The sequence below is a fragment of the Pseudomonas extremorientalis genome, from assembly GCF_024584605.1.
GTDB classification, from domain to species: Bacteria; Pseudomonadota; Gammaproteobacteria; order Pseudomonadales; family Pseudomonadaceae; genus Aquipseudomonas; species Aquipseudomonas extremorientalis.
In genome coordinates this window covers 2,813,440-2,871,110 of the sequence record NZ_CP089519.1, presented here as the reverse complement: position 1 = coordinate 2,871,110, position 57,671 = coordinate 2,813,440, and the positions used below count along the sequence as shown (strand labels likewise).

Sequence of the window (57,671 nt, the reverse complement as noted above, 5' to 3'; positions counted from 1 at the left end):
TACCCGGTGCATGGCGCAACCTGACGGTAGGCGGTGCCGTGAACTGGCAGAGCGATATCCATGAATTCGGCAACCGGCCAACGGGGGCCCGTGACAGCGAGGGAAATCGAATCACCACACGGGCAAAGATCACTCAGCAGGCCTACAGCGTGGTCAACCTGATGTCCCGCTACCAGTTCGACGAACATGTTACGGCATCGCTTAACGTCAACAATCTATTTGATAAAAAGTATTACGAGCGCGTTGGTTTTTATAACGGCGTGTATTGGGGTGACCCACGCTCGATCACCTTGGCATTGGACTGGAAGCTGTAGGATTTTTTAACCAAAAGTTAACGAAATTGTTAGCTTTTGGTTTTTCTGGCGTTAATTCCTACTTAATAAACTCCCTCCACACTCGCCCCATGAATCTGATCAAGGACAGAGCGGATACCGATCACACTTACCGGAAACACTGCCATGAAACTCTCTACCCTGATACTTGCCAGCCTGATGACCCTGACCTCCGCCGCCGCCTTTGCCGAAGGTGGCTCGGAGCGTTCCAAGGCGTTCTACAAGGACTTTACCTTCGTGCAGCAACAAACCCACGGCACCGCTGAACAAACCGCGCTGGCCGATGGAAAGAGCGTAAAGAAAGAAACCGCTGACAAGTCCGCTGCCGAGCAACAACCAAACACTTGATGTAACCGTAATACCCTTTGCCATCCCGCTCCTTTGGCCAAGGTCAACTTTGGCGCCATTCAATGGCGCCTTTTTTTGCCTGTTATTTATTAAAGCGATTTTTTCCAGAACAACATGCGCCCGTGGGCCGGGTCAAACTTCGAGTCATCAAAACCAAACTTGCGATACGCCGCTTGAGCCACCGCATTACCCTCCAGTACCTCCAGGGTGATCTTGCAGCAGCCACGCTGACGGGCGATTTCCTCGACCTTTTGCAGCATTTTCTGGCTCAGCCCCAAACCACGGAATGCATCCATCACCACCACGTCGTGGACATTGACCAAAGGACGGCAGGCAAACGTGGAAAACCCTTCAAAACAATTGACCAGACCCGCCGGTTCTCCCCCCACAAACGCCAGCACGCTGAACGCATGGGGCCGTTTGGCCAGCTCGCCCGGCAGTTGCTCCAGGAGGTCGGCGGGCAGGCTGTGACCACCGCCCATCGGGTCCTCAGCGTAATGGTTGAGCACGCGGCCGATGGCGTCGGCATGCACGGGGTTGGTGTAGCTGGCTTGCAGCACCAGGATGTCTGGGGTGTCCATGTCCTTCCTCGATCACGATTACAAGGGATTCGGCTCCCTGTGAGGGGCACGATTGTAAGCGTGGAGCGAGCGCCAGATGAAGGAGATTAACTACAAATATGCGCATGAATACGCGAACGTTGCGTGGTTGAAAAAGCGCAATCAGACGATTCCTGGATTTTTTCGTACGGGCGTCAGCCGAAACGCTGCAACTGCATTTCTTGCAGGCGGCTGAGTGTCCTGCGAAAGGGAAACGCCAGGTAGCCCTCGGTATAAAGTCGCTCCAGCGGCACCTGGGCCTCGATGAACAGCGGTACTTTACGGTCGTAGCACTCATCCACCAGGGCGATAAACCGACGCACGCTGTCATCGTGCACCGACAGCGCCGGCAACTCACGGTCGCCGGCCACTACACGCTGAACGCCATCCTCGGTGCCACGGGCAATCCGGCCAGGACGCTGTTGCGCGCTGAGGTTGGGGACTTCGCCAATCAGGATGGCCTTGAAGCGATCGCACAGCAGTATGAAATCCATGGCCGCCAGCGGTTGTTCGCACAGGTCGGCGTAACGGCACCAGAGCACGGTGTCGCTGGACTGCACGGCGACGATGGCGCGATGCCCCACGACAATCGGCCCGCTGCGGGTTGGCTCGCCCTGGGCCAAGCGCTGGAACACGCACGCCAGCGCCTCGGGTTGATTGACCCAGTAGCGCTGGAGTCCTACACCCGGATGCAACCGGTGATCCTCTCCCCCATCCACCGCAACCACATGCATGTGCTGCTTGATCGCTGCAATGCCCGGCAAAAAGCGCTCGCGGTTGAAGCCATCGGCATACAGCTGGTCAGGTGGTTGGTTGGAGGTGCAGACCATCACGACGCCTTCTTCGAACATCACCTGGAACAGCCGCCCGAGGATAATCGCGTCACCGATGTCATTGACGAACAATTCGTCGAAGCACAGCACACGCACTGCCTGGCTCAGTTCCCGGGCCAGGGCCTGCAAGGGGTCGTGGGTGCCGGTCAGTTGGAACAGACGCTGATGCACCCACTGCATGAAGTGATGGAAATGCTGGCGCCGCGCGGACACTCGCAGGCTTTGATAGAACTGGTCCATCAGCCAGGTCTTGCCCCGCCCCACCGGGCCCCACAGGTACACGCCAGTGATCGGCGCATGGCCGTGGTGCAGGGCTTCGTGGCAGGCTTGCAGGGCATCCACCGCGCGGCGCTGGGCAGCGTCGGCGACGAAACCCTGTTGGGCAACGGCGTGTTGGTAGGCAGCGAGGGGCGTGTCGAAAGTCATGCCCGCCAGTATGAACTACAGCGAAATATCCAGCCGCGAAATCTTGCCCTGCTCGTTCAAGCGAAAGGTGTAGCGCAGCTCCAATGGGCTGCCCGGAAAATTGCCGGACACGATATTGCTGACCAACACCTTGCCGGTACGGTGTTGCACCTTGAGCACTTCGACCCGCGGCTGATAACGACGCCCGGTGTCTTCCATCCAGCGTGCAATGGCGGCGGCGCCCACCTGGTGCTGACCTTCATCGAACACATTGGCATCCTCGGCAAAACACTGGGCGATAGCCGAGGTGTCACGGGTATTGGCCGCTGCGATATAGGCCACGATGGCCGGCGCCAACTCAGGGATAGACATGGCACAGCTCCTTTCTTGGTGATTTGTAGTGCCATGCTAAGCCAGGGTCGTGTCAGTTTTTGTCAGGAGTGAAGGGACCGGATTCATTCTGTTCCATCAGCTTGCGCCAGGCCCGCAGCCAATCGCTGCGCCGGCCCGGGTAACGTTCACCAGGCACCTCGGCACTCGCCACGCGGTCGGTGCGAAAGGTGCGATAGGCACCGCGCAACTCACACCAGGCCACGATCACCCGTACTTCATTCAGAAAGCCCAGGGCCAGGGGCCAGATCAGCCGTTGGCTCTGGGTCTGGCTGGCGTCGGCGTAATCGATCTGCAGCTTGGCCTGGTTGCGAATGGCCTCGCGAAACACATCGAGCGACACGCGGTTTTCCGGGTAACCAAACCCCGGCGGGCCAGGCAGCAGTGTCGGGTTGCGCAAGGCTTCCTGGGCGGCGGGATCGAGTACATCGGCGATCTTCGCCAGGGCATTGGCCGCGGCGCGACTGAGCACCTCGTCGCCACGCTGGTCGACATAACGCAGGCCGAGCACGATGGCTTCGGTTTCCTCGGCGTTCAACATCAAGGGTGGCAGAAACAAGCCACTGCGCAACACATACCCTACCCCCGCCTCACCAAAAATCGGCGCGCCCAAGGCAGTCAATTCGGCGATATCGCGATACAGCGTGCGCTCGGACACCTCCAACTGCGCCGCCAGCACGGCAGCGGTCACGGGACGTTTCTTGCCCCGCAGGGCCTGGAGCAAAGTCAGTAGACGAGTGGTTCGCGACACAGGAACGCCTGCCGAGAATAGAAAAGTGACGCAGCTTAACAGAGCCCCCTGTCAGAAAACGTCAGCAGTAAAAAAGCCCCCTTGACCGAATACATTACCAAGATCATATTAAATACATGTTACTAAACATGTAAGAAAATCACTGCCTCAGGAGTTCTTGTATGCGCAATAAAGTCTTTGGCCGCCGCAGCGGCCTGCAGGTATCCGAACTGGCCTTAGGCACCGGTAATTTCGGTACGGGCTGGGGCCATGGCGCCGAACGCGACGAAGCCAAGGCGATTTTTGACGGGTACCTCGAAGCCGGGGGCAATTTCCTCGATACCGCCAATGGCTACCAGTTCGGTCAGGCCGAAAAGCTACTGGGGGAATTTATCGCCTCGGAACGCGACAACCTGGTGGTGGCCACCAAGTACACCCTGCGCACCGAACCGTCCGATGAAGGCACGATCCGGCTCGGTAACAACCGCAAGAACCTGGTGCGCTCGGTGGAAGAAAGCCTCAAGCGCCTGAACACCGAACGCATCGACCTGCTCTGGGCACACATGAGCGACAACGTCACGCCCATGGAAGAGATCCTGCGCGGTCTCGATGATCTGGTGCGCGCCGGCAAGATCCACTACGCCGGCCTGTCCAACTTCCCCGCCTGGCGCATTGCCCGCGCCGACCTGTTGGCCGAGGTACGCAGTTTCGCGCCGATCATCGGCATCCAGGTGGAATACAGCCTGGTCGAGCGCAGCGCCGACCGCGAGCTGCTGCCAATGGCCGAAGCATTGGGGCTGGCCGCCACGCTATGGTCGCCCCTGGGCGGTGGCTTCCTGACCGGCAAGTACCGCAACACCCAGGACGACAACCGCGCCAACAAACTCGGGATCCTGGTGCACGCCGAACACACTGCGCGTGAAACCGCAGTGCTCGATACGCTGCTGGCGGTTGCCGGTGAAATCGACGCCACACCGACCCACGTCGCCATCGCCTGGCTGCGGGACAAGGCCCGGCGCTCGACCACCGCGCTGGTCCCGATCCTGGGTTCGCGCACCCGCGCCCAGCTGGACAGCACCCTTGGCGCGTTGAATGTGCATCTGTCGGCCGAGCAAATCACCCGTCTTGACACCGCCAGTGCCATCCCGCTGGGCGTGCCGCACGGGATCATCGCAGAGCGCTTCCCCGTCGATAACGGGCTGGACACCCCGCGACCACCGGTTATCTGAGGCGAAAAAAAACGGCCTGTCGAACAGGCCGTTTTTTATTCAATGATGCAACTCAGGCAAGGCTCTTACTGACCACCTCGAACACATCACTCGACAACTCACCGGACGCCAGAATGCGCTCCAGCTCGGCTTTCATCAGCGCCTGGCGCGCGCTGTCGTATTTGCGCCAGCGGGTCAGCGGCGCCAACTGGCGCGAAGCGATCTGCGGGTTCAAGCCATTCAACTGGATCACCAGGTCCGCCAGGAAGCGATAGCCCGAACCGTCCGCCGCGTGGAAGTTGATCAGGTTCTGCCCGGCAAAGGCACCGATCAAGGCGCGTACCTTGTTCGGGTTCTTGAGGGTGAACGCCGGGTGCTCCATCAACGCCTTGACCCGCGCCAGCCCGCCCGGCAACGTGCTGCCAGCCTGCACGCTGAACCACTGGTCCATGACCAGCGGGTTGTCCTTGAAGTTCTCGGCAAACACCGCCAACGCCTGTGCTTTCTCCGCCTCGAACGGCGAATTCACCAGCACCGCCAGCGCGGTCAGGCGCTCGGTCATGTTGTCGGCAGTGTCGAATTGCTCGATGGTCGCCGCTAACACTTCTGGCTTACCGCTGAGCATCAGGTACGACAGCGCGATGTTCTGCAACGCGCGACGGGCAAAGTGCTCGGCGGCCGCCACGTACGGCGTTTGTCTGGACAGCTCGCGATTGGCCTGGTAACGCAACCACAGCGCCTCGTGCAGGTTGTCCGCCAGTTGCTTGCGCGCAAACTCACGGGCGGCGTGGATGGCATCCACATCCGCCACGTCGCTGATTTCGGTCAGGTAGGCTTCACCCGGCAACGACAGCATTTCCGCGACCATCGCCTGATCCAGGCTTTCATCACTCAGCACGCTGCGCAGCGCAGTGATCAAGCGCTGATCCATCTTCAAGGCCTGGCCCTGTTGATGCTGCTCAATCAACTCCTGCAGCACCTGCACCGACAACTGCTGGCCGGCGTCCCAACGGTTGAAACCGTCACTGTCATGCTGCATCAGGAACATCAGTTGGTCGCGGCTGTACGGGAAGCTCAGCTTCACCGGCGCCGAGAACCCGCGCAGCAGCGAAGGCAACGGCTGTTCGGCGATATCAACGAAGGTAAACGTCTGCTCGGCCTCGGTCACCGAAATCACCCGCGACGTGCCTCCCGCAGCCGTCTCACCGGCCAGGCGCAAGGCAATGCCAGCGCCCTTCCCGTCCAGCAAGCCCAGCTCCACCGGAATTACGAACGGCAGTTTTTCCACCTTGTCCGGGGTTTGCGGGCAGCTCTGGCGGAAGGTCAGGCTGTAGGTTTTCGCCGCCGCATCGTAGGACTCGCTCACCGCCAGGCGCGGCGTACCGGCCTGGCTGTACCAGCGCTTGAACTGGGTCAGGTCGGCGCCGTTGGCGTCCTCCATGGCCTTGATGAAGTCGTCGCAGGTCACGGCCTGGCCGTCATGGCGTTCAAAGTACAGGTCGCTGCCCTTGCGGAAGCCTTCGGCGCCGAGCAAGGTGTGGATCATGCCGACCACTTCCGAGCCCTTTTCGTACACGGTCAGGGTGTAGAAGTTGGAGATCTCGATGAAGCTGTCCGGGCGCACCGCGTGGGCCATCGGACCGGCGTCTTCGGCGAACTGATGGGTACGCAGGTACGCCACGTCCTGGATGCGCTTGACCGTGGCGGAGTTCATGTCGGCGGAGAATTGCGAGTCACGGTAAACGGTGAAGCCTTCCTTGAGCGACAGCTGGAACCAGTCGCGGCAGGTCACGCGGTTGCCCGACCAGTTATGGAAGTATTCATGGGCAACGATCGCCTCGACCCGCTGGTGCGCGGCGTCGGTGGCAGTTTCGGCACGGGCCAGCACGGCGCTGGAGTTGAAGATGTTGAGGCCCTTGTTTTCCATGGCGCCCATGTTGAAATCGTTCACCGCGACGATCATGAAGATGTCGAGGTCGTACTCACGGCCATAGGTTTCTTCGTCCCAGCGCATGGACTTTTTCAGGCTGGTCATGGCGTGCTGGCACTTGTCGATGTTTTCCGGCTCGACGTAGATGCGCAGCGCCACGGTGCGGTCGGTCATGGTGGTGAAGGTATCTTCGACACACCACAGGTCGCCGGCCACCAGGGCGAACAGGTAAGCCGGTTTCTTGAACGGATCTTCCCAGGTTGCCCAATGGCGGCCGTCCTCACCCGGACCGCTGGCGATCGGGTTGCCGTTGGACAGCAGAATCGGGTAGCGGTGCTGCTCGGCGATCACCGTGGTGGTGAAGGTGCTCATCACATCCGGGCGATCGAGGTAATAGGTGATCTTGCGAAAGCCCTCGGCCTCGCACTGGGTGCAGAACATGCTGCCGGACTTGTACAGGCCTTCCAGGGCAGTGTTGGTTTCCGGATGGATTTTTACCGTGGTATGCAGGGTAAACGTCGCGCTTTGCGGATGCACCGTCAGGTGGCTGTCGGTCAGCTCGTAGTCATCAGCGCTCAGTGCCTGATCGGCCAGGTTCACGCTCAACAGCTCCAGCTGCTGGCCGTCCAGCACCAACGGCGGCAAACCGGCGCCGCGCTCGGGATTGCGGCGCATCACCAGTTGCGCGTGGACCAGGCTGTGGTCCTCGAACAACTCGAAGGTCAGGTGGGTCTCGTCGATCAGGTAGTCCGGCGCCTGATAGTCCTTGAGGTAAATCATCTTCGGTTGTTCGGTGCGCATGGGTGGCATCCTTCTACTGATGCACGGCGAGCTGGTAGGCCGTGTACTTACGAATATTGATCACGCCGGTATCGAAGATCAGGTACTGGCCCTTGATCCCCAGCAGCGTGCCTTCGGCAATCGGGTTCTTGTCCAGGTTGAAGCTGACGATCTTCGCCGGATACTGCTCCACCGGGTAGCGGATTTCGAGCGGCTCGATGTCGGTGACCGGTTGGATGGCCTGCAGGCCAAAGCGTTCCTGCAAACCCAGCAGGCCGTCAGCACAGGCGGCGAACAGATGGTCACGCACCTGCTTGAGGTCGACGGACTGGGCGTCGCCCTTGAGCAGCGCACGCCAGTTGGTCTTGTCGGCCACTTGGCTGCGGAACAGGTCTTCGACAAAACCGGACTGCTGGCGGGTAGCCACGCGCATGATCGGCAGCGCCTGGCTCGCGCCCTGGTCGAGCCAGCGTGTCGGCAACTGGGTGGCACGGGTGATGCCGACCTTGATGCCTGACGAGTTCGCCAGGTACACCACATGGTCGGTCATGCAGAATTTCTCGCCCCAGCCTGGATCGCGGCAGGTGCCGGCGTCGTAATGGCAACGCTCGGGGCTCATGATGCACAGGTCACACTGGGCCAGCTTTGTCATGCACGGGTAGCAATACCCCTGGCTGAAGCTGGTCTTGGTCTTGCGGCCGCAATGGCTGCAATGGATGGCACCGAGGTATTCCAGGCGCACGTGGGTGCCGATCAACGGGTTGACCGGCACCTCGGCACTTCCTAAGCGAAACGCGTATTGAACGGTCGGCTCACCGAGTTGCGCCGACATCTTGCTGACTGCACCGCGACCGATTTCAATCAATGGATCGCATCCGACTTGAACAGGATGTTCGGCACGGTGGTCGACTTCGACTGGCATTCCTGCGGGCCCATGTAGCCGGTGCGCTGGTCTTCCGGCAGGTTCTGGATTTCCCAGGCAATCACCGCCTGCAACGACAGCTCACGCTGTTCGGCAGTGAGCTTGCGGCCATCGGACCACTTGCCGATTTCCACGGCGAGCTTGAGGCTCTCGTAGATATCCGGGGTGATGTTTTCGATCATTTCAGCAAAAGAGGACATGAGGCTCTTCCTTATCAAATAGACGATTTGCGACGGCTGTACAGCCCGCCCAGCAAACCTGTCAGGCAACCGATGACCAAGCCGCCGACATGGGCCGCGTTGGCGATTTCGCCGAAACCGATCATCGAGACCAGCCCCGACAGGCAGAGCAGCAGCCAGACCAGCATCATCACCAGTACCCCACGGGGCAGGCGATAGGCCGGGTTGGGCGACAGCAGTTGAAAAATCCAGCAATGCCCGAGCAGGCCATACAACACGCCGGACAACCCACCGAACAGACCGGGGCCACCATAAGCGTATTGAGCGTAGTTGGAGACCAGGCTGAACAACAGGGTCAGGCCCAGCAAGTTGATACTGCCCTGGCGCGCCTCTATGCGCCGGCCCAACTCCCAGTACCACATGCCATTCATGGCCAGGTGCAGGATGCCGAAGTGGATCAGCATCGGCGTGACCAACCGCCACCACTGCCCCGCCGCCAGACTGTCGGCCAGCGGCGTGAACTGGATGTACTCGCCGATAATGCGAAACTGCAGGAATGTCAGCCAGCTCATGGCTTGCAGGTTTTCACCGAGCAAGGTCACCGCGCCGACGATGATGCTTGCCAGCAACACCAGTGCGGTCAATGGGCTGTGCCGCAGTTGCTGGACAAATCCAGGGCGCCTGGTCGCTGCCTGTTCGGGAATATCCAGTTGCCGGTCCGGGTCACCGGCGGGAAAGCGCTGGTACAGCACGCGCACGTCGTCGCTGATGGTCTCGGGCACCCATAACACTTGCTCCCCGGCCTCTTCACTGACGCGATGGGGCACCTGCATGCGGTGCAGCAGTTGGATAAAGCCGCCCAGGTCCACACTCAGTGGCAGGCGCAATACGGCCACAGTACTCATTGGATGACCTCGGGCCGCTCAACGTCGACCCAGACGAATTTATTCGGGTCCAGTCGCGTTTCCTGATCCAGGCGGTACGCCACCAGCTTGCCGTACAGCACCGCGCTGTAGTCCAGGCAGGCCAGGTTCGGGCGGATCGGCGCCGGTTTGCCGCTGCGCCAGTAGTGCCCGACGAACAACAACGGTTCGTCGACGCCGTAGCGCAGCAGGGAATTCTTTTCGGTGGACGACAACGGTGTACGCGCCACCGGCTCGGGCAGTGCATCGGGCTGGAACACGATATCGCCGTAGGTCTTGGGGTCGTCTTCCCAGAACTTGGTGCGGAAGAACGAGCGCGTCAGGCCATCGCCACCGGTCAACGTGAGGCCGTCCGGCAAACGCATGTCGGTGCCGCGCAACAGGCGGTCGAACGCATTGCAGGCAAAACTGCCTGGCACGGCGGCGGCCTGCAGGAAGTGCTGGTCGATGCAGCCGTCCGGGAAGGTGCCACGCAGCGGCTGGATAAAGCCATCATCCCAGCACGCATGCACCACGCGGAAGCGCCCGGCATCGACAAACAGCGGCATGTCGTAGAACCAGCCGAGGAAATCGTGCCAGTCGGCCGGGTGATGTTCGAACTGGGTCAGGGTCTCGTGGATCAACCGCGCATGCCGTGGGTTGTGCTCACGCACGAACTGCCTGCCACTGCCCGGCGGTGCCGGTGTGGTCCAGCCCAGGGCGTTGAACTCGTGGTTGCCCATGATGCACAGCGCCTGGCCGGCCTCGGTCATGTCGTGGACGATATGCAGCGCCTCGCGGATGCGCGGGCCACGGTCGATGATATCGCCGAGGAACACCGCCATACGCGTTGGATGGCGCCAGGTGCCGCCCTGCTTGTGGTAGCCCAACAGGTCGAGCAAGTGCTCAAGGGTATGGGCGCAACCGTGCACGTCACCAATCAGGTCGTAGCTACGCGCGGGATCGAGCATCAGTCGCCTCCACCCCCCAAGCGGCTGCCCCAGCCCAGCTTGGTGCGGCACACTTCGTAGTAGTTGTGGTCCAGCGGGTGGATCAACCGCAACTTCTGTGCCTTCTTGCTCACGGTGATGGTGTCACCGGGGGCGCAGGTGAAATGGTTCTGCCCGTCACACGAGACCTGCGGGTAGATCTGCATATCTTTGGACACCACGATTTTCAGTTCACTGTTGCCGTCGACCACAATCGGCCGGCTCGACAACATATGGGGATACATCGGCACGATCACAATGGCATCCAGCTTGGGATGCATGATCGGGCCACCCGCCGACAGCGCGTAGGCGGTGGAGCCGGTAGGCGTGGCAACGATCAGGCCGTCGGCCTTCTGGCTGCACACGAACTGACCGTCGATATACAGTTCGAACTCGATCATCCGCGTGGACTTGCCGGGGTGCAGCACCACGTCATTGAGCGCATCGCCCTGGCCGATGGCTTCGCCGTGGCGGCGCACTTCTGCCTGCAGCAGGAAGCGGTTCTCCACCAGGTAATGACCGTCGAGCACCTTGGCCACTTCGACTTCCAGCTCATCCGGGCGGATATCGGTGAGGAACCCCAGGCTGCCCCGGTTGATCCCCAGCACCGGCACGTTATGTCGCGCCAGGGCACGCGCCGCGCCGAGCAGGCTGCCGTCGCCGCCGACCACGATGACCATGTCGCAGACTTCACCGAGCATCTTGCGCGACGAGGTCTGCAGGCCGTGGCCCGGCAGGATTTCAGCGATGGTGTCTTCGAGGATCACATGCAGGTGACGCTCCAGCAGGAATTTTTTCAGCCGGCGGACGGTGTCCAACACCTGGGTACTGCCCAGGCGACCGATAATGCCGATATTGCGAAATTGCTCCATGGGGCTCCTGCGGGATGTGGAGTGTGGCAAAAAAGAACGATTATGGGCGAAAGGCCGTCTCAGGCAAAATCCTTTGTCGCCGTGAAGCCTTGATGACAACGGTTCTCAGCCACCTTCAGCGCAGTTAAAAGGCTATGCTCGGACCATGACTGTGTTCCCCGATCTGCACAACCTGCCCCGCCAGCTGCGCCACCCTGAGGTGCGCGACCTGGCGTGGGTGATGCTCGCCCCGCCGATGCTCGCGCAAACGCCATGGCCGCAACGTCACCCGCTGGCCGGCAGCGACTGGGTGCAGGCGCCGCATCTGCTGGAACGCTGGCTACGCCAACTGGACCAGGACAGCAGCGCCTTGCAGCAGTGGTTGAGCCTGTCACGTACGCGTCGCCTGGGCCTGTATTACGAACGCCTGTGGCAGTTTGCGGTGCAGCATGCGCCGGGCGTGGAATTGCTGGCCGCCAACCTGCCGATCCGCCGTGCCGGGCACACCCTCGGCGAGCTGGACATGTTGCTGCGCGACCGCGATGGCGTGCATCACCTGGAACTGGCGATCAAGCTGTATCTGGGCCCGCAGGACGGTAATGGCCAGGACACTGCGCAATGGCTCGGCCCGGGCTGTCATGATCGACTGGACCGCAAGCTGGCGCATCTGGCCCAACATCAGTTGCCGATATCGGCGCGAGAGGAGAGCCGTGAAGTGCTGGCCGCGTTGGATGTGCAGCAGTTTGATGCGCATTTGTGGCTGGGCGGCTACCTGCTCTACCCCTGGCCCGGCCAGGCTATGGCTCCCAGTGGCGCGCATCCGCAGCATTTGCGTGGGCGCTGGTTGCATCAGCGTGACTGGCAGGCGTTTGTCAGCCTCAGCCAACCGGGCCGTTGGCAGCCCCTGCCCCGGCATGCCTGGCTGGCGCCGGCGCACTACCCCACGGAAGAAGTGTGGAGCGAAGAACAGATGCACGGTTGGCTGGCCGACCTGGACCCGATGGCTCCGGCGCAGCTGCTGGTGCGGCTGGTGCAGGTGGGTGAAGATTGGGAGGAAGCCGAGCGGTTGTTTCTGGTGGCGGATCTTTGGCCGAATGTGCCGGGGGCGGGCTGAGGTTTTGTCGTGAATGTCAGGGCCTCATCGGGGGCAAGCCCCCGATAGCGGTTGCCCAGGCACTACAGCTGATCGATATGCCGATACTCCAACTGCAACCTCATTGCCAACAGCTGGGACCGACCTAGCCTGATCGGCCCACGCTCGATATCCACCAGCAGGCCCGGGCACTCCAACAGCGGCAGCCCATTAATGTCCTTGAGGCGCCCGTCGGTAATCACCAGCAGCCGCTGCTGTTCGGCCGGATACCGTTTGCGCCGCACCGTCAACCAGTCCCCCGCCTCGGTGAGTGCCGCCAGCAATGGCGTACCGCCGCCCGCGCCCAACTGTTCCAGCCAACCCGCCAAGCCCTTGGCCGCTTTCAACCCCTGCACCTGCCACTTCGGCGCCTGCCCGCTGGCCGTCAACAGTGCCATGCGCGACCGCTGGCGGTAGGCGTCGTCAAACAACTGCGCCAACAAGCCCTTGGCGTCGGAGAGCGCTCGATGTCGTCGGGTGGACGCCGACGCATCGACAATCACCAACCACAGCTCATGGGCCGCACGACTGCGCAGGTGAAACAGCAAGTCCTCTCGCGTTTGCGGCCGACCGCCGAGCAAGGTGCCCGACCAATTGATCGCGCCCTGCTTCGCGCTGCGAGCCTTGCCTTGCCTGCCGTTGCCTAGTCGCCCTGCCTTGGGTCGCGCATCCGCCCCCGCGTCAGGTCGAGGGCGAATGCCTAGGGCTTTTTTGGCCAGGCGGGCACTTCTCGGCGTGCGCCAGTGGGCAGCGCCGGTGCGGGCATATCGCCCCATTGGCCTTGACCGGGCGAGGTGTCGGAGGGTTTCTGCGACGGCCCTTCGCTCGGCGGGCTGGCCGGTGGAGGAGACTGTTCCTGACGGCGATGGCGAAGAGCGAATTCAGCAACCGCTTGGATATCTTCCTCGGCAATGGCACTGGCTCCCCGCCAAGCGGCATGAGCCCTGGCACCGCGCAACCAGACAAGGTCCGCACGCAGGCCATCGACCCCCGCCGCAAAGCAGCGCTCGGTGATCTGCGCCAGTGCAAGGTCGTCCAGTGCAATGCTGTCGAGCCGCGCCCGTGCCTGGGTGCAGCGCTCGCGCAATGCCGCTTGTGGCACATCCCACTGGGCGCAAAAGGCAACAGGGTCGCTGTCGAAATCCAGGCGACGCCGGATGATCTGCCCACGCTCGGCCGGCAAGGTCTGCCCGCTCAAGGCCACATTGAAACCGAAGCGATCGAGCAGTTGCGGGCGCAACTCGCCCTCCTCCGGGTTCATGGTGCCGATCAGCACGAAGCGCGCCGAATGGCGATGGGAAATGCCATCGCGCTCGATCAGGTTGGTGCCGCTGGCGGCCACATCCAGCAGCAGGTCCACCAGATGGTCGGGCAGCAAATTGACTTCATCGACGTACAGCACGCCACCGTCGGCCTTGGCCAATACACCGGGGGAGAATTGCGCCCGGCCTTCGCCCAATGCGGCGTCCAGGTCCAGCGTGCCGACCAGGCGCTCTTCAGTGGCGCCCAAGGGCAAGGTCACGAACTGACCACTGGCCAGCAGGTCGGCCAGACCCCGCGCCAGGGTGGACTTGGCCATGCCGCGCGGGCCTTCGATCAGCACACCGCCAATCTTCGGGTCGATAGCGGTCAGGCACAGCGCCAGTTTCAGGTCTTCGGCGCCGACCACGGCGGACAGCGGGAAATGGGGAATATCAGTCATCAGCTGTCTTCTTCTATATCCAGCAACAGGTTTTCCAACGCCTCGCGGTATGCCCCCGGTTCCTGCCACATGCCACGCTGCTGGGCTTCCAGCATGCGCTCGGTCATGTCGCGCAGTGCATCGGGGTTGTGCTGTTGCACAAAGGCCCGGGTGTCGGGGTCGAGCAAGTAGGCGTCGGCCAACAGTGCGTATTGGTGATCGTCAATCAGTGCGGTGGTGGCGTCGAAGGCGAACAGATTGTCCACCGTCGCGGCCATTTCAAACGCACCTTTATAGCCATGGCGCTTCACGCCTTCGATCCACTTGGGGTTGGCGGCGCGGGAACGGATCACCCGGTTCAGCTCTTCCTTCAACGTGCGGATCTTCGGCAGGTCAGGCTGGCTATGATCACCGTGGTAGCTGGCGGCCTTGTCGCCGCTCAGGGTTTCCACGGCAGCGAGCATGCCACCCTGGAATTGGTAGTAATCGTTGGAATCGAGCAGGTCGTGCTCGCGGTTGTCCTGGTTCTGCAAAACGGCCTGCACCTGGCTCAGGCGCTGGGCGAATTGCCCGCGGGCGGCAGTACCTTCGTCGGAACCGCCATAGGCGTAGCCGCCCCAGTTCAGGTAAACCTCGGCCAAGTCTTCACGGCTTTGCCAGAGACGCCCGTCGATCGCGCCCTGCACACCGGCACCATACGCGCCGGGCTTGGCACCGAAGATGCGCCAGCCGGCCTGTTTTGCCGCGGCCTCTGCGTCCAGGCCCGAAGCCAGCAACGCTTCACGCTCACTGCGCACCTTGGCGGCCAGCGGGTTCAGCTCGTCCGGTTCGTCCAGCGCAGCCACCGCCTGCACCGCCGCATCGAACAGGCGGATCAGGTTGGCAAAGGCATCCCGGAAGAAACCGGACACGCGCAACGTTACATCAACGCGCGGACGATCCAGCAGGCTGACGGGCAGGATTTCAAAGTCATCCACGCGCTGGCTGCCCGTCGCCCATACAGGGCGCACGCCCATCAGCGCCATGGCCTGGGCGATGTCATCGCCGCCGGTGCGCATGGTCGCGGTCCCCCAAACCGACAAGCCGAGTTGGCGCAGGTGGTCGCCATGGTCTTGCAGGTGCCGCTCCAGAATCAGGTTGGCGGATTGGAAACCGATGCGCCAGGCGGTGGTGGTAGGCAGGTTGCGCACATCGACGGTGAAGAAGTTGCGCCCGGTCGGCAACACATCCAAACGCCCACGACTCGGCGCACCACTGGGGCCAGCGGGCACGAAACGGCCGCTCAAGGCATCCAGCAAACCGCGCATTTCTGCCGGGCCACACGCATCCAGCCGAGGTGCCACGACAATACGCAGGCTTTCGATTACGGCCTTCACGTCCTCCCAACCGGGCTCTTCCAATTGCTCAAGCGGCCCTTCCAGGGCTTGCTCGATCAATCGCGCCGCGTAAAGCTCCAAGCGTTCACGGGTATCGCCGGCGGTACGCCACAACTGCCCGTCGATCTTCTGTAGCACCAGCGGCCGGCGTCCAGTCCAGGGTTCGGCCAGGGCGCAGTCCAGCGGGTCGAAGCCCAGCTCGAAGGCCTTGGCCAGCACGCGCAGCAAGCTCGACTGCGGGCCACGGCCATCGCCACGCGGGATGCGCAGCAGCGCCAGCAAGGTATCGATACGCAGGCGACCCTCGGGTGACTCGCCAAAAATATGCAGGCCGTCGCGGATCTGCGATTCCTTCAAGTCGCACAGGTAGGTATCCAGGCGCGGCAACCACACGGCGGCATCGGCGTCGCTCTCCAGCTCAAGCTCCTGGTCGATGCGGGTTTCGCGCACCAGCTTGAGAATGTCCTTCTGCAGCTCCAGGGCGCGGTGCGGATCGAGCAACTGCGCTTCGTAATATTCGTCCGCCAGCAGCTCCAGGTTACGCAGCGGGCCGTAGGTTTCGGCACGGGTCAGCGGCGGCATCAGGTGGTCGATGATGACTGCCTGGGTGCGCCGCTTGGCCTGGGCGCCCTCGCCCGGGTCATTGACAATAAACGGATATATATTCGGCAGCGGCCCCAGCAACGCATCGGGCCAGCAGTTTTCCGACAGGCCCACGCCCTTGCCCGGCAGCCACTCCAGGTTGCCGTGCTTGCCCACATGGATCACGCCGTGGGCGCCGTAGGTGTGGCGCAGCCAGAAGTAGAACGCCAGGTAAGCGTGGGGCGGCACCAGGTCCGGGTCGTGGTACACGGCGCTGGCGTCCACTTGATAACCCCGCGCCGGCTGGATGCCGATAAACGTCAGGCCCAGGCGCAGGCCGGCGATCATCAGGCGACCGTCGCGGCACATCGGATCGTTCTGCGGCGCGCCCCAGCGCTCCAGCACCGCCTGGCGATTGGCTTCGGGCAGGCACTGGAACATCGCCTCGTACTCGTCCAGGCCCAGGCTTTGATGGCAAGGGCGCAAGTCGAGGCTGTGCAGATCGTTGGTGACGCCGCCGAGCAACTCGTGGATCAACGCCGTGCCGCTGTCCGGCAATACGTCCGGCAGCGGATAGCCTTCGGCTTGCAAGGCACGCAGGATGTTCAGCGCCGCCGCCGGTGTATCCAGGCCCACGCCGTTGCCGATGCGACCGTCGCGGGTCGGGTAGTTGGCGAGGATCAGCGCAATGCGTTTCTCCGCATTCGGCACCCTCGCCAACTCGACCCAACGCCGCGCCAGCTCGGCGACAAAATCCATGCGTTCCGGCGCAGCGCGGTAGCACACCACGTCCGACTGGCTGCGTTCGCTGCGCCAGGCCAGGTCCTTGAAGCTGATGGGCCGGCTGATGATGCGCCCATCCAGCTCCGGCAACGCGATGTGCATCGCCAGGTCGCGGGGGCCGAGGCCCTGCTCGCTGGCCTCCCAGCCGGGCTGGTTGTCCTGGGCACAAATGGCCTGGATCACCGCGATATCGCGGCGAAACGGGCGTAAATGCGGCGCTTCGGGGCTGGATTGGGCGAAGCCGGTGGTATTGAGGATCACCGCCGCGCCGACCTCATCCAGCAGGTCCTCGACCACCGCCAGGCAGCCGGGCTCTTTCAAACTGGCCACCGCCATCGGCAACGGGTTAAGCCCCGCTGCGTGCAGGCGCTGGCAGAACACATCGATAAAACCGGTATTGGCCGCCTGCAAATGGGAGCGGTAGAACAACACCGCCGCCACCGGCCAGTCGGCGTTCCAGTCTGCCTGCCAATGGTTCAGGCGGGCGCTGGCGTGGTGCGGGTGATAGATCGCCGTGCGTGGCAGGGTTTGGGGCTCGGCCCAGGCATAGGCGCGCCCCAGGTAGGCGCTGGCCAGGCAGCGATAGAAATCCAGGGCATTGCCCAGGCCGCCCTGACGCAGGAAGTGCCACAGCCGATCACGCTCTTCGGCACCGACGGTGCTCAGCCCGCTGAGTTCCGGGTCCGGGCGATCATCCCCCGGCACCAGGATCAGCTGCACACCGCGCTCGGCCAATTCCACCAGACGCTCGATGCCGTAGCGCCAGTAACCGATACCGCCATGCAGTGAAATCAGGATGACCTTGGCGTGGCGCAGCACCTCATCGACGTACAAGTCGACCGACGCATGGTTCTGCACCTGCATCGGGTTGGCCAGGCGCAGGCTCGGGTAGTCGTCGGGCAACTGTCGGGCCGCTTCGGCCAGCAGCGCCAGGCTGGAATCGCCGCTGCACAGGATCACCAGGTCAGCGGGGGTTTGGCCAAGGTCGGCAATATTGTCGTCCGAGACGAAACCACCGGGCTGGGTCCTGAGCAGGTGCATGGGTCAGACGCTGAGGGCGGCGCGCAGTTGCGCTTCGAGGCCCGCCGCGTCCAGTTCCTGGCCGATCAGCACGAGGCGCGTGGTGCGTGCTTCTTCAGCGCCCCAGGCACGGTCGAAGTGTTTGTCGAACCGCGTGCCCACACCCTGGATCAGCAGGCGCATCGGTTTGTTCGGGATGGCGGCGAAACCTTTGACGCGCAGGATGCCGTGTTGCACCACCAGTTGCGTCAGGGCATCGAGCAGCAGTGCTTCATCGGCTTGCGGCAAGTCGATGGAAATCGAGTCAAACGCATCGTGGTCGTGGTCGTCTTCACCTTCGTGGTGATGATCGTGGTGGCTGTGGCGGCCGTCGATGTGCTCTTCGGAACCGGCGCCCAGGCCGATCAATACGTCCAGGGGCAAGCGACCACTGCTGGCTTCGACGATCTTCACCGCCGGCGGCAGCTCCTCGGCGACTTCCAGGCGCACGCGGGCCAGGTCTTCGGCATTGATCAGGTCGGCCTTGTTGAGGATCACCAGGTCGGCGCTCGCCAGTTGATCGGCGAACAACTCGTGCAACGGCGATTCGTGGTCCAGGTTCGGGTCGAGTTTGCGCTGTGCGTCCACCTGGTCCGGGAAGGCAGCGAAAGTGCCGGCGGCGACGGCCGGGCTGTCGACCACGGTGATCACCGCATCCACGGTGCAGGCACTGCGGATTTCCGGCCACTGGAAGGCTTGCACCAATGGCTTGGGCAATGCCAGGCCGGAAGTTTCAATGAGGATATGGTCGAGATCGCCGCGACGGGCGACCAATTCGCGCATCACCGGGAAGAATTCTTCCTGCACGGTGCAGCACAGGCAGCCATTGGCCAATTCGTAGACGCGGCCGTTGGCCTCTTCTTCGGTGCAACCGATGGAGCACTGCTTGAGGATTTCACCGTCGATGCCCAGCTCGCCGAATTCGTTGACGATCACCGCGATGCGACGGCCCTGGGCGTTGTCGAGCATGTGGCGCAGCAAGGTGGTCTTACCCGAGCCGAGGAAGCCGGTGACGATGGTAACGGGGAGTTTGGCCAGTGTTTTCATCGGATGCCCTTGGGGGCGGGCATATGGGACGATTGGCGCTGCGACGGCGCGCAGCAGCGGATTTCGTCACCGGATCACCCCGCCCGGTTGAAGTAGAAAATCGGTTGCGAGGCAGGTCTCCTGGCTTGGGGCTTGCGGGTCTTGCGACCGGCGCTGGCTGCGCCTTCCCGCCTTGTCGGCAGTGGCGTGGCAGTCAGCTGAACCCTTTACAGTTGCGGGGGCAGCCGCGGCTTGGACCGCGTTCCCTTCTTAGCTTCGGCCTGGGCCGAAGAACCTCGAGGGTGCAAGGCTACGCAGTGCTTGGGGGATGGTCAATGATGGGGTTGGGTTGGCTTGAGTACATATCCATTGCTGCGGTAACGGACATGCCCCCAGAACGCACATCCCCAATTGACTCCCCTCCCACCCCCATGCTCTCCTACACATCTTGTTTCGGGTGCCCTGCAAAGGGTGAAACGGGAAACCGGTGACTCATGCACACACGCATGACAGTCCGGTGCTGCCCCCGCAACGGTAAGCGAGCGAAACGTCATATCCACTGTGCCAGTCGGCATGGGAAGGCGACGTTTTCAGGCATTGAGCCCCTCGCAAGCCCGGAGACCGGCCCGAAAAAATCAGATAACAAACCCGCGGTGGGCGGGCGCTGTTCAAAGCCCTGCGTGCCTGGCTCGCGGGGCTTTCATGCGCTCGTTTCACCCTGACACCTGAAAGGGACGCGCCATGTCGATCATCAGCAGCACTTCGCACGCCACCAGCAGCACCTCTACCTTGGGCCAACGCCTGACCGCCGCCATCGGTGCGTCGATCCTCGGCGCGTGCCTGGTGTATTTCGCCGGCTTCTCGCATATCGAGGCGGTACACAACGCTGCCCACGATACCCGCCACAGCGCCGCGTTCCCGTGCCACTGAGGCTTGCCGACATGATCAAGCGTATTGCGCAAACCGCAGGTTTCACCGGCCTTCTGGCTGCCCTGTTGCTGACTTTGCTGCAAAGTTTCTGGGTCGCCCCACTGATTCTGCAGGCGGAGACCTTTGAAAAGGCCCCGGCAGCGGCTGAGCTGCACGCACACGCCGACGGCGCAGCTGCACATACCCATGACGCCGAAGCCTGGGAGCCTGAAGACGGTTGGCAACGCGTGCTGTCCACCACGGGTGGTAACCTGGTGGTCGCCGTTGGCTTCGCCCTGATGCTGGCCGGCCTGTACACCCTGCGGGCACCGACCCGTACCGCCCAAGGCCTGCTCTGGGGCCTGGCGGGTTATGCGACCTTTGTATTGGCGCCTACCCTGGGCCTGCCGCCCGAGCTGCCGGGCACCGCCGCCGCTGACCTGGCCGAACGGCAGATCTGGTGGATCGGTACTGCCGCGTCTACTGCAGCCGGTATCGCGCTGATCGTGTTCGGTCGCAACTGGCTGCTCAAGGCGCTGGGCGCGGCAATCCTGGTGGTGCCGCACGTGATCGGCGCGCCACAACCGCAAGTGCATTCGATGCTGGCCCCGGAAGCACTGGAAGCGCAGTTCAAGATTGCTTCGCAGCTGACCAACGTGGCGTTCTGGCTGGCCCTGGGCCTGATCAGCGCCTGGCTGTTCCGCCGCAACCGTGACGATCGATACTCGGCGTGAAACTGGTCGTCGGCCTGGGCTGCCGGGAGGGCTGTGATGTCCACACCCTGCTGGCCTTGTTTGACGCCGCCCTCGTCGAGGGCGGTATCGAGCGCCACCGTATCACTGCCCTGGCCAGTCTTGATCGCAAACAGGAAGAACCCGGGCTGCTGGCCTTGGCCGCGCTGCTGAACCTGCCGTTGCAGTGTTTCAACGCTGAACGACTGGCGATTTATGCCGACCGGCTGAGCCATAAATCGGACGTGGCTTTTGCCCACACCGGCTGTTACGGCATCGCCGAAAGCGCCGCCCTGGCCCTGGCCGAACAGCTCGCCAACGCCCCTGCGCGCCTGCTGATCACCCGCCGGAAAACCGTCCAGGCCACCTTTGCATTGGCGTGCGCCGACTGAAAACCCGATAATCGCCCCTTTCGATCATGAGCAGATTTCATGCTCGCCCGTTTTTCATCAGGATTTCCCATGACCGTCTACTTCATCGGCGCAGGCCCCGGCGACCCGGAATTGATCACCGTCAAAGGCCAACGGCTGATCCGCAGTTGCCCGGTGATCATCTATGCCGGCTCGCTGGTGCCGGCGGCGGTACTGGAAGGTCATCAGGCAGAAACGGTGACCAACAGCGCCGAACTGCACCTGGAACAGATCATCGACCTGATCAAGGCCGCCCATGCCAAGGGCCAGGATGTGGCACGCGTGCACTCCGGAGACCCCAGCCTGTATGGCGCGATCGGCGAGCAGATCCGCCATTTGCGCGAGCTGGGCATCCCGTTCCAGATCATCCCTGGCGTTACGGCGGTGGCCGCTTGCGCGGCCCTGCTGGAAACCGAGCTGACCCTGCCCGACATTGCCCAGAGTGTAATCCTGACCCGCTACGCGGATAAAACCAGCATGCCGGCCGGTGAGGACTTCGACAGCCTGGCGCGACATGGCACCACTATGGCGATTCATCTGGGGGTCAACCACCTGGACAGGATCGTCGCCGAACTGCTGCCCCATTATGGCGCGGATTGTCCGGTTGCCGTGGTGCACCGGGCGACGTGGCCCGATCAGGATTGGGCGGTCGGCACCCTCAGTGACATCGCTGCAAAAGTGGCGACCAAAGGGTTTCGGCGTACGGCGTTGATTGTGGTGGGTCGGGTGTTGGCGAGTGACAGTTTCAGCGAGTCATCGTTGTATCGGGCGGGGCATGCGCATCTTTATCGACCTTGATATTCAACATCACAAAACAGATACAAGTCATTGATTTTATTGAGTAAATTCATTAAAAGAAATCTGACAGCCCAGCTTCCGCAATAAACATTCAACATTAGATAGATAGCGTAACCCATTGAATTTAAAGCACAAAAAACGGCGCTCACGGGGCGCCGTTTTTTATGTCCGCAGCGAACGCCTTACTCAGTAGTAGGCGTTTTCTTTCTGCGTGTGGTCGGTCACGTCACGTACGCCCTTGAGCTCCGGAATACGCTCGAGCAAGGTGCGCTCGATGCCTTCGCGCAGGGTCACGTCCGCCTGGCCACACCCCTGGCAGCCGCCGCCGAACTTGAGCACGGCAATACCGTCTTCAACCACGTCGATCAGGCTGACCTGGCCGCCGTGGCTGGCCAGACCCGGGTTGATCTCGGTCTGCAGGTAGTAGTTGATACGCTCGTTGACCGGGCTGTCAGCATTGACGTTCGGCACCTTGGCGTTCGGTGCCTTGATGGTCAATTGGCCGCCCATGCGGTCGGTGGCGTAATCGACCACGGCATCGTCAAGGAAAGCTTCGCTGAAGGAATCGATATAAGCGGTGAAGCTTTTCAGCCCCAGGGCGGTGTCTTCAGGCTTCTCTTCGCCAGGCTTGCAGTAGGCAATGCACGTCTCGGCGTATTGGGTGCCGGGCTGGGTGATAAAGACGCGGATGCCGATACCCGGGGTGTTCTGCTTGGACAGCAGGTCAGCCAGGTAATCGTGGGCGGCGTCGGTAATGGTTATGGCAGTCATGGAAACTCCTCACAGGCTTGCCGGCAGTTTACGCCAAAATATTACGCAGGTACAAAGTCCTAGTATTTCTGTCGGGAAAGGACAACCGGAGCCTCCACGCCAAACCAACGCTTGAGCCTGAGGTATGTAGCCTTTTCCAGCCAGTGATAGCTGTAAAAGGCGCCAGATGCCGTCAGTACAATGCAAACAGGCAATATCAAGTAGGGGCTTATTCCAGTGTGCCCCACAACCCATCGCCCAGCACACAGCACCAGGTCGTGGAGCAAATACACCGAATAGGAACAATCCCCAAGCATCTTCATAAAGCGAGAGCCTTGAAAGTAAGGCTCCAGCATCACAAAACTCATCACCAGCATCGCGCTGGGCATCCCCCACTCCAACACGCGCGGTACATCGGCCCCCTGGTAAATCGCCGCACAAGCCACCACGATTCCCAACAACGGCAGCCATGCCCTGGCCCGAAACAGGCCGCGGCGGTACAGCATGCCGATCACAACGCCCATCAGGAATTCAAAAACCATGTCCTGACGATAAAAATCGCTGGTCAAGTCGAGCGCAGGACCGATGTAGCACGCGAGAAACAGTAGCACCGCCACCACCCACAACCGATAGGACGGGGGAACCAACAAGGCGATGGCAAACAGGACATAGAACAGCATCTCGAAGTTCAGGGTCCAGCCGACATTCAGCAGCGGGTAGACCCCATAACCCCCTGGGTGTTCGGCGCAGAGAAACAGCAGCGACATGAGCGCATGACCCAGTTCGAGATGATCATCTGGAAACATCGAGGGGACGAGCGCGATCACGACAGCCGTGACCAGGGTATAGAACCAATACGCCGGAACTATCCTGGCCACTCGCATAAGTATGAATTGCCTGGGTGTCAGTGACTTGTCAGCGGTCGCCAGGAAAATCACAAGGCCGCTGATGACAAAGAATACGTCGACCCCTATACCGCCCTTATCGGCGAACACGAACTCTAGAGGATTATGTGCCTCATAATCGAAAAACGTCCCCATGAATTGATGCCCCACCACCACCCACGCCGCCAGCGCCCGTAGCGCCTGTACTGAAATCAACATGATCGGAATACCTGTTCCACTCCCGCAAGATAGATATCCGACCGCTTCAGCACCCGCTCAGAGAGATGACTGGATCACTGCCCTTAGTTATAGGTTTTCATAGCGGTTCATGTCCAATACCCCTTCTTCCACCGGCGTGGTTTCGCGGATGTACTGCGATAAATCATGGAAATACTGCCAGAACAATGGATGACTGCGTCGCACACCCCACCGATCCACAATCTCCTCGAAACCCTTGGCATCCTTGGCCTGCTCCATTTCAGCCACGAACTCAGGCACTTCCTGGGCTGGAATATTGAACATGAAGTTCGGGTAGCTGCTCAGCACACCCGGATAAATCGTCACCGTATCCAGGCCCGGCTGGTAGCGATAAGCCTCCCCCAGCAAAAACGCGACATTACTGTGGGCACGATTGCGCAGCATGCTATAGACCACACGTTTGCCACTGGCGGTTTCAACCCGCAGCATCGTCGCTTCAGGCAATTGATCAATCACCTTGAGCCCGGCAGCTGGGCGTGAGGTCAGGCGGCTCAGGGCCTGCTCCGCATCCTGCAAGGCCGGGTCGATCCCATCGCGGGAACAATAGGCGCCGCTGCAGCGGTTGATCGGGTCCGGGCTGGCATTCAAATCGCCATAACGGGTGAGCAACTGGTTGGCAAAGTCGCGCTTCGGATCGTTTTCGTTCAGGTGCAGGCCGGTGGGTTTGTCGTCATCGATTGCCTCGTAATCCAGCCACAGCTTGAGTTTGCCGCTGTTCTGGTACCAATCGTCGAGGAAACCGTCGCGGGAATCGGCCGGCATCAAACGCAGGAAGTTCTGCTCGGCACCATTGCGGATCAGGTCGAAGTACAGCCGGGTCTGGGCCTGGTGCGACACATTGCCGAACACGTCGAAATTCACCGCCAGTTGGTAATAGGTGCGCTCCAGCAGTGGATAGTCGAACAGCCACATCGTTTGTGGCACCTCGCCGATCAGACCTTTGTTGACCGCGGCACTGTCGAAGTGGCGGAAGATGCTCAGCAAGGCATTGTCATTGCCTGCCCACAGGCTCGACCAGCTCGGCGGCGGCAGGTCGGCGTAGCTGTCGCGGCGCAACGCCTCGTATTCGTTGCGCTTATCGCGGTAGGCCAACCACAGGCTGAGCACGCTGCCCACGTCATCGTTTTGCCCCGGCATGGCCAGCAGCGGCGTGGCCTGGCCACGATAGCGCGCATCGGTGATGTACAGGTCGTGGTCCGGGTCCTGGAACAGGGTCCAGAAATTGTCGCGGATCACATCCGTGGCGATCTGCCCACGGCACACCGGCCCACGGATAAAGGTACGCACGAAGTATTCGGCGTTATCCAGCATGAACTGGTAGCGCGCCTTGGCCGGGATGGCTTCGAAGGTTTCAAAAGGGTTGGCACGGCGGCCCGGACCGTAGCCCGGCAAGGCGTTGACCTGCCAGTTGCCGGCGTAGAACAGCTCTTTGATGCGGGCCATCTTCCCGGCGCTGAACGGGTACGTAATGTGGGTTTTATGCACGATCACGCCCTGCACCGGCCACAGGCGGTAATACACGCGGGTGCCGGGGTCATCATTGGGACGGCGCGTAGCGATCAGGTCAATCGGTTGGCCACTCGGCGTGCGCGAACGCACCCACTGGAAGAAATGCCCGGGCTCGCCATTCTCGAAGTAGATGTGCGCGAGGAATAAATGCTCGAACAACCAGCGCGCCACCAGGCTTTCGCGGGCGCCGGGCTGGTTGAACAGGCTTTCCCACTGCTGCACTTGCAGGGCTTCTTTCGCGCTGGGCGCCAGGCCTTGTTCATCAATCGGCGCGCCGGAGGCAAGCCAGCGTTGCAGTGTCTGGTACTGCTGGTCCGTCAGGCCAGTGACCGCCAGCGGCATGCCTTCCCTGGGGTGGGCGCCGGCATAGGCATTGAACTCGCCGGGCATGGCGCACATGTTCTCGCGGTTCAGGCCCAGCACGATGTTTTCGGGCAGCTTGGCGTTGGGTTGCAAGGGCGCGTTATGCCCCAGCTCCAGCATGCGCGCCATCAGCGCGGCCTGGCTGCCCTGGGCGTCCAGCACCGAATAGAAGCCCTTTTGCTGCCAGGCCTGTTTGCCGAAGGCGTCATAGAACAAGCGAGTGGTCGGCGTGGCCTGGCTGCGTTCGCCATCGTAGACCGGCACTTTGCTCGCGCCGCGTGCCGCGCCCTCGGCACTGCCCAGGTTGAGCTGGCAGGCGGAGTCGTAGCAGGCATGGCAAGCCACGCATTTCTCGGTGAAGATCGGTTGAATGTCGCGGGTGTACGAAATCGCCGGGGCGGCTCCGTCGGCCTGTGCGATGCAGGCGACCAGTGCCAGGACGGCGCTGGTGATGAGGCGAAGTGACATGTATCCGGTCCCGATTCAATGCGAGCGCTGAAAAATTGCCGGTGATTCTACCGGGCCATACGCCTCTGCAACATGAGTGATATTCATGTAAAAGCCGCGCATGCTGCAAAACCACGCAGGTTTGATATGATCCATGCCCTCCGTAATGCCTGACCAGAGTAGTCCCATGTCCGATCGTAGCGTTCGTCTGCAAGCCCTTCATCAAGCCCTCAAGGAACGCATCCTGATCCTCGACGGTGGTATGGGCACGATGATCCAGAGCTACAAACTCGAAGAAGAAGACTACCGTGGCAAACGCTTCGCCGACTGGCCGAGCGACGTCAAGGGTAACAACGACCTGCTGGTGATCACTCGCCCGGACGTGATCGGCGGCATTGAAAAAGCCTACCTGGATGCCGGTGCCGACATCCTCGAAACCAACACCTTCAACGCCACCCGCATCTCCATGGCCGACTACGGTATGGAAGAGCTGGCCTACGAGCTGAACGTAGAAGGCGCACGCCTGGCGCGCAAGATCGCCGACGCCAAGACCCTGGAGAACCCGGCCAAGCCACGCTTCGTCGCCGGCGTGCTCGGCCCGACCAGTCGGACCTGCTCGTTGTCGCCGGACGTGAACAACCCCGGCTACCGCAACGTGACCTTCGATGAACTGGTGGAAAACTACACCGAGGCCACCAAAGGCCTGATCGAAGGCGGCGCCGACCTGATCCTGATCGAGACCATCTTCGACACCCTCAACGCCAAGGCTGCGATCTTCGCCGTGCAAGGTGTGTTCGAGGAGCTCAATACCGAACTGCCGATCATGATCTCCGGCACTATCACCGACGCCTCCGGTCGCACCCTGTCGGGCCAGACCACCGAAGCGTTCTGGAACTCGGTGGCCCACGCCAAGCCGATTTCGGTAGGCCTGAACTGCGCCCTGGGCGCCAGCGAACTGCGTCCGTACCTGGAAGAGTTGTCGAACAAGGCCAACACCCACGTGTCCGCGCACCCCAACGCCGGCCTGCCCAACGAATTCGGCGAGTACGACGAACTCCCTTCGCAAACCGCCAAGGTCATCGAAGAGTTCGCCCAGAGCGGCTTCCTCAATATTGTCGGCGGCTGCTGCGGCACCACGCCAGGCCATATCGAGGCCATCGCCAAGGCCGTGGCCGGTTATGCGCCACGCGTGATCCCGGACATCCCCAAGGCGTGCCGCCTGTCGGGCCTGGAGCCGTTCACGATTGATCGCAGTTCGCTGTTCGTCAACGTTGGCGAGCGCACCAACATCACCGGCTCCGCCAAATTCGCCCGGTTGATCCGTGAAGACAACTACACCGAAGCCCTCGAAGTCGCCCTGCAGCAGGTGGAAGCCGGCGCCCAGGTGATCGACATCAACATGGACGAGGGCATGCTGGATTCGAAGAAGGCCATGGTGACCTTCCTCAACCTGATTGCCGGTGAGCCGGACATCTCCCGCGTGCCGATCATGATCGACTCCTCCAAGTGGGACGTGATCGAGGCGGGCCTGAAGTGCATCCAGGGCAAGGGCATCGTCAACTCCATCAGCATGAAGGAAGGCGTCGAGCAGTTCATCCACCATGCCAGGTTGTGCAAGCGCTACGGCGCGGCCGTGGTGGTGATGGCCTTCGACGAAGCCGGCCAGGCCGACACCGAAGCGCGCAAGAAAGAGATCTGCAAACGCTCCTACGACATCCTGGTGAATGAAGTCGGCTTCCCGCCGGAAGACATCATCTTCGACCCGAACATCTTCGCGGTCGCCACCGGTATCGAAGAGCACAACAACTACGCCGTCGACTTCATCAACGCCTGCGCTTATATCCGTGACGAACTGCCCTACGCGCTGACCTCCGGCGGCGTGTCCAACGTGTCGTTCTCGTTCCGTGGCAACAACCCGGTGCGCGAGGCGATCCACTCGGTGTTCCTGCTGTATGCGATCCGCAGCGGCCTGACCATGGGTATTGTCAACGCCGGCCAACTGGAGATCTACGACCAGATCCCGGTCGAGTTGCGCGACGCCGTGGAAGACGTGGTGCTCAACCGCACCCCGGACGGCACCGACGCCCTCCTCGCCATCGCCGACAAATACAAGGGCGACGGCAGCGTCAAGGAAGCCGAGACCGAGGAATGGCGCGGCTGGAACGTGAACAAGCGCCTGGAACACGCCTTGGTCAAGGGCATCACCACGCACATCGTTGAAGACACCGAAGAGTCCCGGCTGTCGTTCGCGCGTCCGATTGAAGTGATCGAGGGCCCGCTGATGTCCGGCATGAACATCGTCGGCGACCTGTTCGGCGCGGGCAAAATGTTCCTGCCCCAGGTGGTGAAATCCGCCCGCGTCATGAAACAGGCCGTGGCCCACTTGATCCCGTTCATCGAGCTGGAAAAAGGTGATAAGCCGGAAGCCAAGGGCAAGATCCTGATGGCCACCGTGAAGGGCGACGTGCATGACATAGGCAAGAACATTGTCGGCGTGGTGCTGGGTTGCAACGGCTATGACATCGTCGACCTCGGCGTGATGGTACCGGCGGAGAAGATCCTGCAGGTGGCCAAGGAGCAGAAATGCGACATCATCGGGCTGTCCGGCCTGATCACCCCGTCCCTGGACGAGATGGTGCACGTGGCCCGCGAAATGCAGCGCCAGGACTTCCACCTGCCGCTGATGATCGGCGGTGCGACCACCTCCAAGGCGCACACGGCGGTGAAGATAGAGCCCAAGTACAGCAATGATGCGGTGGTGTACGTGACCGACGCTTCGCGTGCGGTCGGCGTGGCCACGCAGTTGCTGTCCAAGGAACTCAAGGCCGGCTTTGTCGAGCGCACCCGCGAAGAGTACGTGGAAGTGCGCGAACGCACGTCCAACCGCAGCGCCCGCACCGAACGCCTGAGCTACCCGGCCGCCATCGCCAAGAAGCCGCAGTTCGACTGGAGCAGCTACACGCCGGTGGTGCCGACCTTTACCGGCGCCAAGGTGCTGGACAATATCGACCTCAAGGTGCTGGCCGAGTACATCGACTGGACACCGTTCTTTATCTCCTGGGACCTGGCCGGCAAGTTCCCGCGCATCCTCGAGGATGAAGTGGTCGGTGAAGCCGCGACTGCGCTGTACGCCGATGCCCAGGAAATGCTCAAGAAACTGATCGACGAAAAACTCATCAGCGCCCGTGCGGTATTCGGTTTCTGGCCGACCAACCAGGTGCAGGACGATGACCTGGAAGTCTATGGCGACGACGGCCAACCGATTGCCCGGTTGCATCACCTGCGCCAGCAGATCATCAAGACCGACGGCAAGCCGAACTTCTCCCTGGCCGACTTCGTGGCGCCCAAGGACAGCGGCGTGACCGACTACATCGGTGGTTTCATCACCACCGCCGGCATCGGTGCCGAAGAAGTCGCCAAGGCCTACCAGGACGCGGGCGACGACTACAACTCGATCATGGTCAAGGCCCTGGCCGACCGCCTGGCCGAGGCCTGCGCCGAATGGCTGCACCAGCAGGTGCGTAAAGAGCATTGGGGTTATGCCAAGGACGAGCAACTGGACAACGAGGCGCTCATCAAGGAGCAATACAGCGGCATCCGCCCTGCCCCGGGCTACCCGGCGTGCCCGGATCACACTGAGAAAGCCCAGTTGTTCCAGTTGCTCGACCCCGAGGCCCGCGAGATGCAGGCCGGCCGCAGCGGGGTGTTTCTCACCGAACACTACGCAATGTTCCCGGCGGCTGCCGTCAGCGGCTGGTACTTCGCGCACCCGCAGGCGCAGTACTTTGCCGTGGGCAAGGTCGACAAGGACCAGGTGACCAGCTACACCGCGCGTAAAGGCCAGGACCTGAGCGTGACCGAGCGTTGGCTGGCGCCGAACCTGGGGTACGACAACTAAGCCCGGCTGGATTGTCTATGCTCTCCCTCACACACCTTGTGTCGAGGGATGTATGGACGATCCAGTCAACAACAAACCCCCTACCTTCTGGCAGATGCTGCACAGCGTCGTGGCGGCCGCGTTTGGCGTGCAGAGCGGCAAGAACCGCGCCCGCGACTTCACCCACGGCAAGCCCAGCCACTTTGTGGTGCTGGGCATTCTGTTCACGGCGGTGTTTGCCTTGACGCTGTTCGGCATCGTCAAGCTGGTGCTGCACCTGGCCGGCGTCTAGCGCAGCAGCAGTTGCAGGCTGAAGGGGTACGTCCTTGCCAAGCAATCGCCCGCTCTGTTGAAAGCCTGCATCGCCATAGACCAAATGATGCAGGCGCACCTCGAGGTGCTCGACCAAGCGCGGCGCAGGCCCTGTTCACGCAACTGCGCAGCCGGAGCGGTCTTGGTGCCGGAGAACGCCAGCAGTTCGATGGATTGGCCAGCGGCAACGGGACCGTGCAGACGTAGCAGACCCGTGAGCATCAGGTAGCCGGCCTGTTCATCATCGGTGACCATGCTGGCGATCCGTAGCGCACGCGCAGATGCAGGCCGAGGTCCTTGGCACCGGCCTGCATGAATTGCGCGTAGCTGACCCGGAAGGTTTCCGTCGACATGCCCGGGTTGAGAAACACCACCGACGTGGCATGGGCCATGGCCCCATACGCCGATCCCAGCAACCACACACACGCAATCAGCACCTTCGATAGGGTTATCAAGCCTTGAACATTGACCGCCATGGATAGTGGCAAGGCGACAGTCAATCGAGGCTCTTTACTGGTGGCTCACCCAGAATACGGCGGTTCCCACCACCAGGATGATCAGAAACAGAATGGCCCAGGCATCAACGGTACTGTCAGGTTTACGGGCTTTTGTCGGATTGCTCATCGCATCGCCTCTTGTCGGTTTTATAGGAGATAACGCTTAAACACGCTCACAGTAAAGTTGACGATTGCCCGCATGACAAATGTGGGTATCGCGATAACCGTTCTCATTAGTCAATTTGGTTATTTGCATATACTCAAACATCACTTTTGCGCATAAACGCAAACTGGTATCGTGCGCCGGCTCCGTTGGGAGTGCGCGGCCGTGCGCGCAGATTTGCCGAGAACAGGACCTATATGTACGTATACGACGAATACGATCAGCGCATCATCGAGGACCGCGTCAAGCAGTTCCGTGATCAGACCCGACGCTATCTGGCAGGTGAACTGAGCGAAGAAGAGTTCCGCCCTCTGCGCCTGCAAAATGGCCTTTATGTTCAGCGCTTTGCGCCGATGCTGCGGGTGGCCGTGCCCTACGGCCAACTGACGTCGCGCCAGGTACGCATGATGGCCAAGATTGCCCGCGACTACGACAAAGGCTACGCCCACATCAGTACCCGCCAGAACGTACAGTTCAACTGGCCGGCCCTGGAAGACGTGCCGGATATCCTGGCCGAGCTGGCCACCGTGCAGATGCACGCCATTCAGACCAGCGGTAACTGCCTGCGCAACGTGACCACCGACCAATTCGCCGGTGTCGCCGCCGACGAACTGATCGACCCACGCCCGTGGTGTGAAATCGTGCGTCAGTGGACCACCTTCCACCCCGAATTCGCCTACCTGCCGCGCAAGTTCAAGATCGCCATCAATGGCTCGACCTCAGACCGCGCGGCCATCGAAGTGCACGATATCGGCCTGGAGCCGGTGTACAACGCGGCCGGCGAGTTGGGCTTCCGCGTACTGGTGGGCGGCGGCCTCGGCCGTACCCCGGTGGTCGGCGCATTTATCAATGAATTCCTGCCATGGCAGGACCTGTTGAGCTACCTCGACGCGATCCTGCGGGTCTACAACCGCTACGGCCGTCGAGACAACAAGTACAAGGCCCGGATCAAGATCCTGGTCAAGGCGCTGACCCCAGAGGTCTTCGCCCAGAAAGTCGATGCCGAGATGGAACACCTGCGCGGCGGCCAGACCACCCTGACCGAAGCTGAAGTGCATCGTGTGGCCAAGCACTTCGTCGACCCTGAGTACAAGGTCCTGAGCAATCAGGACGCCGAGTTCGCCGTGCTGGATAAAGAACATCCAGGCTTCGCCCGCTGGCGTGCCCGCAATACCCTGGCGCACAAGAAGCCGGGTTATGTGGCGGTGACCCTGTCGTTGAAACCTACCGGCGTGGCGCCGGGCGATATTACCGACAAGCAGCTGGACGCCGTCGCCGACCTGGCCGAGCGCTACAGCTTCGGTCAACTGCGCACCTCCCACGAGCAGAACATCATTCTCGCGGACGTTGAGCAGAGCCAGTTGTTCACTCTGTGGGGCGAGCTGCGCGAAGGCGGTTTCGCCACGCCGAACATTGGCCTGCTGACCGACATCATCTGCTGCCCGGGCGGCGATTTCTGCTCCCTGGCCAACGCCAAGTCGATCCCGATTGCCGAATCGATCCAGCGCCGTTTCGACGACCTGGACTACCTGTTCGACATCGGCGAGCTGGACCTGAACATCTCCGGTTGCATGAACGCCTGTGGTCACCACCACGTCGGCCACATCGGCATCCTGGGCGTGGACAAGAAAGGCGAAGAATTCTACCAAGTGTCCCTGGGTGGCAGCGCCAGCCGCGATGCGAGCCTGGGCAAGATCCTCGGCCCATCCTTCGCCCAGGAAGCCATGCCCGAGGTGATCGGCAAGCTGATCGACGTGTACATCGAACAGCGCACCGAAGATGAGCGCTTCATCGACACCTACCAGCGCATCGGCATCGACCTGTTCAAGGAGCGCGTCTATGCAGCGAATCATTAAGAACAACGAAGTCCTCGACGAAACCTGGCACCTGCTGCCCAAGGACGCGAGCTTCGACGGCATTTCCAACTGCGACGACCTGATCGTGCCGTTGGCCCTGTGGCGCGAACACGGCCACGCCCTCAAGGCCCGCGACGGCGGCCTGGGTGTGTGGCTGGACGCCGATGAAGAAGCCGAGGAGATCGGCGACGACGTGGAACACTTCCAGGTCATCGCCCTGAACTTCCCGGCCTTCACCGACGGTCGCAACTACTCCAATGCGCGCCTGCTGCGTGACCGCTACGGTTACAAGGGGGAGTTGCGTGCGATTGGCGACGTGCTGCGCGACCAGCTGTTCTACCTGCGCCGCTGCGGGTTCGATGCCTTCGCCCTGCGCGCCGACAAAGACCCGTACGAAGCACTGGAGAGCCTCAAGGACTTCTCGGTGACGTACCAGGCGGCAACGGATGAGCCGTTGCCGTTGTTCCGCCGGCGCTGAATCGCTGCAAATGAAAAACCCTGGCATGCCAGGGTTTTTTCATGGGTTGGATTTGATCGACGCCAGCACCTGCTTCTGCCCCATCGAACACGGCACCCCTTCCGGCTGCGCCTGCACTGCCTCGATCACACCCAGTAGTTGCGCCTTGCTGTGGGCCAACTGCGCCTGCATGGCCTCAATCTGCTCCACCTTGCGCTCCAGCGCTTCGAGCAACGCCTCACGCTTGTGCTCCCCTGGCGCGGGCATCAACGCCTTGAGTTCCTGCAAGGTGAACCCGGCCTGCTGCGCGCTCTGGATCAATTGCAGGGTCTGCAATGCTTCGGGTGCATAGCGTCGATAGCCGTTGGCCTGCCGCCCCACTTGGCTGATCAGGCCCTGCGCCTCATAGAACCGGATACGCGACGCCGCCAGCCCACTCTGTTTTGCCAGTTCTCCAATATTCATCGAACTACCTGCTTGACCTTAAAGTTACCTTTAAGCTTAGCCTGAGGCCTCCCCTGCTCAGGAGTCAACTCATGTCGCCCTTTGAAACTCTGCAACTGCCCAATGGCCAAGTCCTTTCCAACCGTATCGCCAAGGCGGCGATGGAAGAGAACATGGCGGACGCCCGGCAAGCGCCCTCCCCCGAGCTGAAGCAGCTCTACACGGCCTGGGCCGATGGCGAGCCGGGCCTGTTGATCAGCGGCAACGTGATGGTCGACCGCCGCGCCATGACCGGCCCCGGCGGCGTTGCCCTTGAGGACGAGCAGCAACTGCAGCGCTTTCGCGAATGGGCCGACGTGGCGCGGCGCAAGAACGTGCACTTCTGGGTGCAACTCAGCCATCCTGGGCGCCAGACACCCGCCAACCTGCGCCAGCAGGCCATTGCACCGTCCGCCGTGGCGCTCGACCTCGGCGGTTTCTCGAAGATGTTTGCCACGCCCAAGGCCATGACCGAGGCCGACATCCAGGACGTGATCCAGCGCTTCGCCACCAGCGCCCGCCTGGCCGAGAAAGCCGGTTTTACCGGCGTACAGATCCACGGTGCACACGGCTACTTGCTCAGCCAATTCCTGTCGCCGTTGAGCAACCAACGGACGGATCGCTGGGGCGGTTCACTGGAGAACCGTGCACGCCTGCTCCTGGACGTGATCCGTGCGGTACGCGACGGTGTCAGCCCGTCGTTTTGTGTGTCGGTCAAACTCAACTCCGCTGATTTCCAGCGCGGTGGGTTCGAAGAAGCGGATGCACGCGCCGTGGTCGAGATGCTCAATCCGCTGTCCATCGACCTGCTGGAATTGTCCGGCGGCAGCTATGAAGCACCGGCCATGCAAGGCGAAGCACGGGACGGCCGGACCCTGGCCCGGGAGGCGTATTTCCTTGAATTCGCCAGCGAAGTCGCCGCCATTGCCCAGATGCCCGTGATGGTCACCGGCGGCATCCGTCGCCTGCCCATCGTGCAACAAGTGCTCGACAGCGGTATCGCCATGGCCGGCATCGCCACCGCCCTGACGCTGGAACCGCAACTGATCCAGCACTGGCGCGAAGGCCGCGACCCCAACCCGCAACTCAAACCCATCGACTGGAAGCGCAAGCCCCTGGCATCCCTGGCCATTCTCGCCGTGGTGCGCTACCAGATGCGCCGCCTCAGCCGCGGCCATCTGCCCAAGGCCCACGTCGCACCTTGCATGGCGCTGGTGCGTGACCAATGGTTTCTGGCCCGGCGCACCCGGCAATATCGCGCGGCCATGACGCAATCTTCACATTAAAGGCGGAGCATTCGCCGTGATCGAACTGTCCCCTATTGATCAGCAGTTTTTAACCTCACTGACGATTGGAGTTCTTCATGGCGAAAATCAACCTGGCCCAGCAATTGGCGACCACCCTTGAACAGGCGGGCATCAAGCGCATCTGGGGCCTGACCGGCGACAGCCTCAACGGCCTCACCGACGCGCTGCGCACCATGGACAGCATCGAGTGGATGCACGTGCGCCACGAAGAAGTGGCGGCGTTCGCCGCCGGCGCCGAAGCGGCTGCTACTGGCGAGCTGACGGTGTGCGCTGGCAGTTGCGGGCCGGGCAACCTGCATTTGATCAACGGGTTGTTCGACTGCCATCGCAACCATGTGCCAGTGCTGGCGATTGCCGCGCAAATTCCATCTTCAGAGATTGGCCTGAACTACTTCCAGGAAACCCATCCCCAGGAACTGTTCAAGGAATGCAGCCACTTTATCGAGCTGATCACCAACCCCGAGCAGATGCCCCAGGTACTGCATCGCGCCATGCGTTCGGCGATCCTCAATCGCGGCGTGGCCGTGGTGGTAATACCGGGCGATGTATCGCTGCTGGAGGTCGAGGACAAACTCAAGCCGTGGCCCGCCCTGCATGCACCACGTACGCTGCCAGCGGAACAGGACCTGCAACGCCTCACCGATATCCTCGAAAACAGCCGCAAGGTCACCCTGCTGTGCGGCAGCGGGTGTGCCGGAGCCCATGATCAAGTGGTCGCCCTCGCCGACGCACTGGGCGCCCCCGTGGTACACGCGCTACGTGGCAAGGAGCATGTGGAGTGGGATAACCCGTTCGACGTCGGCATGACCGGCCTGATCGGTTTCAGCTCCGGCTACCACGCCATGCTCGACTGCGACACGCTGATCATGCTCGGCACCGATTTCCCTTACCGCCAGTTCTACCCCACCGACGCCAAGATCATCCAGGTCGACCGCAACCCACAGGCACTCGGTCGACGTGCCACGCTGGACCTGGGTATCGCCGCCGACGTCAGCGAAACCGTCGCTGCGCTGCTGCCAAGGTTAACGCGCAAGACTGATCGCAGCTTTCTCGAAACGTCCTTGAAGCATTATGAAAAAGCCCGTCAAGGGCTGGACGACCTGGCCCAGCCGTCGAAAGCCAACCGGCCGATTCACCCACAGTACGTGGCACGCCTGCTCAGTGAGTTGGCGGATGACGATGCGATCTTCACCGCCGATGTCGGCTCTCCCACCGTGTGGGCAGCGCGCTATTTGAAGATGAACGGCAAGCGCCGCCTGATCGGTTCGTTCAACCATGGTTCGATGGCCAATGCCATGCCCCAGGCCATTGGCGCGCAGGCGGCATTCCCCAATCGCCAGGTGATCTCGATGTCGGGTGACGGCGGTTTCGCCATGCTGATGGGCGATTTTATTTCGCTGGCGCAACTGAAGCTGCCAGTCAAAGTCATCGTATTCGATAACTCGTCCCTGGGCTTTGTCGCCATGGAAATGAAGGCGGCGGGCTACCTGGACGCCGGCACCGAGCTGAAAAACCCGGATTTCGCCGCCATGTCCAACGCCATGGGCATCCTCGGCATTCGCGTGGAGCAATCCGAAGACCTGGAACCGGCCCTGCGCCGCGCCCTGGCCCATGACGGCCCGGTGCTGGTGGATGTGGTCACCGCCACTCAGGAATTGGTGATGCCGCCGACGATCAAGCTGGAACAGGCCAAGGGGTTCAGCCTGTACATGCTCAAGGCGGTGATGAGTGGGCGTGGCGATGAGGTGATCGAACTGGCACGCACCAACTGGCTGCGCTGAACCCAACGTGGGAGCTTGCTCCCACTGCTGGACCTGATTGCCCGATCAAGCGAGCTGTTTTTCGACCCATTTGCCGTAGGCATCGATGAAGGCCTGCAGGAACGGTCTGGTCTTCTCGGACACCTTGCCCGCCTCATCGAACACACTGCCCGCGCCGCCCAGGTAGGCCTCCGGCTGCTGCATGCACGGCACATCGAGGAATACCAGGGACTGGCGCAGGTGATGGTTGGCGCCAAACCCGCCAATCGCACCCGGCGATACGCTGATGATCGCCCCCGGCTTGCCACTCCAGGCACTCTGCCCGTACGGCCGGGAACCCACGTCGATGGCGTTCTTCAACGGGGCCGGGACGGAGCGGTTGTATTCCGGGGTCACGAATAACACCGCGTCGGATGAGCTCACCTGTTTGCGGAAAGTACTGTAGGCTGCCGGCGGTGATGCTCCGTCAATGTCTTCGTTGTAGAGCGGCAAATCGCCAATTTCCACAATGTTCAACTTCAGGTTGGCAGGGGCCAGTTCAGCCAATGCCAGGGCGACCTTGCGGTTGATCGAGTCTTTTCTCAAGCTGCCGACCACGACGGCGATGGTGTAGACCTTGCTCATTGGGGTTTCCCGACGTCTGACTAAAGGAGCTTGTAGTTATAAAGTCTTCGCGACGGGTTCACCAGAAGGTTTTTGATAATCCTGCGGGCACTTGCATTGCGCAGCATCATGTAGGAAGCATCTTAAAACATCGGCGAATAGTATTTTTATTCCGTAAGTAAACTACCCAGCTCCATGACGGTCTACAGAACCGCAAATCGAGTGTTTATCTCCAGAGGTTCTAAACAGATGGCAGCAGTATTAGTCGGACAGTTTCATGCCAGAGACGCAGAAGGACGCGTGTATTCGGTGCATGAGTTCCAGGAATCCAACCCGGCGCAAGGCGACCTGGCTGGCTCGGCACCTACCATTACCTACAAGCTGGCCATTGGCGACCGTGTAGAGAAACTGGAAGGCGACGAATTCAAGCTGATCCAATCGGGCACCATTCTCGTGCGCGAATCGCAAACCACCCTCGCGTCATAAGATCCCGCCTTATCCACCTGCTCAGTCCTGGCCATTGACGGCGTTGACTGGGCTGGGGTGATCACGGGCGACGGATCTCGGTGACTTCAATGCCCTGCTCGCCCTCGACCTTCTTCACGATCACCACCAATCGCCCCCGCTCACCCTCCACCGCGAACATGGAACGCTGGTAGCCCGCCGTGTTGTAGCCTGGGTACGCCACCACCTGCCTGACCAGTTCAATACCCAACACCGCCCCCACCTGTTCGATGACCTGTTCCTGGGAACGGATAAACGCTTCAATTGCCAGGTTTTCCGGCGCGGTTTCGTTTTGACTGTTGAAGAGATAAGCAGCCACGCACCCTACGGTCACCAGGACCAGCAGTTGCTTGACCGTTACCCCGAGGAATATCGAGGGTAGAGGCATGTGAGACCAGACCTGTTTTTGTTGTTAATGCCGGCAGCCGGCTTTGGTCGTTAATGATCAGCGCAGCCATTCTATTGAATACCCGGCTCGCTGCACATAGACTCCGGCGATGCGTTTACGTCATATCGAAGTGATTCAGGCCATCTTGCAGACCGGACACCTCGGCACGGCCGCCGAGTGGTTGCAACTTCCCGTGGGCGATGTGGACTCGGCGCTCAAGGACGCCGAGCAACAGCTCGGCTTCATGTTGTTCGCCAGTGTGCGCGGGCGTTTGCAGGCTACCCGGGAAACCCTGGAACTGCAGGCGGAAATTGCCCATGTGTATGAGGCCCTGGAGCCGGTGCAACGCCTGGCCAGCCGCCTGAAAAACCATCATGCCCCTGCCCTGCGCGTGCTCTGCACACCGCCGCTGGCCAATCAGCTGTTGCCGCACAGTATTGCGGTGCTGCGCCGACGCTTCCAGGACACGCCCTGCAACCTGTCGAGCCAAACCACCCGGGAGATCATCAGGAGCCTGCTGCTGCACGAAGCCGACGTGGGTTTGAGCCTGCATGACCCGGAGCACCCGCAGATCCACTGCACCGTACTCGCCCAGGGCAAGCTGCAACTGCTGGCGCCCCATGGTTGGCTCAAACCCAAGCAGAAGTACATTGCGCTGCAGGACCTCGCCGGACAATCGATGATCGGCCTGGAGGGCCAGGACCCGCTCAGCCGCCTGCTGGACGCCAAGCTGCAAGCCTTGCGCCCGCTGCCGGTGGTGCAGACGCGGGTGCAGACCTACCAGATGATGCGCAGCATGGTGGAAGCAGGCGAAGGCCTGGCGGTGGTCGACCCGTTCACCGCGTTCGGCGCCCGCGAGGCCGGGCTGGATGCGTGCCCGGTGTCGCCGCCGATCATGATCAGCCTGTATGCGCTGACCCTCAAGGATGGCCCGACCTCCCCGGCGCTGAATGCGCTGCTGGAGATCGTGACGCAGAAGGCCGAGGGTTTGTTGGCGGGTTAAGCGTTGCCGGCTTCGCTCTTGAACAACCGATACCAGAATATCGCCACTTCGCGGGTCTGCGGGTCGATACCGCGATAGCGCAGATGGTCGATGCCGCCCATCACATAGCCGCAACGCTCGTACAAGCGGCAGGCACCGAGGTTGTTGTTCTGGGTTTCGAGCATCATGCCGGGCAGGTTTTTCTTGCGGCTCCAGAACTGCGCCACATCCAGCAACGCCTTGGCTACTCCGTGGCGTCGCGCAGGCAAGGCCACCGCCAACTCGTCGACATGGGCAAAGCCGTTCCAGTTGGTGCTGACCACGATGTGCCCCACCGCCCGGTCGTCCAGGTAGGCCATGAAGATCGCACTGTCGGGCGCGTCACGGAAACTGGCGAACTCCTCAGGGTCAATGCCGTAGCACTTGCGGTACGGCAAGATACGCTCCACGGGCCATTGATCGACCCGCTTGCCCATCTGCGGCTCACCGTAGGCGCTGACCTCAAAGCTGAAGTCATTGCCCCACACATAGGCATCAAAGCCTTCATCTGCGACCCGCACACTGAGTCCGGGATACTTCGGGTTCATTACAGCCTGCATAAACATCCTTAACCCTTGATGCAATCGACGGTGTAACAACGACCGCTGCCATCATCCTCGTGTTGCAACCCATGAACATCGGCGACAAAACCGGGGAAACTGCTATCGAACGTCCGGGCAAACGCCAGGTAGTCGATGATCGAGCGCGTCGACTCGGTAAAGCGCTCGCCCGGCATGATCAACGGAATGCCGGGCGGATAAGGCACCAGCATCACGGCTGCGATGCGTCCTGGCAAGGCGTCGATGGAAACCGCCTCCACTTCGCCCCTCACCAATTGGTCGTAGGCGTCGGCGGGCTTCATCGCGATTTCCGGCAATACGGTGTACATGCGCTTCAAATGCCTGGCCGTGGCGTTGCTGCGATAACAGCTGTGCAACTGGTCACACAGGTCGCGCAAGCCCAGGCTTTGGTAGCGCGTCGGCCCTTGGGCAAACACCGATGGCAAACAACTGGCCAGGCTGATATTGGCGTCGTAGCTGCGCTTGAATTCCAGCAATTCGGTGAGCAAGGTACTCCATTTACCTTTGGTAATGCCCATGGAGAACAGCACGAGGAAAGAATACAGCCCGGTCTTTTCCACTACCAGACCGCGCTCCCAGAGGAACTTGCTGACCACCGCCGCCGGGATCCCGCAATCGCTCAAGGCACCGCCGGCATTGAGACCGGGCATTACCAGGGTCACTTTGATCGGGTCCAGCAGCACATAGTCCTCGGCTACATCACCGAAGCCATGCCAGTCATCCTGGGGATGCAATAACCAATCGGCGGTGGCGACCTTGTCGATCCCCGCCACCGACGGTGGCTGCCAGATGGAAAACCACCAGTCCTCGGCGGCGATATGCTGGCGCAGATTGGCCAGGGCACGGCGGAAGCTCAGCGCCTCATCAAACATCTCCTGCAACAGCGAACGCCCGGCCGGGCCTTCCATCATTGCCGAAGCTACGTCCAGGGAGGCAATGATGCTGTATTGCGGCGATGTGGAGATATGCATCATGAACGCCTCGTTGAAACGGTCACGGTCCAGTTGGCGGGCACCGCCGTCCTGCACATGGATCATCGAAGCCTGGCTGAAAGCTGCCAGCAGTTTGTGGGTGGAGTGAGTGGTAAACACCAGCGGGCTGTCCGCCGTGCGCGAGGTGCCCATGCCGTAGCGCCCGGCGAAGAACTCATGAAACGCCGCGTAGGCGTACCAGGCCTCGTCAAAATGCAGCACCTCGACGCTGTTGCCCAATTGCTGTTTGATCAGCTCGGCGTTGTAGCACAGGCCGTCGTAGGTGGAATTGGTGACCACCGCCATCTTCACTTTCGGCGGGCGACCACGGGTCAAGGGACTGGCGTCGATCTTGGCGCGGATCGACTCGGGGCTGAACTCGCTCAGGGGAATCGGACCGATGATCCCCAGTTCGTTGCGCTCCGGGCACAGGTACAGCGGGATGGCGCCGGTCATGATGATCGAATGCAGCACCGACTTGTGACAGTTGCGGTCCACCAGCACCAGGTCATCGCGCCCGACCATGGAATGCCAGACGATTTTGTTGGCGGTGGAGGTGCCGTTGATGACGAAGAACGTATGGTCGGCGCCAAAGTTACGCGCAGCACGGGCTTCGGCTTCGGCCAGCGGCCCGGTGTGATCCAGCAGCGAACCCAGCTCGGGCACCGAGACCGATAGATCCGAGCGCAGTGTGTTTTCCCCGAAGAACTGGTGGAACGCTTGCCCCACCGGGCTTTTGCGATAGGCCACACCGCCGCCATGGCCCGGTGTGTGCCAGGAATAGTTCGAATCAGCCGTGTGCTGCACCAACGCCTTGAAGAACGGCGGCAACAGACCATCCAGATACGTACGCGCCGCACGGGCGACTTGCCGGGCTAGAAACGGCACGGTGTCTTCGAACAGATACAGGATGCCGCGCAACTGGTTGAGTTCGCTCATGGCGTCGGCAGGCGCGTTTTCCAGGGTGACTTGCTCGCCCAGGGCGAAGATCGGCAGGTTGGGCGCCCGCAGCCGCGCCAAGCGGATCAGCTCGACCATGTTCTGTAGAAGGTGGGTGTTTTCGCCAGCACCTTCGGCGGCGATCAACATGCACGCCAGGCCATGATGGGTAGACGCCACCAGCCTGCCTTCGGCGTAGTCCACCGCGGAAAATATAGAAAAGCCCTCTTGCTCCAACTCCCGGGCGATGCCTCGGACCCGGTCACCGGCAACGGTGTCGGCCTTGATGTCGCGGTGCACGATCAGGACGGGAAACTTCAGGTCTTTATACATGTGTGCTTGTCGTCCTGAGGGCTATGCACTCAAGGGTAGAAGCTTGGCGGGCATGACGCGAATGAAGATTGACAGGCAATTGAAATCAATTGTGGGAGGGGGCTTGCCTGCGATAACGGTACATCAGTCAACACAGGTTTCGACTGGCCTGCCGCTATCGGGAGCAAGCCCCCTCCCACAGTTTCAATCGAGTTCATCCAGGGGTTATTGCTGGGTCAGTTGGGTCCACAATGCCGGCGCGCCCGCCGATTTGGCGATCGCTTCCAACCGGGCCGCGTGTTCCGCGAGGTCCTGTTCGCTGGCGCGGATGATCGTCGTGGGTTTGCGATCAGCCGGCAGTCGGCGGATTTCCGAAGGACGGTTGCCCGAGCCTTCCGCCGAGCCGCTGCCATCGGAGGCGTTGCCCGCCAGGGACAGGCTGGTCTGCCCGCCGGTCATGGTCAGGTAGACGTCAGCGAGAATCTCGGAGTCGAGCAAGGCGCCGTGGAGCTCACGGCCGGAGTTGTCGACGCCATAACGTTTGCACAGGGCGTCGAGGCTGTTGCGCTGACCCGGGTGGCGCTCACGGGCCATCATCAAGGTATCGAGGATCGAGCAGTGCCGGGAAATGTCCGCGCGATCAGTCTGCCCCATCAGGGCAAACTCGTTATTGATGAAGCCGACGTCAAACGCCGCGTTATGGATGATCAACTGGGCACCGTTGATGAATTCGAAGAACTCATCGGCGACTTCGGCGAAGCGCGGCTTGCCCTTGAGAAATTCGTCAGTGATGCCGTGGACGGCGATTGCGCCTTCGTCACTGTCGCGGTCCGGTTGCAGGTAGACGTGGAAGTGACGGCCGGTCAGGCGGCGCCCCATCAATTCGACACAGCCGATTTCAATGATCCGGTGACCGTCGGTCACCGGCATGCCGGTGGTTTCGGTATCGAGTACAACAGATCGGATGGCCATCAGGGTTCAGCTCTCAACGGTTTGGTGTATTTCAAAGGGCGCGATGTTACCACGTGAGTCGCCTTCAACTCTGCTTGTAGCCCCGCACTTCATCCACGCCACGGTTGGCCAACTGGTCAGCACGTTCGTTGCCGGGATGGCCAATATGACCGCGTACCCATTTCCAGGTGATGTCATGGCGATTGCATTGCTCATCGAGCAATTGCCACAGGTCGGCATTTTTCACCGGTTCCTTGGCGGCGGTTTTCCACCCGCGCTTCTTCCAGTTGGCCATCCACTCGTTGATGCCCTTCATCACGTATTGCGAGTCGGTCACCAGCAGCACATTGCAGCGGCGCTTGAGTTCTTCCAGGCCACGAATGGCGCCCATCAGCTCCATGCGGTTGTTGGTGGTGTTGGCCTCACCGCCCCACAACTCCTTCTCCACGCCTTTGCACACCAGCAACGCGCCCCAGCCGCCGGGGCCCGGGTTGCCCTTGCAGGCGCCATCGGTGAAGAGTTCTACGCTATCGGTCATCGGTTGCTCGGTATCAATTCAAAAAGAGGATTACGCATCGCTTTGCTTGCGGTTGACCTTGGCCATCGGCAATGGCACCAGCTTGCCCATCGGCTCGCGGCGCACCTGCTGCAACGGGCGCAGCCCGACCGCGATCTTGCGCGCCACCAGCAGGTAAAAGCCGCCACCGGACAATTGCCAGGCGCCGGCCCGGCGTTCCCAGCCGGCCAGGCGGCCCTGCCACTTGGTCGACGCAAGCGGCGGACGATAGCACCCGAAGCGGCGTTTCTCCAGCGCGAAGCCCAGCAGGTTCAGCCAGTCGCCCACCCGTTGCGGCGAGATGCAGCGCGCCTGGCGCAGGCCGTCATGGGCGAACACATGACGCAGGCCCCAACTGCTCCAGGGGTTGATCCCCACGATCAGCAAATGGCCACCGGGCCGTACGCTGCTCGCCGCCTCGCGCAGCAAGCCATGGGGCGACAGGCAGAAATCCAGCCCGTGCTGCAGCACTACCACATCGGCAGCATGCTCGCTCAACGGCCAGGCCTGTTCCTCGCACACGATCTCCACACCTGGCAACGGTGCACCCAGGCGAACATTACGTTGCACCTGCGGCGCGCAGGGCGGCGTTTCGGCCGAGGGGCCGTAGTGCACCAGATAGCCACCAAAGAACCGGCCCAGTTCGTCTTCGAGCATGCGCCGTTCTTCGTCCAGCAGAAATTGCCCGATGGGACCGGACAGCCACTCGCGGGCCGCGCCGATCAGGGCCAGCCACTCAGGATCGGCCTGGGCGAACGCTTTATCAGTCATTGCATTCTCCAACTCGCCTAGACGTTCTAAGATGCACCAATGTGTTCAGCTTGGCGAATCGAAGAATGATACAGATCAGTGCCCTGCCCGCCTTCACCGATAACTACATCTGGTTGTTACAGGACCCTCGCACCCAACGCTGCGCCGTGGTCGACCCCGGCGATGCCGCGCCCGTGCTGGCCTGGCTCGAGCAGAACCCTGGCTGGAGCCTCAGCGACATCCTGATCACCCACCATCACCACGATCACGTCGGCGGTGTCGAACAACTCAAGCGTGAGACCGACGCCAAGGTCTACGGCCCGGCCAACGAGAAAATCCCGGCGCGGGACGTGGCGTTGCACGATAACGACCGCATTACGGTACTCGGCCTGGACTTCGACATCTATAGCGTTCCCGGCCACACCCTGGGCCATATCGCCTTTTATCACCCGGGCGTGCTGTTGTGTGGCGACACCCTGTTCGCCGCCGGTTGCGGGCGCCTGTTCGAAGGCACACCGGAACAGATGCACAGCTCCCTCGAGCGCCTGGCCGCCCTGCCCGCCGATACCCTGGTGTACTGCACCCACGAATACACGCAGAGTAACCTCAAGTTCGCTCAAGCTGTGGAACCGGACAACACCGATATAGCCGAACGAGTGGAGAACGTACGCCAACTGCGGGCCAGAGGCGAGATCACGCTGCCTTCCAACCTGGCCCTGGAAAAGCTGACCAACCCCTTTCTGCGCACCTCTGAAACATCCGTTAAACAAAAAGCGGACGAACGGAATGGCCGTGACAACCGCTCTGGGGCCGAGGTGTTTGCTAGCTTGAGGGCTTGGAAAGATAAGTTCTAAAGGGAAGCAATCTGATACGCAATTTCTGAATGGTTGACCGGAACCCAACGGGTTTCTAGAATCGCCCGACATTTTTGCCCGGAACTTACTTCCAGCCAATGTCGTCATCTATTCGTAAATCCAACCATTCAGACGCATTGACCCGCCTGGCTCAAGCTGTGGCGGTGGCTGTGTCCGCCACACTGGCGGGCTGCCAATCAAGCAATTTCACCGCACAATCCACCGTGCAACCCAAGCCAAACCTCACCGCCAAAATCAAACAGAAACCCGTCATCTGGCTTTCAGAAAAACCGGCTCCCGACGTGCCCCAGGATGTTTGGGAACGCATGCGCCGGGGCTTTCAACTGCAGGACGGTCTAGGTGTCAACCCGCGTATCGAGCAACAGCGCCTGTGGTTCGCCAGCAACCCGTCCTTCCTGGAGAATGCCGGAGAACGCGGCAGCCTCTACATTCACTACATCGTCGAACGTCTTGAAGAACGCAACATGCCCTTGGAGCTGGCGCTGCTGCCAGTGATTGAAAGTGCCTACAATCCGATGGCCTATTCGCGCAGCGATGCGGTCGGCCTCTGGCAGTTCATCCCCTCCACCGGGCGCTACTTCAACCTGCGCCAGACCCGTGCCTACGATGGCCGTCGCGACATCACCGCCTCCACCACCGCCGCACTCGACTACCTGACCCGCCTGCATGACATGTTCAACGGCGACTGGCTGCTGGCCCTGGCCGCCTATAACGCCGGCGAAGGCACGGTGAGCCGGGCCATCGAGCGCAACGAGAAGCTCGGCCTGCCGACCGACTACTGGAACCTGCCGCTGCCCCAGGAAACCAAGGACTACGTGCCCAAGTTCCTGGCGCTGTCCCAGGTGGTGCTGGCACCCGAGGCCTACGGCGTCAACCTGAACCCGATTGCCAACCAACCTTACTTCGAAGTGGTGGAAGTCAAGCAGAGCATGGACCTGTCACGGGTTGCCGCGCTGGCCGAGATCGACGAAGACGAACTGTTCCAGCTCAACCCGGCGCTGAAACAACGCACTACCCTGGACGGCCCGCAGCATTTGCTGGTGCCCAGTTCCAAGGCGCAACTGCTGACCAGCACCCTTTCGACGATGAAGCCTGAAGAATTGCTGGCAATGCGTCCGAAAAAGCAGGTGTTCGACGAGGTCGAGACCGCACGGGTGGCCGGGCGTACTCGCAGCTACAAGGTACGCACCGGCGACAACCTGACGCTGATTGCCAAGGCCAACAAGGTCGACGTACATGACCTGCAACGCTGGAACAAGCTCAACGGCCAGGCCCTCAAGGTCGGCCAGACCCTGGTAATGCAGGACACGCGCAAGCTGGTGGCCAAGGCCGACAGCAAGAAACCGGTGCAATACAAGGTCAAGAAAGGCGACTCGCTGTACATGGTCGCCAAGCGCTTCAATGTCGAGATGCAACACCTCAAGCGCTGGAACCCGCGTACCGGCCAGGCCCTGAAGCCTGGGCAGATGCTGGTGGTCTCCGGGCCACGCTAAGGCCTCTGGAACAATGGGGACCCCATGTGGGAGGGGGCTTGCCCCCGATAGCGGTAAGCCAGCCAATGAATCTGTTGGCTGATGCATTGCTATCGGGGGCAAGCCCCCTCCCGCATTGGCCCTGCATCAGCCGACTGGCTTTTTCCAACCGGAACAAGCTGTTACTGTACCGATCATAAAGCCCAAGCCGCCTGGATCGGATCTCTGACTTGAAGCGTCCCCTCCTTCTACTAATAAGTCTGGCCTTGAGCTTTGCAGCGAACGCGACGATTACCGAGAGCCACGGTTATGCGCAGTTCGGCAGCCTCAAGTACCCGGCCAAATTCACCCACTTCGATTGGGTAAACCCTGCAGCGCCGAAAGGCGGGACATTGCGGGTCATGGCCTTTGGCACTTTCGACACCCTCAACCCCTATACCTTCAAGGGCTCCAGCCCGGTTTCCACGCCGAACTTCCTGCAATATGGCGTCAACGAGCTGAATGAGCCCTTGATGGTCGGCACCGGTCTGTACGCGCCCTCCGGCGATGAACCCACCTCCAGCTATGGGCTGATCGCCCAATCGGTGGAGTACAGCGAGGACCGCAGTTGGGTGGTGTTCAACCTGCGTCCCGAAGCGCGCTTTCACGATGGCAAGCCGATCACGGCGTATGACGTGGCGTTTTCCTATCGCACCTTGCTGACCGAAGGGCACCCGCAATACCGCACCAACCTGCAGGAAGTGGCGCGGGTGGATATCCTCAACCGCCACCGCATCCGCTTTGTGTTCAAGCGTGCCGGCAACCCCTTGCTGATCCTGCGCCTGGGCGAGTTGCCGGTATTGCCCCAGCACTACTGGAAAAACCGCGACTTCAAGGCCACCACCTTCGAACCACCCCTGGGCAGCGGCCCCTACCGCATCAGCAAGGTCACGCCCGGACGGCAACTGGTGTTCGAACGTGTCAAGGACTACTGGGGCAAGGACCTGCCGGTCAACCAGGGCTTCTATAACTATGACAAAGTCGAGGTGGAGTTTTACCGCGACAGCGATGTGGCCTTCGAAGCCTTCAAGGCCGGTGAATTCGATATCTACATCGAGCACCAGGCCAAGAACTGGGCCAATGGCTACAACTTCCCGGCGGTGAACCGGGGTGACGTGATCAAGGCGCAGATCGCCCACCAAATCCCGACACAGAGCCAGGGTCTGTTCATGAACACGCGGCGGCCCACGTTCAGCCAGACCAAGGTGCGCGAAGCCCTGGGACTGATGTTCGACTTCGAGTGGACCAACCGCACCCTGTTCAGCAGCGCGTACAAGCGCACCTTGAGCTACTACCCCAACAGCGAATTCGCCGCCACCGGCGTACCCACCGGCCGTGAATGGCTGATGCTCTCGCCCTACCGCGAGCAGTTGCCGGCCAACCTGTTCACGCAAGCCTTCAGCCTGCCCCAGACCGACGGGCGCGGCATCCCCCGCGAGACTATGCGCCGCGCGCTGGCCCTGCTCGGCGAGGCTGGCTGGAAGCTGTCCGGACAACGCCTGGTCAACAAGGATGGCCAGCCGCTGCGTTTCGAGATTCTGCTGGTCAACCCGAACCTGGAGCGCATCCTGCAGCCCTATGTCGAGAACCTGATCAGCATCGGCGTCGACGCGCGCCTGCGTACCGTCGACCGTGCCCAGTACAAGCAGCGCCTGGACCAATTCGACTTCGACATGATCCTGATCACCCTCAACCAGACCTTGAGTCCGGGCCTTGAGCAGTGGCAGTACTTCCACTCCAGCCAGGCCGCGATCAAGGGCAGCAAGAACTACGCAGGCATCAACAACCCGATTGTCGATCACCTGCTGGAACAACTGCTGGCCGCCAAGACCCGCGAAGAGCAACTGGCCGCCGGCCGTGCCCTCGACCGGGTGCTGCTGTGGCAGCACTACAGTATTCCCAACTGGTACCTCAACTATCATCGCCTGGCGTACCGCAACCGGTTCGCCTTTGTCACCACGCCGCCCTACAACCTGGGCCTGAGCGCGTGGTGGCTGAAAGCTTCGGAGAAAGCCCAATGATATCTTTGCGTACTGCCCTGCTCGGCAGCCTGCTGCTGTGCACTGCGGCCCAAGCCGCCCCGCAACATGCGTTGACGCTGTACAACGAACCGCCGAAATACCCCGCCGACTTCAAGCACTTCGACTACGTCAACCCGGACGCGCCCAAGGGCGGCACGTTCCGCGAGTCGGCCATGGGCGGCTTCGACAGCCTCAACCCCTATATCAGCAAGGGTGTACCGGCCGACAATCTGGGCCTGATCTACGACACCCTGGCCATGCAAAGCCTGGACGAGCCCATCACCGAATACGGCCTGGTGGCCGGCAAGATCGAAAAAGCCCCGGACAACAGCTGGGTGCGCTTCTACCTGCGCCCGGAAGCGCGCTTCCATGATGGTCACCCGATCCGCGCCGAGGACGTGGTATTTACCTTCCAGGAACTGATCAAGGAAGGTTCACCGATCTACCGCACTTATTACGCCGACGTCGACGAAGTCATCGCCGAAGACCCGCTCAAGGTTCTGTTCAAGTTCAAGCGCACCAACAACCGCGAATTGCCGCTGATCCTCGGACAACTGCCGGTATTGCCCAAGCATTGGTGGGCCACCCGCGACTTCGCCAGGGGCAATCTGGAAATACCGCTGGGCAGCGGGCCGTACAAGGTCGCCGAGGTCAAGGCCGGACGCATGATCCGCTACGAGCGGGTCAAGGATTACTGGGCCAAGGACCTGCCGATCACTAAGGGTTTCTACAACTTCGACAACCGCATCACCGATTACTACCGCGACAGCACCGTGTCCCTGGAAGCCTTGAAGGCTGGGCAGTTCGACTACTGGCTGGAATTCAGCGCGAAGAACTGGGCCAACGCCTACAACATCCCCGCTGTCGCCCAGGGCCGGCTGATCAAGGAAGAAATCCCCAACGGTAACCCCACCGGGATGCAGGGGTTTGTGTTCAACATGCGCAAGCCGATGTTCCAGGATGTGCGCGTGCGCAAGGCCATCAGCCTGTTGCTGGACTTCGAGTGGAGCAACAAGCAACTGTTCAACGGCGCCTATACGCGTACGCGCAGTTACTTCGAAAACTCGGAAATGGCCGCCACCGGCCTGCCCGGCCCGGATGAACTGGCGATTCTCGAGCCCCTGCGCGACAAGATCCCGCCCGAAGTCTTCACCCAGGCCTTCGAACCCTCCAGGACCGACGGCAGCGGCATGATCCGCGCCCAGCAACGCGAAGCCTACCAACTGCTGCAGGAAGCCGGCTGGCGCATCGTCGATGACAAGATGGTCGACACCACCGGTAAACCGGTGACCATCGAATTCCTGCTGGCCCAGACCGAATTCGAACGCATCCTGCTGCCGTTCAAGCGCAACCTGGCCGACCTGGGTATCGACCTGGTGATCCGCCGGGTCGACGTGTCGCAGTTCATCAACCGTATCCGCTCGCGGGACTTCGACATGCTGGTGGGTAGCTTCCCGCAGTCCACTTCACCGGGCAACGAACAGCGCGAGTTCTGGAAATCGTCCAGCGCCGACAAACCCGGCAGCCGCAACTACATGGGCCTCAAGGACCCGGCCATCGACCAGTTGGTGGAAGAGTTGATCGACGCCGATTCGCGCAAAAGCCTGGTGGCCCATGCCAAGGCCCTGGACCGCGTGTTGCAATTTGGCTATTACGTGATCCCCAACTGGCACATCAAGACTTTCCGCGTGGCGTACTGGGATCACCTGGGCCACCCGAAAGTCCCACCGCGATACGACGTCGGCACATCCACCTGGTGGGCCAAGCCCGACGTCAAACCGGCCGTCATCCCGGACACCAACACCAACGCCGATCCGGCGAGCGGAGGCGATTAAATGCTGGCCTATATCTTTCGCCGCCTGTTGCTGATTATTCCGACGCTGTTCGGGATCCTGCTGATCAACTTCGTCATCATCCAGGCAGCCCCCGGTGGCCCAGTGGAACAGATGATTGCCAAACTGGAGGGTTTTGAAGGCGCCACCAGCCGCATTGCCGGCGGCGGCGCCGAGGTGTCGGTGGCCGGCTCCAGCAGCTACCGCGGCGCCCAGGGCCTGGACCCGGCGCTGATCAAGGAAATCGAGAAGATGTACGGCTTCGACAAGTCGGCGCCGGAACGTCTGTGGATCATGGTCAAGAACTACGCCCAGCTGGATTTTGGCGACAGCTTCTTCCGTGACGCCAAGGTCATCGACCTGATCAAGGAAAAGATGCCGGTGTCCATTTCCCTCGGGTTATGGAGCACGCTGATCATGTACCTGGTGTCGATCCCCCTGGGGATCGCCAAGGCCACGCGGCACGGCAGCCACTTCGACGTGTGGACCAGCTCGGCGATCATCGTCGGCTACGCGATCCCGGCGTTTCTGTTTGCGATCCTGCTGATCGTGGTGTTTGCCGGCGGCAGTTACCTGGACTGGTTCCCCCTGCGCGGGCTCACCTCCAACAACTTCGATGAACTGAGCTGGGGCGGCAAGATCCTCGATTACTTCTGGCACCTCGCGCTGCCCATCACGGCCCTGGTGATCGGCAACTTCGCCACCATGACCCTGCTGACCAAGAACAGCTTCCTTGACGAGATCAACAAGCAGTATGTGATCACCGCCAAAGCCAAGGGCCTGACCAACCACCGCGTGCTCTACGGCCACGTGTTCCGCAACGCGATGCTGCTGGTGATCGCCGGTTTCCCCTCGGCCTTCATCGGGATCTTCTTCACCGGCTCATTGCTGGTGGAAGTGATCTTCTCCCTCGACGGCCTGGGCCTGATGAGCTTTGAAGCGGCGATCAACCGCGACTACCCGGTGGTGTTCGGCACGCTGTTCATCTTCACCCTGCTGGGGTTGATCGTGAAGCTGATCGGCGACCTCACCTACACCCTGGTCGATCCGCGGATCGACTTTGCCAGCCGGGAGCATTGAGATGAACCTGTCCCCCCTCAATCGCCGCCGGTTCGAACGGTTCAAGGCCAACAAGCGTGGCTGGTGGTCGCTGTGGCTGTTCCTGATCCTGTTCGTGCTGAGCCTGGGCGCCGAGCTGATCGCCAACGACAAACCCCTGGCCGTGCACTACGACGGCGGCTGGTACTTCCCGGCGCTCAAGCGCTACCCGGAGACCACATTCGGCGGCGAATTCCCTCTGGAGGCCAACTACAAGAGCCCGTACATCCAGGAACTGCTCAAGTCCAAGGACGCCTGGACGTTGTGGGCGCCGATCCCGTTCAGCTACCAGAGCATCAACTACGACCTCAAGGTGCCGGCCCCCGCGCCGCCTTCCAGCGTCAACCTGCTGGGCACCGATGACCAGGGCCGCGACGTGCTGGCGCGGGTCATCTACGGCTTCCGCGTGTCGGTGCTGTTTGCCCTGACCCTCACCGTGCTCAGCTCGATCATCGGCGTGATCGCCGGGGCCCTACAGGGCTTCTATGGCGGCTGGGTCGACCTGGCCGGGCAGCGTTTCCTGGAGATCTGGTCCGGGTTGCCGGTGCTGTACCTGCTGATCATCCTCGCCAGTTTCGTGCAGCCCAACTTCTGGTGGCTGCTGGGGATCATGCTGCTGTTCTCGTGGATGAGCCTGGTGGACGTGGTGCGCGCCGAGTTCCTGCGTGGGCGTAACCTGGAATATGTGCGGGCGGCGCGGGCGCTGGGCATGCAGAACGGCGCGATCATGTTCCGCCATATTTTGCCCAACGCGATGGTGTCGACCATGACCTTCATGCCGTTCATTCTCACCGGCGCCATCGGTACGCTTACCGCCCTGGACTTCCTCGGCTTCGGTTTGCCCGCCGGCTCGCCGTCGCTGGGTGAACTGGTGGCCCAGGGCAAATCCAACCTGCAAGCGCCGTGGCTGGGCATGAGTGCCTTTGCCGTGCTGGCGATCATGTTGAGTTTGCTGGTGTTTATCGGCGAGTCCGCTCGCGATGCCTTCGACCCGAGGAAATGAGATGAATCAGGACAATCTGATCGAAATCCGCGACCTCTGCGTCGAGTTCGTCACGGGCGAACACCACCACCGCGTGGTGAACCATGTCAGCTTCGATATCAAGCGCGGTGAAACCATCGCACTGGTGGGTGAAAGCGGCTCGGGCAAATCGGTGACCGCCCACTCGATCCTGCGCCTGCTGCCCTACCCACTGGCACGCCATCCCTCCGGCACCATCGAGTATGCCGGCCAGGACCTGCTGACCCTCAAGGAAAAAACCATCCGCCACATTCGCGGCAACCGCATTGCGATGATCTTCCAGGAGCCGATGACCTCCTTGAACCCGCTGCACACCATCGAGAAGCAGATCAACGAAGTGCTGGGCCTGCACAAAGGGTTGCAAGGCAAGGTCGCCACCCAGCGCACCCTGGAGCTGCTGGAGCTGGTGGGTATTCCCGAGCCGCACAAGCGCCTCAAGGCCCTGCCCCATGAACTGTCCGGCGGTCAGCGCCAGCGGGTGATGATCGCCATGGCCCTGGCCAATGAGCCCGAATTGCTGATCGCCGATGAGCCGACCACGGCGCTCGACGTGACGGTGCAATTGAAGATTCTGGAATTGCTCAAGGAACTGCAGGCGCGCCTGGGCATGGCGCTGTTGCTGATCAGCCATGACCTCAACCTGGTGCGCCGGATTGCCCACCGCGTGTGCGTGATGCAAAAGGGTTGCATCGTCGAGCAGGCGGAGTGCGAGACGCTGTTCCAGTCACCCCGGCACCCGTACACCCAGGAGTTGTTGGCGGCAGAACCCAGCGGCGGCCCGGCGACCAACGATGTTGGCCCACCGTTGCTGGAGGTCGATGACCTGAAAGTGTGGTTCCCGATCAAGAAGGGCTTTTTGCGCAACACCGTTGACTACGTCAAGGCGGTGGACGGTATCAACTTCAGCCTGCCCCAAGGGCAGACCCTGGGCATCGTCGGTGAAAGCGGCTCGGGCAAGTCCACCCTGGGCCTGGCGATCCTGCGGTTGATCGCGAGCAAGGGCGGTATTCGTTTTGAAGGCCAGCAACTGGACAAGCTCAGCCAACAACAGGTACGCCCGTTGCGCCGGGAAATGCAGGTGGTGTTCCAGGACCCGTTCGGCAGCCTGAGCCCGCGCATGTGCGTCAGCGAGATCGTCGGCGAAGGCTTGCGCATCCACAAGATGGGCACGCCGGCCGAACAGGAAGCGGCGATTATCGCGGCGCTCAAGGAAGTGGGCCTGGACCCGGAATCCCGGCATCGCTACCCCCACGAGTTCTCCGGCGGACAGCGACAACGCATTGCCATCGCCCGCGCGCTGGTGCTCAAGCCACGCCTGATCCTGCTCGACGAGCCCACCTCGGCCCTCGACCGCACGGTGCAACGCCAGGTGGTGGAACTGCTGCGCAGCCTGCAGGCCAAGTACAACCTGACCTACCTGTTCATCAGCCATGACTTGGCGGTGGTGAAGGCGCTGAGTCACCAGTTGATGGTGGTCAAGCATGGGCAGGTGGTGGAGCAAGGGGATGCGCAGGCGATCTTTGCGGATCCGCAGCATGCCTATACCCGCCAGTTGCTGGAAGCCGCTTTCCTGGTTCCCGCCTGACACAACTTTGAAAAAAATCTGAGAGAAGGCTTGCCGCCCGCAGGCCTGAGCCTTGCCGCCGTGGCTGACGCAAGCCACGGACTTGCAGGAAACACCTGCTACAAATGCCCTATCCTCGCGGCTGATCATCCGGGGTTTCATCAACCGGAACAGCTCTCATGGATGACATCCACGCCCTCGCCCTGACCTGGGACAGCCTGCCCGGCGACACGCCGCTGCCACTCAGTGTCAGCCCTTCTATCGGCTACCTGAACGAACGCCAATCCCTGCGCAGCGAAGGCGACACAACCCTGATCGCCCACTTGAACCGCCTCCTGGCCATCGCCTCGAACCAATCATTACCGCCTCCCACGCATCCCGTGCCAATGGTCCAGCATTCGCAGTTGGGCCAATGGTGCGAAGTCTTTTGCAAGGCCATCAATCAGAAAGACTTCATTGACTGGGCCAAGGCCCAAGGGTTTGATCTGGCCACGCTACGCGTGCACAACAGCCGACTCAGCGTGGCGGCCCACGGGCAGCCCAGGGTCTACACCCTGGCCGACGCGTCCGCCTGGTGGACGCTGGCCAACCCGATCATCTACATCAGCCAACTGGTGGACCCGACAGAGCTGGGCATGCCGTATATCGAACCTGAACCGCCCACCGGCGTACGCACATTCCCCTTGAACCTGACGCTGGCATTCCATGGCTTGCCGATGCCTGCCAACCGCCTGCAGGCGCAGACCATTGTCGAAGAACTCGACGCCTTGAAGGGCTTTCCCGGCTTTGACGATAACGGGCGCAGCAAGTCGATGAGCTACGCCGAGTTGGGCCAGCAGATGCTCGACTATCGGCAGTTGGCAGAGGCCCTGCAACCGCTGGCCAAGGATGAGAACAGCTTTGACGCGCTGGACATCTACCGCACCGTGCTGTCTCTGACATCCGATTCGCGATTGTCCAGAAACCTCAAGGAGGCGGCTGGCCTGTTGCAGGCGATCATCAATAGCCACGACCTGGGCAGCACGGACGACGCCCCCGCGCCCGCTTACTTCGATTACCAGCGGCAAGTGTTGTGTGTGCTGAGCCCGGACAGCGGGCGCGAAATAAATACTTTGGTGTCAAAGGCATCCGATGAGCGTTGGAACCGGTTGGCCACACTTGGCGAACAACTGGGCAGCCATGTCTATACCGACCAGCGCATCAGTATGGCCGGGGCTTTGCAGGCGTATGCCATCGAGTGCCCGCTCAGCAAGACGGAGGTCAGCCTCCTGAGCCAACGACTGCGCGACTGGCCGGCGCCTGCGGTGCCGGTGATATTGAACAGTGCCCGGTCGTTCGGCGAGTTGTATCGCTATCGGCAGTACATCGGCCTGCTCAATGATCGCCACGTGCTGCGCAACGCCTTGTCGACGGTGATCGCTGGCGGGAACCTGAATGATGCCGATCGGTTTGAGGTAGACGCCAGCGTTGACCCGGACACACTCCAGGCAACCGTTAAAAAAGCCTACGCCCAGATCCACGTGCTGACCGACCACCCTGACTTCCTGGCCATCCGCACCCGGGAACGCGTCGACCCTGCCAGCCACGTATTGCTCACTGCCGAGGGTAGCGTTGGCGCCAATGGCCTGGACGGCACCTGGAAAACCCTGACCGACCCAGTGATGAGCAATGTTGAACTTGCCCCTCTGGTGTCGCGCCTGAAGCTGGTAGCCGCCAAGACAGGCGGGTACTTGCGCAGTCATTTCAAGGTGACGCTCAGCCAGGCACTGAGGCTCTATCACCTTGCGCGCCCCCACACACTGCACGAGGCACGTCTGACGTTGCAACAACTGAGCGTCAGCCAACCGCTGCCGGCGCGTCAGGGCCACTACTGGCGAGCGCTCAAGCCACTGTCTGGTTCACAACCCTCAGCCTGGAAACTATCGGTGCTCCAGCGCACGCAGATTATGCGCATCATCGAGCGCTTCACGGCCGACCAGGACGTGCCGCTGTTCGCGTACCTCGCCCAGCCCATCGTCACCGGCAAGTCGGTGGCCGACGTACGGGTGGAAGCGGATTTCCTCATGGTCCGCCTGCTCGCAACACCCTTGGCCCAGCAACTGGCAGACGCTTTGTCGAGCGCCCTGCACTGGCATGGCGGCCACGCCGGCGAGCGCACGGAAAGTGGCAGCCGCAGTGCACTGATACTGGCAGCGCTGATCCTGAGCCTGGACCCCGAGCCCGATGCGTACCCGAACCGGATCAATCTGGTCGACTGGCACGACAATTACTTCTGGGGTGAGCACGTGCCGTTCATACGCCAGTACATCGACAGCAGCCTGGCCGGGCTCCACCCAGCCCCCGCAGCACTGGCCGCGCACCTGTTGCTGAGCGAAAAGGGTCCACATTTGCTCGTACGCGACATACCCGACGCCACGCCTTGCCTGAGCGCCCAGACCTGGGTGCTGTATCATCAATACGTCATGTATATGGAAAAGGTCATGCCGGGGTCTTCCCGTCAATTGACTTACAAGCAGATCATGTTCCTGGCCGGGCTGGCGCCACATGGCAGCTGGAAGCGCTTCCTCGAAAGCAGCGAAGCAACGCCGCCGGTGCTGGAATGGGCCGTGGTCAACGGCATGCTGGACCCTCGACCGCATTACGACGTGCTGGCGATCAATACCGCACTGGAAGGCCTCAATCGACAGCGTGCCAGCCTGGCCACTGCCATCGAGACGTTTGCGCAGCCCGTGGTGACCTTGCGCCAGACCGCACTGGACGATCTGCGCCGAGTGTATGCCGACAACACCTTGCTTGAAGAGCCAGTGCTGATGTGGCTACCGGAACACTCGCCGTTTTCCGAAGACGGCCGCTTCGAGGGCGTGTATACGGGGCCTCTGTACTCGTTCGTCGACCTGCACAGTGCCGGTGCCCTGGATGTCACCTCTAAACGCTGGCACTCGACAAACGCTGGAGTCAAATACCGGGAATTGGCTCGGCAATTCCACTTGCTCACTCCGATCAATCGGCTTTATTTCGACACCTTTGATCGCAAGCTCGGGCAGTTGAAAGAAGCCTACGGGACCGCGCTCCGTTACGGCTTGTCGCACCTGACCCTGCCCAGTCGTGAAGCCCTGGAATACGGCCTGGTGCTTTTTTTCGGTCTCACCCAGAGGCACGGCGACGTCGGCCGGTTCGGTGTACTGATGTATGTCTCGCATTACAGCAACAGAAAGTTCTATGAAGTTTTTCCCCGGCACCTGTTGGTTCGTCCACGTCCAGACCTTGACTACGAGCAGGTCATGCAGGCGGCCGAGGACGGTGCCAGCGGTGCCTGGATGCGTTTCGACTGGCCGGCCTACGCGCAAGGAACCCGACCTGCCGAG

49 protein-coding genes, 1 pseudogene and 2 riboswitches (2 of these 52 only partly in view) are annotated in these 57,671 nt (G+C 61.5%); of the genes and pseudogenes, 24 read left to right on the top strand and 26 right to left on the bottom strand.

Going from position 1 to position 57,671, the window contains the following annotated elements:
- Both LUU92_RS12815 and LUU92_RS12810 read left to right on the top strand, forming a co-directional pair.
- Nucleotides 1–314 carry the 3' portion of a TonB-dependent siderophore receptor gene (locus LUU92_RS12815; protein ID WP_257103738.1) on the top strand. Its footprint begins 1,915 nt before the window's first position, so only the last 314 of its 2,229 coding nucleotides appear in the window; the start codon falls outside the window, past its left edge; it ends in the stop codon at nt 312–314.
- A 144-nt stretch (nt 315–458) separates the two neighbouring features.
- Nucleotides 459–680, top strand: coding sequence for a hypothetical protein (locus LUU92_RS12810; RefSeq protein ID WP_071490652.1), 222 nt, complete (start codon nt 459–461; stop codon nt 678–680).
- Nucleotides 681–769: 89 nt separating this feature from the next.
- Here the strand turns inward: LUU92_RS12810 and LUU92_RS12805 are convergent, their stop codons facing one another.
- From LUU92_RS12805 to LUU92_RS12790, 4 genes are all read right to left on the bottom strand, one after another.
- Entirely contained in the window at nt 770–1,261 is a 492-nt protein-coding gene (locus LUU92_RS12805) for a GNAT family N-acetyltransferase (protein ID WP_071490653.1), read from the bottom strand.
- Between the two features lie 173 nt (nt 1,262–1,434).
- On the bottom strand, nt 1,435–2,538 hold the full coding sequence (gene zapE / locus LUU92_RS12800) for a cell division protein ZapE (RefSeq protein ID WP_071490654.1): 1,104 nt from the start codon (nt 2,536–2,538) through the stop codon (nt 1,435–1,437).
- A 15-nt stretch (nt 2,539–2,553) separates the two neighbouring features.
- Nucleotides 2,554–2,889, bottom strand: coding sequence for a nuclear transport factor 2 family protein (locus tag LUU92_RS12795; RefSeq protein WP_071490655.1), 336 nt, complete (start codon nt 2,887–2,889; stop codon nt 2,554–2,556).
- 52 nt (nt 2,890–2,941) lie between these two features.
- Entirely contained in the window at nt 2,942–3,658 is a 717-nt protein-coding gene (locus LUU92_RS12790) for a helix-turn-helix transcriptional regulator (protein ID WP_071490656.1), read from the bottom strand.
- 161 nt (nt 3,659–3,819) lie between these two features.
- Here LUU92_RS12790 and LUU92_RS12785 point away from each other — a divergent pair, with 161 nt between their 5' ends.
- Nucleotides 3,820–4,866 (top strand): aldo/keto reductase, encoded by a 1,047-nt coding sequence (locus tag LUU92_RS12785; RefSeq protein WP_071490657.1) that lies wholly within the window; start codon nt 3,820–3,822, stop codon nt 4,864–4,866.
- Between the two features lie 52 nt (nt 4,867–4,918).
- Here LUU92_RS12785 and pepN read toward each other — a convergent pair whose 3' ends face one another.
- Genes pepN through LUU92_RS12755 form a run of 6 tightly spaced genes read right to left on the bottom strand, consistent with a single transcriptional unit; the run spans nt 4,919 to nt 11,419 of the window.
- Nucleotides 4,919–7,576, bottom strand: coding sequence for an aminopeptidase N (gene pepN, locus LUU92_RS12780; RefSeq protein ID WP_257103737.1), 2,658 nt, complete (start codon nt 7,574–7,576; stop codon nt 4,919–4,921).
- A gap of 13 nt (nt 7,577–7,589) precedes the next feature.
- Entirely contained in the window at nt 7,590–8,420 is an 831-nt protein-coding gene (locus LUU92_RS12775; protein WP_071490659.1) for a DUF2797 domain-containing protein, read from the bottom strand.
- On the bottom strand, nt 8,417–8,677 hold the full coding sequence (locus tag LUU92_RS12770; RefSeq protein ID WP_017528545.1) for a YeaC family protein: 261 nt from the start codon (nt 8,675–8,677) through the stop codon (nt 8,417–8,419). The genes LUU92_RS12775 and LUU92_RS12770 overlap by 4 nt, the downstream gene beginning before the upstream one ends.
- A gap of 14 nt (nt 8,678–8,691) precedes the next feature.
- Complete coding sequence (locus tag LUU92_RS12765) at nt 8,692–9,561, bottom strand: rhomboid family intramembrane serine protease (protein WP_071490660.1); 870 nt, start codon at nt 9,559–9,561, stop codon at nt 8,692–8,694.
- A complete protein-coding gene (locus LUU92_RS12760; RefSeq protein WP_162276401.1) occupies nt 9,558–10,532 on the bottom strand; it encodes a metallophosphoesterase in 975 nt (324 codons plus the stop codon). Before LUU92_RS12760 ends, LUU92_RS12765 begins: the two co-directional genes overlap by 4 nt.
- A complete protein-coding gene (locus tag LUU92_RS12755) occupies nt 10,529–11,419 on the bottom strand; it encodes an NAD(+) kinase (RefSeq protein ID WP_003217892.1) in 891 nt (296 codons plus the stop codon). Before LUU92_RS12755 ends, LUU92_RS12760 begins: the two co-directional genes overlap by 4 nt.
- A gap of 145 nt (nt 11,420–11,564) precedes the next feature.
- Here LUU92_RS12755 and LUU92_RS12750 point away from each other — a divergent pair, with 145 nt between their 5' ends.
- Nucleotides 11,565–12,512 (top strand): DUF1853 family protein, encoded by a 948-nt coding sequence (locus LUU92_RS12750; protein WP_257103736.1) that lies wholly within the window; start codon nt 11,565–11,567, stop codon nt 12,510–12,512.
- Between the two features lie 62 nt (nt 12,513–12,574).
- Here the strand turns inward: LUU92_RS12750 and LUU92_RS12745 are convergent, their stop codons facing one another.
- Genes LUU92_RS12745 through cobW form a run of 4 tightly spaced genes read right to left on the bottom strand, consistent with a single transcriptional unit; the run spans nt 12,575 to nt 19,058 of the window.
- Nucleotides 12,575–13,306 (bottom strand): vWA domain-containing protein, encoded by a 732-nt coding sequence (locus LUU92_RS12745; protein ID WP_257103735.1) that lies wholly within the window; start codon nt 13,304–13,306, stop codon nt 12,575–12,577.
- Entirely contained in the window at nt 13,231–14,232 is a 1,002-nt protein-coding gene (locus tag LUU92_RS12740; RefSeq protein ID WP_257103734.1) for a magnesium chelatase ATPase subunit I, read from the bottom strand. The genes LUU92_RS12745 and LUU92_RS12740 overlap by 76 nt, the downstream gene beginning before the upstream one ends.
- Nucleotides 14,232–17,993, bottom strand: coding sequence for a cobaltochelatase subunit CobN (gene cobN, locus LUU92_RS12735; protein ID WP_257103733.1), 3,762 nt, complete (start codon nt 17,991–17,993; stop codon nt 14,232–14,234). Before cobN ends, LUU92_RS12740 begins: the two co-directional genes overlap by 1 nt.
- A gap of 3 nt (nt 17,994–17,996) precedes the next feature.
- Nucleotides 17,997–19,058 carry a cobalamin biosynthesis protein CobW gene (gene cobW, locus LUU92_RS12730; protein WP_071490665.1) on the bottom strand — a complete coding sequence of 354 codons (1,062 nt, stop codon included), beginning with the start codon at nt 19,056–19,058 and terminating at the stop codon, nt 17,997–17,999.
- 93 nt (nt 19,059–19,151) lie between these two features.
- A riboswitch (cobalamin riboswitch) is annotated at nt 19,152–19,351 on the bottom strand.
- A 124-nt stretch (nt 19,352–19,475) separates the two neighbouring features.
- A riboswitch (cobalamin riboswitch) is annotated at nt 19,476–19,681 on the top strand.
- Nucleotides 19,682–19,778: 97 nt separating this feature from the next.
- Here cobW and LUU92_RS12725 point away from each other — a divergent pair.
- The 4 genes from LUU92_RS12725 (at nt 19,779) to cobM (ending at nt 21,885) form a co-directional block, all read left to right on the top strand.
- Complete coding sequence (locus LUU92_RS12725; protein ID WP_093127496.1) at nt 19,779–19,967, top strand: CbtB domain-containing protein; 189 nt, start codon at nt 19,779–19,781, stop codon at nt 19,965–19,967.
- 11 nt (nt 19,968–19,978) lie between these two features.
- On the top strand, nt 19,979–20,680 hold the full coding sequence (locus tag LUU92_RS12720; protein WP_071490667.1) for a CbtA family protein: 702 nt from the start codon (nt 19,979–19,981) through the stop codon (nt 20,678–20,680).
- Nucleotides 20,677–21,069, top strand: coding sequence for a cobalamin biosynthesis protein (locus tag LUU92_RS12715; RefSeq protein WP_257103732.1), 393 nt, complete (start codon nt 20,677–20,679; stop codon nt 21,067–21,069). The genes LUU92_RS12720 and LUU92_RS12715 overlap by 4 nt, the downstream gene beginning before the upstream one ends.
- Before the next feature lie 69 nt (nt 21,070–21,138).
- Nucleotides 21,139–21,885 carry a precorrin-4 C(11)-methyltransferase gene (gene cobM / locus LUU92_RS12710; RefSeq protein ID WP_222539908.1) on the top strand — a complete coding sequence of 249 codons (747 nt, stop codon included), beginning with the start codon at nt 21,139–21,141 and terminating at the stop codon, nt 21,883–21,885.
- A 186-nt stretch (nt 21,886–22,071) separates the two neighbouring features.
- On the opposite strand, the gene nfuA is transcribed toward cobM, so the two are convergent.
- The 3 genes from nfuA to LUU92_RS12695 all read right to left on the bottom strand — a co-directional run bounded on the left by nfuA (nt 22,072) and on the right by LUU92_RS12695 (nt 26,117).
- Nucleotides 22,072–22,656, bottom strand: coding sequence for a Fe-S biogenesis protein NfuA (nfuA, locus tag LUU92_RS12705; RefSeq protein WP_017528557.1), 585 nt, complete (start codon nt 22,654–22,656; stop codon nt 22,072–22,074).
- 59 nt (nt 22,657–22,715) lie between these two features.
- Nucleotides 22,716–23,738 carry an acyltransferase family protein gene (locus LUU92_RS12700; RefSeq protein ID WP_257103731.1) on the bottom strand — a complete coding sequence of 341 codons (1,023 nt, stop codon included), beginning with the start codon at nt 23,736–23,738 and terminating at the stop codon, nt 22,716–22,718.
- A gap of 87 nt (nt 23,739–23,825) precedes the next feature.
- Nucleotides 23,826–26,117, bottom strand: coding sequence for a fatty acid cis/trans isomerase (locus LUU92_RS12695; protein ID WP_071490671.1), 2,292 nt, complete (start codon nt 26,115–26,117; stop codon nt 23,826–23,828).
- A 166-nt stretch (nt 26,118–26,283) separates the two neighbouring features.
- On the opposite strand from LUU92_RS12695, the gene metH reads away from it, so the two are divergent.
- The gene (gene metH / locus LUU92_RS12690; protein ID WP_257103730.1) at nt 26,284–29,994 is read left to right on the top strand and encodes a methionine synthase; all 3,711 of its coding nucleotides are present in this window, start codon (nt 26,284–26,286) and stop codon (nt 29,992–29,994) included.
- Between the two features lie 52 nt (nt 29,995–30,046).
- A complete protein-coding gene (locus tag LUU92_RS12685; RefSeq protein WP_058426282.1) occupies nt 30,047–30,265 on the top strand; it encodes a DUF2970 domain-containing protein in 219 nt (72 codons plus the stop codon).
- A gap of 51 nt (nt 30,266–30,316) precedes the next feature.
- Here LUU92_RS12685 and LUU92_RS12680 read toward each other — a convergent pair.
- A pseudogene (locus tag LUU92_RS12680) lies at nt 30,317–30,761 on the bottom strand (LacI family transcriptional regulator); the annotation flags it as partial.
- 381 nt (nt 30,762–31,142) lie between these two features.
- Between LUU92_RS12680 and LUU92_RS12675 the strand changes: the two are divergent.
- Together LUU92_RS12675 and LUU92_RS12670 are read left to right on the top strand one after the other, a co-directional pair.
- Nucleotides 31,143–32,801, top strand: coding sequence for a nitrite/sulfite reductase (locus tag LUU92_RS12675; protein WP_222539910.1), 1,659 nt, complete (start codon nt 31,143–31,145; stop codon nt 32,799–32,801).
- A complete protein-coding gene (locus LUU92_RS12670; RefSeq protein ID WP_048727764.1) occupies nt 32,785–33,279 on the top strand; it encodes a DUF934 domain-containing protein in 495 nt (164 codons plus the stop codon). The genes LUU92_RS12675 and LUU92_RS12670 overlap by 17 nt, the downstream gene beginning before the upstream one ends.
- A 39-nt stretch (nt 33,280–33,318) precedes the next feature.
- Here the strand turns inward: LUU92_RS12670 and LUU92_RS12665 are convergent, their stop codons facing one another.
- Entirely contained in the window at nt 33,319–33,723 is a 405-nt protein-coding gene (locus tag LUU92_RS12665; protein ID WP_071490674.1) for a MerR family transcriptional regulator, read from the bottom strand.
- 71 nt (nt 33,724–33,794) lie between these two features.
- Between LUU92_RS12665 and LUU92_RS12660 the strand changes: the two genes are divergently transcribed.
- Together LUU92_RS12660 and poxB are read left to right on the top strand one after the other, a co-directional pair.
- Entirely contained in the window at nt 33,795–35,027 is a 1,233-nt protein-coding gene (locus LUU92_RS12660) for an NADH:flavin oxidoreductase/NADH oxidase family protein (RefSeq protein ID WP_071490675.1), read from the top strand.
- A gap of 77 nt (nt 35,028–35,104) precedes the next feature.
- Nucleotides 35,105–36,829, top strand: coding sequence for a ubiquinone-dependent pyruvate dehydrogenase (gene poxB, locus LUU92_RS12655; protein ID WP_257103729.1), 1,725 nt, complete (start codon nt 35,105–35,107; stop codon nt 36,827–36,829).
- A gap of 45 nt (nt 36,830–36,874) precedes the next feature.
- Here poxB and LUU92_RS12650 read toward each other — a convergent pair whose 3' ends face one another.
- On the bottom strand, nt 36,875–37,432 hold the full coding sequence (locus LUU92_RS12650; RefSeq protein WP_071490677.1) for an NADPH-dependent FMN reductase: 558 nt from the start codon (nt 37,430–37,432) through the stop codon (nt 36,875–36,877).
- A gap of 228 nt (nt 37,433–37,660) precedes the next feature.
- Between LUU92_RS12650 and LUU92_RS12645 the strand changes: the two genes are divergently transcribed.
- Entirely contained in the window at nt 37,661–37,897 is a 237-nt protein-coding gene (locus LUU92_RS12645; protein WP_058426290.1) for a hypothetical protein, read from the top strand.
- Between the two features lie 61 nt (nt 37,898–37,958).
- Here LUU92_RS12645 and LUU92_RS12640 read toward each other — a convergent pair whose 3' ends face one another.
- Nucleotides 37,959–38,303 carry a hypothetical protein gene (locus LUU92_RS12640; protein WP_071490678.1) on the bottom strand — a complete coding sequence of 115 codons (345 nt, stop codon included), beginning with the start codon at nt 38,301–38,303 and terminating at the stop codon, nt 37,959–37,961.
- A gap of 109 nt (nt 38,304–38,412) precedes the next feature.
- On the opposite strand from LUU92_RS12640, the gene LUU92_RS12635 reads away from it, so the two are divergent.
- Nucleotides 38,413–39,306 carry a LysR substrate-binding domain-containing protein gene (locus LUU92_RS12635; RefSeq protein WP_071490679.1) on the top strand — a complete coding sequence of 298 codons (894 nt, stop codon included), beginning with the start codon at nt 38,413–38,415 and terminating at the stop codon, nt 39,304–39,306.
- Here LUU92_RS12635 and LUU92_RS12630 read toward each other — a convergent pair.
- From LUU92_RS12630 to LUU92_RS12610, 5 genes are all read right to left on the bottom strand, one after another.
- Nucleotides 39,303–39,884: a GNAT family N-acetyltransferase gene (locus LUU92_RS12630; protein WP_083351445.1), complete on the bottom strand. Its 582-nt coding sequence runs from the start codon at nt 39,882–39,884 to the stop codon at nt 39,303–39,305. The two genes, LUU92_RS12635 and LUU92_RS12630, sit on opposite strands and share 4 nt — an antisense overlap.
- Nucleotides 39,885–39,892: 8 nt before the next feature.
- Complete coding sequence (locus tag LUU92_RS12625) at nt 39,893–42,148, bottom strand: lysine-specific pyridoxal 5'-phosphate-dependent carboxylase LdcA (RefSeq protein WP_071490681.1); 2,256 nt, start codon at nt 42,146–42,148, stop codon at nt 39,893–39,895.
- Nucleotides 42,149–42,352: 204 nt separating this feature from the next.
- Entirely contained in the window at nt 42,353–43,093 is a 741-nt protein-coding gene (dnaQ, locus tag LUU92_RS12620) for a DNA polymerase III subunit epsilon (RefSeq protein ID WP_165447934.1), read from the bottom strand.
- Nucleotides 43,094–43,163: 70 nt separating this feature from the next.
- Nucleotides 43,164–43,616, bottom strand: coding sequence for a ribonuclease HI (gene rnhA, locus LUU92_RS12615; RefSeq protein ID WP_071490682.1), 453 nt, complete (start codon nt 43,614–43,616; stop codon nt 43,164–43,166).
- Between the two features lie 30 nt (nt 43,617–43,646).
- The gene (locus LUU92_RS12610; RefSeq protein ID WP_071490683.1) at nt 43,647–44,405 is read right to left on the bottom strand and encodes a class I SAM-dependent methyltransferase; all 759 of its coding nucleotides are present in this window, start codon (nt 44,403–44,405) and stop codon (nt 43,647–43,649) included.
- Nucleotides 44,406–44,470: 65 nt separating this feature from the next.
- On the opposite strand from LUU92_RS12610, the gene gloB reads away from it, so the two are divergent.
- The 8 genes from gloB to LUU92_RS12570 all read left to right on the top strand — a co-directional run.
- Complete coding sequence (gene gloB / locus LUU92_RS12605; protein ID WP_071490684.1) at nt 44,471–45,238, top strand: hydroxyacylglutathione hydrolase; 768 nt, start codon at nt 44,471–44,473, stop codon at nt 45,236–45,238.
- 98 nt (nt 45,239–45,336) lie between these two features.
- Nucleotides 45,337–46,752 carry a lytic transglycosylase domain-containing protein gene (locus LUU92_RS12600; protein WP_071490685.1) on the top strand — a complete coding sequence of 472 codons (1,416 nt, stop codon included), beginning with the start codon at nt 45,337–45,339 and terminating at the stop codon, nt 46,750–46,752.
- A gap of 209 nt (nt 46,753–46,961) precedes the next feature.
- The gene (locus LUU92_RS12595) at nt 46,962–48,791 is read left to right on the top strand and encodes an extracellular solute-binding protein (protein ID WP_071490686.1); all 1,830 of its coding nucleotides are present in this window, start codon (nt 46,962–46,964) and stop codon (nt 48,789–48,791) included.
- Nucleotides 48,788–50,626, top strand: coding sequence for an extracellular solute-binding protein (locus LUU92_RS12590; RefSeq protein ID WP_071490687.1), 1,839 nt, complete (start codon nt 48,788–48,790; stop codon nt 50,624–50,626). The genes LUU92_RS12595 and LUU92_RS12590 overlap by 4 nt, the downstream gene beginning before the upstream one ends.
- On the top strand, nt 50,627–51,703 hold the full coding sequence (locus LUU92_RS12585; RefSeq protein ID WP_025857226.1) for a microcin C ABC transporter permease YejB: 1,077 nt from the start codon (nt 50,627–50,629) through the stop codon (nt 51,701–51,703). It begins immediately after the preceding gene.
- A 1-nt stretch (nt 51,704) separates the two neighbouring features.
- Nucleotides 51,705–52,724: an ABC transporter permease gene (locus LUU92_RS12580; RefSeq protein WP_071490688.1), complete on the top strand. Its 1,020-nt coding sequence runs from the start codon at nt 51,705–51,707 to the stop codon at nt 52,722–52,724.
- A 1-nt stretch (nt 52,725) separates the two neighbouring features.
- Complete coding sequence (locus tag LUU92_RS12575; protein ID WP_071490689.1) at nt 52,726–54,327, top strand: ABC transporter ATP-binding protein; 1,602 nt, start codon at nt 52,726–52,728, stop codon at nt 54,325–54,327.
- Between the two features lie 158 nt (nt 54,328–54,485).
- Nucleotides 54,486–57,671 carry the 5' portion of a hypothetical protein gene (locus tag LUU92_RS12570; protein WP_257103728.1) on the top strand. 306 nt of this gene lie beyond the right edge of the window, so only the first 3,186 of its 3,492 coding nucleotides appear in the window; its start codon is at nt 54,486–54,488; its stop codon lies beyond the right edge, outside the window.

Excerpts from the sequence above, each read along its gene's own strand:
- LUU92_RS12665 (WP_071490674.1), bottom strand. The coding sequence starts at position 33,723 with ATGAATATTGGAGAACTGGCAAAACAGAGTGGGCTGGCGGCGTCGCGT.
- LUU92_RS12805 (WP_071490653.1), bottom strand. The coding sequence starts at position 1,261 with ATGGACACCCCAGACATCCTGGTGCTGCAAGCCAGCTACACCAACCCC.
- metH (WP_257103730.1), top strand. The coding sequence starts at position 26,284 with ATGTCCGATCGTAGCGTTCGTCTGCAAGCCCTTCATCAAGCCCTCAAG.
- LUU92_RS12670 (WP_048727764.1), top strand. The coding sequence starts at position 32,785 with ATGCAGCGAATCATTAAGAACAACGAAGTCCTCGACGAAACCTGGCAC.
- LUU92_RS12600 (WP_071490685.1), top strand. The coding sequence starts at position 45,337 with ATGTCGTCATCTATTCGTAAATCCAACCATTCAGACGCATTGACCCGC.
- LUU92_RS12610 (WP_071490683.1), bottom strand. The coding sequence starts at position 44,405 with ATGACTGATAAAGCGTTCGCCCAGGCCGATCCTGAGTGGCTGGCCCTG.
- LUU92_RS12795 (WP_071490655.1), bottom strand. The coding sequence starts at position 2,889 with ATGTCTATCCCTGAGTTGGCGCCGGCCATCGTGGCCTATATCGCAGCG.
- LUU92_RS12630 (WP_083351445.1), bottom strand. The coding sequence starts at position 39,884 with ATGCAGGCTGTAATGAACCCGAAGTATCCCGGACTCAGTGTGCGGGTC.
- pepN (WP_257103737.1), bottom strand. The coding sequence starts at position 7,576 with ATGCGCACCGAACAACCGAAGATGATTTACCTCAAGGACTATCAGGCG.
- LUU92_RS12635 (WP_071490679.1), top strand. The coding sequence starts at position 38,413 with ATGCGTTTACGTCATATCGAAGTGATTCAGGCCATCTTGCAGACCGGA.
- zapE (WP_071490654.1), bottom strand. The coding sequence starts at position 2,538 with ATGACTTTCGACACGCCCCTCGCTGCCTACCAACACGCCGTTGCCCAA.
- LUU92_RS12685 (WP_058426282.1), top strand. The coding sequence starts at position 30,047 with ATGGACGATCCAGTCAACAACAAACCCCCTACCTTCTGGCAGATGCTG.
- LUU92_RS12755 (WP_003217892.1), bottom strand. The coding sequence starts at position 11,419 with ATGGAGCAATTTCGCAATATCGGCATTATCGGTCGCCTGGGCAGTACC.
- LUU92_RS12745 (WP_257103735.1), bottom strand. The coding sequence starts at position 13,306 with ATGGGGCGATATGCCCGCACCGGCGCTGCCCACTGGCGCACGCCGAGA.
- LUU92_RS12575 (WP_071490689.1), top strand. The coding sequence starts at position 52,726 with ATGAATCAGGACAATCTGATCGAAATCCGCGACCTCTGCGTCGAGTTC.
- poxB (WP_257103729.1), top strand. The coding sequence starts at position 35,105 with ATGGCGAAAATCAACCTGGCCCAGCAATTGGCGACCACCCTTGAACAG.
- cobW (WP_071490665.1), bottom strand. The coding sequence starts at position 19,058 with ATGAAAACACTGGCCAAACTCCCCGTTACCATCGTCACCGGCTTCCTC.
- LUU92_RS12770 (WP_017528545.1), bottom strand. The coding sequence starts at position 8,677 with ATGTCCTCTTTTGCTGAAATGATCGAAAACATCACCCCGGATATCTAC.
- LUU92_RS12700 (WP_257103731.1), bottom strand. The coding sequence starts at position 23,738 with ATGTTGATTTCAGTACAGGCGCTACGGGCGCTGGCGGCGTGGGTGGTG.
- LUU92_RS12585 (WP_025857226.1), top strand. The coding sequence starts at position 50,627 with ATGCTGGCCTATATCTTTCGCCGCCTGTTGCTGATTATTCCGACGCTG.
- LUU92_RS12590 (WP_071490687.1), top strand. The coding sequence starts at position 48,788 with ATGATATCTTTGCGTACTGCCCTGCTCGGCAGCCTGCTGCTGTGCACT.
- LUU92_RS12675 (WP_222539910.1), top strand. The coding sequence starts at position 31,143 with ATGTACGTATACGACGAATACGATCAGCGCATCATCGAGGACCGCGTC.
- gloB (WP_071490684.1), top strand. The coding sequence starts at position 44,471 with ATGATACAGATCAGTGCCCTGCCCGCCTTCACCGATAACTACATCTGG.
- LUU92_RS12725 (WP_093127496.1), top strand. The coding sequence starts at position 19,779 with ATGTCGATCATCAGCAGCACTTCGCACGCCACCAGCAGCACCTCTACC.
- LUU92_RS12765 (WP_071490660.1), bottom strand. The coding sequence starts at position 9,561 with ATGAGTACTGTGGCCGTATTGCGCCTGCCACTGAGTGTGGACCTGGGC.
- LUU92_RS12695 (WP_071490671.1), bottom strand. The coding sequence starts at position 26,117 with ATGTCACTTCGCCTCATCACCAGCGCCGTCCTGGCACTGGTCGCCTGC.
- LUU92_RS12740 (WP_257103734.1), bottom strand. The coding sequence starts at position 14,232 with ATGACTGATATTCCCCATTTCCCGCTGTCCGCCGTGGTCGGCGCCGAA.
- cobN (WP_257103733.1), bottom strand. The coding sequence starts at position 17,993 with ATGCACCTGCTCAGGACCCAGCCCGGTGGTTTCGTCTCGGACGACAAT.
- LUU92_RS12640 (WP_071490678.1), bottom strand. The coding sequence starts at position 38,303 with ATGCCTCTACCCTCGATATTCCTCGGGGTAACGGTCAAGCAACTGCTG.
- LUU92_RS12720 (WP_071490667.1), top strand. The coding sequence starts at position 19,979 with ATGATCAAGCGTATTGCGCAAACCGCAGGTTTCACCGGCCTTCTGGCT.
- LUU92_RS12645 (WP_058426290.1), top strand. The coding sequence starts at position 37,661 with ATGGCAGCAGTATTAGTCGGACAGTTTCATGCCAGAGACGCAGAAGGA.
- LUU92_RS12650 (WP_071490677.1), bottom strand. The coding sequence starts at position 37,432 with ATGAGCAAGGTCTACACCATCGCCGTCGTGGTCGGCAGCTTGAGAAAA.
- nfuA (WP_017528557.1), bottom strand. The coding sequence starts at position 22,656 with ATGACTGCCATAACCATTACCGACGCCGCCCACGATTACCTGGCTGAC.
- LUU92_RS12625 (WP_071490681.1), bottom strand. The coding sequence starts at position 42,148 with ATGTATAAAGACCTGAAGTTTCCCGTCCTGATCGTGCACCGCGACATC.
- LUU92_RS12750 (WP_257103736.1), top strand. The coding sequence starts at position 11,565 with ATGACTGTGTTCCCCGATCTGCACAACCTGCCCCGCCAGCTGCGCCAC.
- cobM (WP_222539908.1), top strand. The coding sequence starts at position 21,139 with ATGACCGTCTACTTCATCGGCGCAGGCCCCGGCGACCCGGAATTGATC.
- LUU92_RS12810 (WP_071490652.1), top strand. The coding sequence starts at position 459 with ATGAAACTCTCTACCCTGATACTTGCCAGCCTGATGACCCTGACCTCC.
- LUU92_RS12580 (WP_071490688.1), top strand. The coding sequence starts at position 51,705 with ATGAACCTGTCCCCCCTCAATCGCCGCCGGTTCGAACGGTTCAAGGCC.
- LUU92_RS12660 (WP_071490675.1), top strand. The coding sequence starts at position 33,795 with ATGTCGCCCTTTGAAACTCTGCAACTGCCCAATGGCCAAGTCCTTTCC.
- LUU92_RS12785 (WP_071490657.1), top strand. The coding sequence starts at position 3,820 with ATGCGCAATAAAGTCTTTGGCCGCCGCAGCGGCCTGCAGGTATCCGAA.
- rnhA (WP_071490682.1), bottom strand. The coding sequence starts at position 43,616 with ATGACCGATAGCGTAGAACTCTTCACCGATGGCGCCTGCAAGGGCAAC.